The sequence below is a fragment of the Amycolatopsis sp. ATCC 39116 genome (assembly GCF_000231075.2).
GTDB lineage: Bacteria > Actinomycetota > Actinomycetes > Mycobacteriales > Pseudonocardiaceae > Amycolatopsis_E > Amycolatopsis_E tucumanensis.
This window is the reverse complement of the sequence record NZ_AFWY03000051.1, coordinates 1-54,585: the sequence shown is the minus strand read 5'-3', so window position 1 is coordinate 54,585 and position 54,585 is coordinate 1. Positions and strand designations below refer to the sequence as shown.

At 72.7% G+C, this 54,585-nt stretch carries 60 protein-coding genes (1 of these 60 only partly in view); 36 read left to right on the top strand and 24 right to left on the bottom strand.

The genetic code is table 11. From position 1 onward, the window contains the following. On the bottom strand, positions 1-325 hold the 5' portion of the coding sequence (locus tag AMY39116_RS0333935) for a TetR/AcrR family transcriptional regulator (protein ID WP_027936461.1). 293 nt of this gene lie to the left of the window's left edge; 325 of the gene's 618 nt are visible here — the first part of the coding sequence; its start codon is at positions 323-325; the stop codon falls past the left edge of the window. 90 nt (positions 326-415) lie between these two features. Here AMY39116_RS0333935 and AMY39116_RS0333930 point away from each other — a divergent pair, with 90 nt between their 5' ends. After that, a complete protein-coding gene (locus tag AMY39116_RS0333930; RefSeq protein ID WP_157358783.1) occupies positions 416-580 on the top strand; it encodes a hypothetical protein in 165 nt (54 codons plus the stop codon). Positions 581-808: 228 nt separating this feature from the next. Here the strand turns inward: AMY39116_RS0333930 and AMY39116_RS0333925 are convergent, their stop codons facing one another. Then, positions 809-1,780 carry a GlxA family transcriptional regulator gene (locus tag AMY39116_RS0333925; protein WP_020422043.1) on the bottom strand — a complete coding sequence of 324 codons (972 nt, stop codon included), beginning with the start codon at positions 1,778-1,780 and terminating at the stop codon, positions 809-811. Between the two features lie 130 nt (positions 1,781-1,910). Between AMY39116_RS0333925 and AMY39116_RS0333920 the strand changes: the two genes are divergently transcribed. Together AMY39116_RS0333920 and AMY39116_RS0333915 are read left to right on the top strand one after the other, a co-directional pair. Beyond that, positions 1,911-2,369, top strand: a complete 459-nt coding sequence (locus AMY39116_RS0333920; RefSeq protein ID WP_017984222.1) for a DUF2269 family protein — start codon at positions 1,911-1,913, stop codon at positions 2,367-2,369. 120 nt (positions 2,370-2,489) lie between these two features. Continuing rightward, positions 2,490-3,476 (top strand): IS481 family transposase, encoded by a 987-nt coding sequence (locus AMY39116_RS0333915; RefSeq protein ID WP_027936460.1) that lies wholly within the window; start codon positions 2,490-2,492, stop codon positions 3,474-3,476. Here the strand turns inward: AMY39116_RS0333915 and AMY39116_RS44085 are convergent. The 3 genes from AMY39116_RS44085 to AMY39116_RS0333900 form a co-directional block, all read right to left on the bottom strand. Continuing rightward, on the bottom strand, positions 3,473-3,853 hold the full coding sequence (locus tag AMY39116_RS44085; RefSeq protein ID WP_020422041.1) for an STAS domain-containing protein: 381 nt from the start codon (positions 3,851-3,853) through the stop codon (positions 3,473-3,475). The genes AMY39116_RS0333915 and AMY39116_RS44085 overlap by 4 nt on opposite strands. A gap of 87 nt (positions 3,854-3,940) precedes the next feature. Beyond that, a complete protein-coding gene (locus tag AMY39116_RS0333905) occupies positions 3,941-4,357 on the bottom strand; it encodes a hypothetical protein (protein ID WP_020422040.1) in 417 nt (138 codons plus the stop codon). A gap of 104 nt (positions 4,358-4,461) precedes the next feature. Next, positions 4,462-5,424 carry a sigma-70 family RNA polymerase sigma factor gene (locus AMY39116_RS0333900; RefSeq protein ID WP_020422039.1) on the bottom strand — a complete coding sequence of 321 codons (963 nt, stop codon included), beginning with the start codon at positions 5,422-5,424 and terminating at the stop codon, positions 4,462-4,464. 63 nt (positions 5,425-5,487) lie between these two features. Between AMY39116_RS0333900 and AMY39116_RS0333895 the strand changes: the two genes are divergently transcribed. After that, positions 5,488-6,288, top strand: a complete 801-nt coding sequence (locus tag AMY39116_RS0333895) for an alpha/beta fold hydrolase (protein WP_020422038.1) — start codon at positions 5,488-5,490, stop codon at positions 6,286-6,288. A 131-nt stretch (positions 6,289-6,419) separates the two neighbouring features. After that, a complete protein-coding gene (locus tag AMY39116_RS0333890) occupies positions 6,420-7,754 on the top strand; it encodes an MFS transporter (RefSeq protein WP_020422037.1) in 1,335 nt (444 codons plus the stop codon). Here AMY39116_RS0333890 and AMY39116_RS0333885 read toward each other — a convergent pair whose 3' ends face one another. Together AMY39116_RS0333885 and AMY39116_RS0333880 are read right to left on the bottom strand one after the other, a co-directional pair. Next, positions 7,755-8,744 carry a YihY/virulence factor BrkB family protein gene (locus tag AMY39116_RS0333885; RefSeq protein WP_020422036.1) on the bottom strand — a complete coding sequence of 330 codons (990 nt, stop codon included), beginning with the start codon at positions 8,742-8,744 and terminating at the stop codon, positions 7,755-7,757. Between the two features lie 61 nt (positions 8,745-8,805). Further along, a complete protein-coding gene (locus AMY39116_RS0333880) occupies positions 8,806-9,204 on the bottom strand; it encodes a MarR family winged helix-turn-helix transcriptional regulator (protein ID WP_020422035.1) in 399 nt (132 codons plus the stop codon). Positions 9,205-9,289: 85 nt separating this feature from the next. Between AMY39116_RS0333880 and AMY39116_RS0333875 the strand changes: the two genes are divergently transcribed. Then, complete coding sequence (locus AMY39116_RS0333875; RefSeq protein WP_027936459.1) at positions 9,290-10,714, top strand: MFS transporter; 1,425 nt, start codon at positions 9,290-9,292, stop codon at positions 10,712-10,714. 40 nt (positions 10,715-10,754) lie between these two features. Here the strand turns inward: AMY39116_RS0333875 and AMY39116_RS0333870 are convergent, their stop codons facing one another. Further along, positions 10,755-11,255 carry an endonuclease V gene (locus AMY39116_RS0333870; protein ID WP_020422033.1) on the bottom strand — a complete coding sequence of 167 codons (501 nt, stop codon included), beginning with the start codon at positions 11,253-11,255 and terminating at the stop codon, positions 10,755-10,757. Positions 11,256-11,272: 17 nt separating this feature from the next. Between AMY39116_RS0333870 and AMY39116_RS0333865 the strand changes: the two genes are divergently transcribed. From AMY39116_RS0333865 to AMY39116_RS0333850, 4 genes are all read left to right on the top strand, one after another. Further along, complete coding sequence (locus AMY39116_RS0333865; RefSeq protein ID WP_020422032.1) at positions 11,273-11,512, top strand: hypothetical protein; 240 nt, start codon at positions 11,273-11,275, stop codon at positions 11,510-11,512. A 57-nt stretch (positions 11,513-11,569) separates the two neighbouring features. Beyond that, positions 11,570-12,052, top strand: coding sequence for an SLATT domain-containing protein (locus AMY39116_RS0333860; protein ID WP_020422031.1), 483 nt, complete (start codon positions 11,570-11,572; stop codon positions 12,050-12,052). Positions 12,053-12,153: 101 nt separating this feature from the next. Next, a complete protein-coding gene (locus AMY39116_RS0333855; RefSeq protein WP_020422030.1) occupies positions 12,154-13,110 on the top strand; it encodes a daunorubicin resistance protein DrrA family ABC transporter ATP-binding protein in 957 nt (318 codons plus the stop codon). Beyond that, positions 13,110-13,883, top strand: a complete 774-nt coding sequence (locus tag AMY39116_RS0333850; RefSeq protein ID WP_020422029.1) for an ABC transporter permease — start codon at positions 13,110-13,112, stop codon at positions 13,881-13,883. The genes AMY39116_RS0333855 and AMY39116_RS0333850 overlap by 1 nt, the downstream gene beginning before the upstream one ends. Here the strand turns inward: AMY39116_RS0333850 and AMY39116_RS0333845 are convergent. Genes AMY39116_RS0333845 through AMY39116_RS0333830 form a run of 4 tightly spaced genes read right to left on the bottom strand, consistent with a single transcriptional unit; the run spans position 13,861 to position 19,436 of the window. Beyond that, positions 13,861-16,977, bottom strand: a complete 3,117-nt coding sequence (locus AMY39116_RS0333845; protein WP_020422028.1) for a BTAD domain-containing putative transcriptional regulator — start codon at positions 16,975-16,977, stop codon at positions 13,861-13,863. The two genes, AMY39116_RS0333850 and AMY39116_RS0333845, sit on opposite strands and share 23 nt — an antisense overlap. Next, entirely contained in the window at positions 16,974-17,378 is a 405-nt protein-coding gene (locus AMY39116_RS0333840; RefSeq protein WP_020422027.1) for an MmcQ/YjbR family DNA-binding protein, read from the bottom strand. Before AMY39116_RS0333840 ends, AMY39116_RS0333845 begins: the two co-directional genes overlap by 4 nt. A gap of 9 nt (positions 17,379-17,387) precedes the next feature. Then, positions 17,388-17,999, bottom strand: coding sequence for a TetR/AcrR family transcriptional regulator C-terminal domain-containing protein (locus AMY39116_RS0333835; RefSeq protein WP_020422026.1), 612 nt, complete (start codon positions 17,997-17,999; stop codon positions 17,388-17,390). 24 nt (positions 18,000-18,023) lie between these two features. Further along, entirely contained in the window at positions 18,024-19,436 is a 1,413-nt protein-coding gene (locus AMY39116_RS0333830) for an FAD-dependent monooxygenase (protein ID WP_020422025.1), read from the bottom strand. Positions 19,437-19,463: 27 nt separating this feature from the next. Here AMY39116_RS0333830 and AMY39116_RS0333825 point away from each other — a divergent pair, with 27 nt between their 5' ends. Genes AMY39116_RS0333825 through AMY39116_RS0333815 form a run of 3 tightly spaced genes read left to right on the top strand, consistent with a single transcriptional unit; the run spans position 19,464 to position 20,727 of the window. Next, entirely contained in the window at positions 19,464-19,871 is a 408-nt protein-coding gene (locus AMY39116_RS0333825; protein ID WP_027936457.1) for a RidA family protein, read from the top strand. Between the two features lie 30 nt (positions 19,872-19,901). Then, a complete protein-coding gene (locus AMY39116_RS0333820; RefSeq protein WP_039791908.1) occupies positions 19,902-20,312 on the top strand; it encodes a helix-turn-helix transcriptional regulator in 411 nt (136 codons plus the stop codon). Further along, positions 20,248-20,727: an SRPBCC family protein gene (locus AMY39116_RS0333815; protein WP_027936456.1), complete on the top strand. Its 480-nt coding sequence runs from the start codon at positions 20,248-20,250 to the stop codon at positions 20,725-20,727. Before AMY39116_RS0333820 ends, AMY39116_RS0333815 begins: the two co-directional genes overlap by 65 nt. A gap of 650 nt (positions 20,728-21,377) precedes the next feature. Here AMY39116_RS0333815 and AMY39116_RS0333810 read toward each other — a convergent pair. Beyond that, a complete protein-coding gene (locus AMY39116_RS0333810) occupies positions 21,378-21,860 on the bottom strand; it encodes an NUDIX domain-containing protein (protein ID WP_020422021.1) in 483 nt (160 codons plus the stop codon). A gap of 4 nt (positions 21,861-21,864) precedes the next feature. Then, positions 21,865-22,500: a nitroreductase family protein gene (locus AMY39116_RS0333805; RefSeq protein WP_020422020.1), complete on the bottom strand. Its 636-nt coding sequence runs from the start codon at positions 22,498-22,500 to the stop codon at positions 21,865-21,867. 331 nt (positions 22,501-22,831) lie between these two features. Between AMY39116_RS0333805 and AMY39116_RS0333800 the strand changes: the two genes are divergently transcribed. Continuing rightward, positions 22,832-23,047: a dodecin gene (locus AMY39116_RS0333800; protein ID WP_017984202.1), complete on the top strand. Its 216-nt coding sequence runs from the start codon at positions 22,832-22,834 to the stop codon at positions 23,045-23,047. 917 nt (positions 23,048-23,964) lie between these two features. Here the strand turns inward: AMY39116_RS0333800 and AMY39116_RS0333795 are convergent. Beyond that, complete coding sequence (locus AMY39116_RS0333795; protein WP_027936455.1) at positions 23,965-24,381, bottom strand: CBS domain-containing protein; 417 nt, start codon at positions 24,379-24,381, stop codon at positions 23,965-23,967. Positions 24,382-24,454: 73 nt separating this feature from the next. Here AMY39116_RS0333795 and def point away from each other — a divergent pair, with 73 nt between their 5' ends. Next, positions 24,455-25,072 carry a peptide deformylase gene (def, locus tag AMY39116_RS0333790; RefSeq protein WP_020422018.1) on the top strand — a complete coding sequence of 206 codons (618 nt, stop codon included), beginning with the start codon at positions 24,455-24,457 and terminating at the stop codon, positions 25,070-25,072. On the opposite strand, the gene AMY39116_RS0333785 is transcribed toward def, so the two are convergent. Together AMY39116_RS0333785 and AMY39116_RS44080 are read right to left on the bottom strand one after the other, a co-directional pair. Then, positions 25,044-26,408: a CHASE3 domain-containing protein gene (locus AMY39116_RS0333785; RefSeq protein WP_235716265.1), complete on the bottom strand. Its 1,365-nt coding sequence runs from the start codon at positions 26,406-26,408 to the stop codon at positions 25,044-25,046. The genes def and AMY39116_RS0333785 overlap by 29 nt on opposite strands. Next, complete coding sequence (locus tag AMY39116_RS44080) at positions 26,405-27,733, bottom strand: MFS transporter (protein ID WP_020422016.1); 1,329 nt, start codon at positions 27,731-27,733, stop codon at positions 26,405-26,407. The genes AMY39116_RS0333785 and AMY39116_RS44080 overlap by 4 nt, the downstream gene beginning before the upstream one ends. A 111-nt stretch (positions 27,734-27,844) precedes the next feature. On the opposite strand from AMY39116_RS44080, the gene AMY39116_RS0333775 reads away from it, so the two are divergent. The 5 genes from AMY39116_RS0333775 (at position 27,845) to AMY39116_RS0333755 (ending at position 31,437) form a co-directional block, all read left to right on the top strand. Further along, entirely contained in the window at positions 27,845-28,846 is a 1,002-nt protein-coding gene (locus AMY39116_RS0333775; protein ID WP_020422015.1) for an Lrp/AsnC family transcriptional regulator, read from the top strand. 212 nt (positions 28,847-29,058) lie between these two features. Further along, positions 29,059-29,478: a hypothetical protein gene (locus AMY39116_RS0333770; RefSeq protein ID WP_020422014.1), complete on the top strand. Its 420-nt coding sequence runs from the start codon at positions 29,059-29,061 to the stop codon at positions 29,476-29,478. Next, the gene (locus AMY39116_RS0333765; protein WP_039791909.1) at positions 29,475-29,810 is read left to right on the top strand and encodes a transcriptional regulator; all 336 of its coding nucleotides are present in this window, start codon (positions 29,475-29,477) and stop codon (positions 29,808-29,810) included. Before AMY39116_RS0333770 ends, AMY39116_RS0333765 begins: the two co-directional genes overlap by 4 nt. An 86-nt stretch (positions 29,811-29,896) precedes the next feature. Beyond that, the gene (locus AMY39116_RS0333760) at positions 29,897-30,250 is read left to right on the top strand and encodes a YciI family protein (protein ID WP_020422012.1); all 354 of its coding nucleotides are present in this window, start codon (positions 29,897-29,899) and stop codon (positions 30,248-30,250) included. Continuing rightward, positions 30,247-31,437: an RNA polymerase sigma factor gene (locus AMY39116_RS0333755; protein WP_020422011.1), complete on the top strand. Its 1,191-nt coding sequence runs from the start codon at positions 30,247-30,249 to the stop codon at positions 31,435-31,437. The genes AMY39116_RS0333760 and AMY39116_RS0333755 overlap by 4 nt, the downstream gene beginning before the upstream one ends. A 10-nt stretch (positions 31,438-31,447) precedes the next feature. Here AMY39116_RS0333755 and AMY39116_RS0333750 read toward each other — a convergent pair whose 3' ends face one another. Next, a complete protein-coding gene (locus tag AMY39116_RS0333750) occupies positions 31,448-32,983 on the bottom strand; it encodes an alkaline phosphatase (RefSeq protein WP_020422010.1) in 1,536 nt (511 codons plus the stop codon). Positions 32,984-33,158: 175 nt separating this feature from the next. On the opposite strand from AMY39116_RS0333750, the gene AMY39116_RS0333745 reads away from it, so the two are divergent. The 3 genes from AMY39116_RS0333745 to AMY39116_RS0333735 all read left to right on the top strand — a co-directional run bounded on the left by AMY39116_RS0333745 (position 33,159) and on the right by AMY39116_RS0333735 (position 37,485). Further along, on the top strand, positions 33,159-33,536 hold the full coding sequence (locus tag AMY39116_RS0333745; protein ID WP_020422009.1) for a hypothetical protein: 378 nt from the start codon (positions 33,159-33,161) through the stop codon (positions 33,534-33,536). Positions 33,537-33,600: 64 nt separating this feature from the next. Continuing rightward, a complete protein-coding gene (locus tag AMY39116_RS0333740; RefSeq protein ID WP_020422008.1) occupies positions 33,601-34,593 on the top strand; it encodes an NAD(+)/NADH kinase in 993 nt (330 codons plus the stop codon). 24 nt (positions 34,594-34,617) lie between these two features. After that, positions 34,618-37,485: a helix-turn-helix transcriptional regulator gene (locus AMY39116_RS0333735; RefSeq protein WP_020422007.1), complete on the top strand. Its 2,868-nt coding sequence runs from the start codon at positions 34,618-34,620 to the stop codon at positions 37,483-37,485. 242 nt (positions 37,486-37,727) lie between these two features. On the opposite strand, the gene AMY39116_RS44075 is transcribed toward AMY39116_RS0333735, so the two are convergent. Next, entirely contained in the window at positions 37,728-38,735 is a 1,008-nt protein-coding gene (locus AMY39116_RS44075; RefSeq protein ID WP_020422006.1) for a peroxidase family protein, read from the bottom strand. A gap of 97 nt (positions 38,736-38,832) precedes the next feature. Between AMY39116_RS44075 and ligD the strand changes: the two genes are divergently transcribed. Beyond that, positions 38,833-39,789: a non-homologous end-joining DNA ligase gene (gene ligD, locus AMY39116_RS0333725; RefSeq protein WP_020422005.1), complete on the top strand. Its 957-nt coding sequence runs from the start codon at positions 38,833-38,835 to the stop codon at positions 39,787-39,789. On the opposite strand, the gene AMY39116_RS0333720 is transcribed toward ligD, so the two are convergent. Next, a complete protein-coding gene (locus AMY39116_RS0333720; protein WP_051123652.1) occupies positions 39,776-40,696 on the bottom strand; it encodes a DMT family transporter in 921 nt (306 codons plus the stop codon). The two genes, ligD and AMY39116_RS0333720, sit on opposite strands and share 14 nt — an antisense overlap. Here AMY39116_RS0333720 and AMY39116_RS0333715 point away from each other — a divergent pair. The 4 genes from AMY39116_RS0333715 (at position 40,695) to AMY39116_RS0333700 (ending at position 47,221) form a co-directional block, all read left to right on the top strand. Next, a complete protein-coding gene (locus AMY39116_RS0333715) occupies positions 40,695-42,083 on the top strand; it encodes a PLP-dependent aminotransferase family protein (RefSeq protein ID WP_027936453.1) in 1,389 nt (462 codons plus the stop codon). The two genes, AMY39116_RS0333720 and AMY39116_RS0333715, sit on opposite strands and share 2 nt — an antisense overlap. A 43-nt stretch (positions 42,084-42,126) precedes the next feature. Then, positions 42,127-45,111: an AAA family ATPase gene (locus tag AMY39116_RS0333710; RefSeq protein ID WP_020422002.1), complete on the top strand. Its 2,985-nt coding sequence runs from the start codon at positions 42,127-42,129 to the stop codon at positions 45,109-45,111. A gap of 69 nt (positions 45,112-45,180) precedes the next feature. Next, entirely contained in the window at positions 45,181-46,578 is a 1,398-nt protein-coding gene (locus AMY39116_RS0333705; RefSeq protein WP_020422001.1) for an FAD-binding oxidoreductase, read from the top strand. Between the two features lie 7 nt (positions 46,579-46,585). Next, a complete protein-coding gene (locus tag AMY39116_RS0333700; RefSeq protein ID WP_020422000.1) occupies positions 46,586-47,221 on the top strand; it encodes an HD domain-containing protein in 636 nt (211 codons plus the stop codon). On the opposite strand, the gene AMY39116_RS0333695 is transcribed toward AMY39116_RS0333700, so the two are convergent. Then, the gene (locus tag AMY39116_RS0333695; RefSeq protein WP_020421999.1) at positions 47,208-48,131 is read right to left on the bottom strand and encodes an SDR family NAD(P)-dependent oxidoreductase; all 924 of its coding nucleotides are present in this window, start codon (positions 48,129-48,131) and stop codon (positions 47,208-47,210) included. The genes AMY39116_RS0333700 and AMY39116_RS0333695 overlap by 14 nt on opposite strands. Before the next feature lie 52 nt (positions 48,132-48,183). Between AMY39116_RS0333695 and AMY39116_RS0333690 the strand changes: the two genes are divergently transcribed. From AMY39116_RS0333690 to AMY39116_RS0333685, 3 genes are all read left to right on the top strand, one after another. Next, positions 48,184-48,594, top strand: a complete 411-nt coding sequence (locus tag AMY39116_RS0333690) for a MerR family transcriptional regulator (protein ID WP_020421998.1) — start codon at positions 48,184-48,186, stop codon at positions 48,592-48,594. 307 nt (positions 48,595-48,901) lie between these two features. Further along, the gene (locus AMY39116_RS48190; RefSeq protein ID WP_202961476.1) at positions 48,902-49,300 is read left to right on the top strand and encodes an Ada metal-binding domain-containing protein; all 399 of its coding nucleotides are present in this window, start codon (positions 48,902-48,904) and stop codon (positions 49,298-49,300) included. Beyond that, positions 49,186-49,776, top strand: a complete 591-nt coding sequence (locus AMY39116_RS0333685; RefSeq protein ID WP_369794385.1) for a class I SAM-dependent methyltransferase — start codon at positions 49,186-49,188, stop codon at positions 49,774-49,776. Before AMY39116_RS48190 ends, AMY39116_RS0333685 begins: the two co-directional genes overlap by 115 nt. A gap of 110 nt (positions 49,777-49,886) precedes the next feature. On the opposite strand, the gene AMY39116_RS46420 is transcribed toward AMY39116_RS0333685, so the two are convergent. Then, positions 49,887-50,030, bottom strand: a complete 144-nt coding sequence (locus AMY39116_RS46420) for a hypothetical protein (RefSeq protein ID WP_157358782.1) — start codon at positions 50,028-50,030, stop codon at positions 49,887-49,889. Between the two features lie 46 nt (positions 50,031-50,076). On the opposite strand from AMY39116_RS46420, the gene AMY39116_RS0333680 reads away from it, so the two are divergent. Continuing rightward, positions 50,077-51,063, top strand: a complete 987-nt coding sequence (locus AMY39116_RS0333680; RefSeq protein ID WP_020421996.1) for an LLM class F420-dependent oxidoreductase — start codon at positions 50,077-50,079, stop codon at positions 51,061-51,063. Here the strand turns inward: AMY39116_RS0333680 and pip are convergent. Then, the gene (gene pip, locus AMY39116_RS0333675; RefSeq protein ID WP_020421995.1) at positions 51,044-52,018 is read right to left on the bottom strand and encodes a prolyl aminopeptidase; all 975 of its coding nucleotides are present in this window, start codon (positions 52,016-52,018) and stop codon (positions 51,044-51,046) included. The two genes, AMY39116_RS0333680 and pip, sit on opposite strands and share 20 nt — an antisense overlap. Before the next feature lie 38 nt (positions 52,019-52,056). Here pip and AMY39116_RS0333670 point away from each other — a divergent pair, with 38 nt between their 5' ends. The 4 genes from AMY39116_RS0333670 to AMY39116_RS0333655 all read left to right on the top strand — a co-directional run bounded on the left by AMY39116_RS0333670 (position 52,057) and on the right by AMY39116_RS0333655 (position 54,323). Further along, positions 52,057-52,536, top strand: coding sequence for a MarR family winged helix-turn-helix transcriptional regulator (locus tag AMY39116_RS0333670; RefSeq protein ID WP_020421994.1), 480 nt, complete (start codon positions 52,057-52,059; stop codon positions 52,534-52,536). Between the two features lie 117 nt (positions 52,537-52,653). Continuing rightward, entirely contained in the window at positions 52,654-52,995 is a 342-nt protein-coding gene (locus AMY39116_RS0333665; RefSeq protein ID WP_020421993.1) for a hypothetical protein, read from the top strand. A 43-nt stretch (positions 52,996-53,038) separates the two neighbouring features. Then, entirely contained in the window at positions 53,039-53,752 is a 714-nt protein-coding gene (locus AMY39116_RS0333660) for a class I SAM-dependent methyltransferase (protein WP_020421992.1), read from the top strand. 13 nt (positions 53,753-53,765) lie between these two features. Next, positions 53,766-54,323, top strand: a complete 558-nt coding sequence (locus AMY39116_RS0333655) for a DUF4865 family protein (RefSeq protein WP_020421991.1) — start codon at positions 53,766-53,768, stop codon at positions 54,321-54,323. Between the two features lies 1 nt (position 54,324). Here AMY39116_RS0333655 and AMY39116_RS44070 read toward each other — a convergent pair. Then, positions 54,325-54,585 (bottom strand): alpha/beta hydrolase (locus tag AMY39116_RS44070; protein ID WP_020421990.1); only part of this gene is annotated, 261 nt, incomplete at its 5' end.

Sequence of the window (54,585 nt, the reverse complement as noted above, 5' to 3'; positions counted from 1 at the left end):
GGATCCGGCCGAGGCGCTCGTCGCTGAGCCACTGCACGACCATCTCGAAGGCGCGCTCGATGTCGCCGCGCAGGGAGCCGCTGTCGGGGATGTCGACCAGCGGGACGCTCAGCTGGGAGACCGCGTCGGCCACCATGTCCTGCTTCGACGGCCACCGGCGGTACAGGGAGCTCTTCCCGACCTCCGCCCGCCTGGCCACGCCGTCCATCGAGGTGCGGGCGTAGCCCTTCTCGGCGAGTTCGTCGATCACGACCTCGACGATGGCGTCCGTGAGCTCGACACGCAGCACGGCGGCGCCACTGGGCGCGCGACGGGTCCGGGTCATGTCCCGGACAGTACCAGGAGTGGACGGGACGGCCCCGTCTCGATCGTTGGCGTGGTCAGGATCGCCCTTTTCGCCGGGAGGAGCGGTCGGATGGGTGGACGGCTGGACGGGAGCGACCTGGTGCTGAGCCGGGAGATCGGTGCGCCGGTCGAGGAGGTGCGGGCCGACGTCACCGATCCGGAGCGGACGGCTGGTTCGGCCCGTGGGAGGGCGACGGCGCGCCGGGGCCGGAAGGTTTGGTGCCTCGCTGGGTAGGTTCCCTTTGCTGACCGCAGCGCGGTCGGTGTCAGCTGGGGTCGACGCACCGGAATCGGCCGTGGAGCCGCTGCTGCGAGGGTTCGCCGGGCCTCAGCCGGTTCGCCGCGGGAATCGAAACCCGGCCCGGGCGGCTGTCGCGGAGACGACCCCGGCTGGGTCCGTTCCCGCCGCTGGAGCGCGGCGGGGTGGCGCTTGTGCTGACGGCGCGCCAAAGCCCCGGCGCCGCTACGAAGGCGTGCCCGGCTGCGCCGGCTCCCGCCGCTGGAACGCCGCCCGGTAGGCGTTCGGGCTCGTGCCGACCACCCGCCGGAACCGCTCGCGGAACGCGGTCGGCGAACCGAAACCCACCTGCCCCGCGATGCGGTCCACCGGGTGCCGCGTCGTTTCCAGCAGGTACTGCGCCTGCCGGATGCGCTCACGGTGCAGCCACTGCAGCGGCGTCGTCCCGGTCTGCTCGCGGAAGCGCCGGTTCAGCGACCGCGTGCTCATGCCCGCCCGCGCCGCGATGTCGTTCAGCGTCAGGTCCCGGTCGAGGTGGTCGGTCATCCACCGCAGCACCGGCTCCAGCACCGAACCCCGCGGCGCCGGCGGCTGGTCGTGCACGATGAACTGCGCCTGGCCGCCCTCCCGCTCCAGCGGCATCACCGACAGGCGCGCCGCGTCGGCTGCCACCGCCGAGCCGTGGTCGCGCCGGATGAGGTGCAGGCACAGGTCCATCCCGGCCGCGGCGCCCGCCGAGGTGAGGAACTGGCCGTTGTCCACGTACAGCACGTCCGGGTCGACCTCGATCTCCGGGTGCCGCCGGGCGAGCAGGTCCGCGGCCACCCAGTGCGTCGTCGCGCGCAGGCCGTCGAGCAGGCCGGTCGCGGCGAGGACGAACGCGCCGGCGCAGACCGACGCTATCCGGGTGCCGTCGGCGGCCGCCTTGCGCAGGGCGTCCAGCACGTCCTCCGGCACCGGCACCGTCGGATCGGCGCAGCCGGGCAGGATGATCGTGTCGGCGTCGGCGAGCGCCTCCAGGCCCCACTCGGCCCGGACCGTGAACGTGCCCGCGCTGACCTCTGGCGTCGGGGCGCAGACGCGCACCCGGTAGGCCGGGCGCCCGCCGGGCAGGCGGGTCCTGGTGAAGATCTCGATCGGGGTGGCCAGGTCGAACGGGACCACCTGGTCCAGCGCCAGCACGGCGACCGTGTGCATGGCGACACCGTAGGTCCTCGCCACGTCGCCGCGCCAGGACCGCCCTGGTCAGCGGGTTGGCGAGAATCTTGTGGAAGTTGGCCATCGAGCCAGTTCCGGTGATCACCGGCGGCCGTTACCGTCCCGGGGCGTGACGAAGGTACTGCTCTCCCTCCACGTGCTCGCGGCGCTGGTCGCGATCGGCCCGGTCACCGTCGCGGCCAGCATGTTCCCCGCCGCGACCCGCCGCGCGACCGGCGGCACCGACCACGACCTCGCGGTGCTGCGCACGCTGCACCGCATCTGCCGGGTCTACGCCGCGGTCGGCATCGCGATCCCGGTGTTCGGGTTCGCGACCGCTGGCAGCCTCGGCGTGACGGGCGACGCGTGGGTGATCGTGTCCATCGTGCTGACCGCGATCGCGGCGGCCGTGCTCGTGCTGGTGGTGCTGCCGCGCCAGCAGGGCATCCTGGACGGGATCGCGGAGCAGGCGGAACCGGAGCCACGCGCCCCGGCGCGGCTGGCGATGTACACCGGGATCTTCAACGTCCTGTGGGCCGTAGTCACGGTCCTGATGATCGTCCGCCCCGGCTCGACGACCAGCGCCTAGGTGTACTGCTCGGGGAGGTTGTGAACGCGGGGACGCGTAGTTGGATGATCTTGATATGAGGGAGGACCTCCGGGTTCGGTGTGGATCACCACAATCTGCACCGCACCGCAGGAGGTCCTCGTGTCTCACCGTAACGCGCCGTTGACCCCGACCGGCAGACTGCGTCTGGCCCGGTGTGTCGTGGAGGAGGGGTGGCCGCTGCGGCGGGCGGCGGAGCGGTTCCAGGTGTCGGTGGCCACCGCGAAACGGTGGACCGACCGTTACCGTGACGAGGGTGAGGCCGGCATGGTCGACCGCTCCTCACGTCCGCATCGCAGCCCGCACCGCACCCCGACCCGGACCGAGCGGCGGATCATCAAGGTCCGGGTGGCGCGCCGGTGGGGGCCGGCCCGCATCGCCGCCCTGCTGGGGTTGGCCGCCTCTACGGTGCATCGCGTGCTGACCCGCTACGGCCTGGCCCGTCTGCGGCACCTGGACCGGGCCACCGGGCGGGTGGTGCGCCGCTACGAACGCGCCACACCGGGTGAGCTGGTGCACGTCGACATCAAGAAGCTGGGCAACATCCCCGACGGCGGCGGCCACAAGATCTGCGACCGCGCCACCGGCAACCAGCACCGCAAGGCCACCACCACCGCCCGCTACCCCCACGGCAAACCCCAGATCGGCTACAGCTACCTGCACAACGCCGTGGACGATCACTCCCGGCTGGCTTACGCCGAGATCCTGCCCGACGAGACCCAGACCAGTGCGGTCGCGTTCTGGACCCGGGCCCAGGCGTTCTTCGCCTCCCACGGCATCACCGTGCAGCGAGTGCTGACCGACAACGGCTCCTGCTACCGCTCACGCAACTGGCGCAACACCCTCACCGCCGCCGGCATCCAACACAAACGCACCCGCCCCTACCGCCCCCAAACCAACGGCAAAGTCGAGCGGTTCAACCGCACCCTGCTCGACGAATGGGCCTACGCCCAGCCCTACCACTCAGAAACCGCACGGCGCGCCGCCTTGCCCGGCTTCCTCCACTACTACAACCATCACCGACACCACACCAGCATCGGCGGCCCACCCGCCACCCGCATACCCAACCTCACGGGACAGAACACCTAGGACTTGCCGGAGAGGTACTCCCGCGCCACCTCGCGGGCCTCGTCCAGTGACGCGGTGATCGTGAGGATTCCGTCGAGGCCGGTCATCTCCAGCGGCCGCGTCACGACCGGCGTCGGGCAGACCAGCGCGAGCGCCTGCTCCGCGGAGTGGCACTCGGCGGCGGTCTCGACCAGCACCGCCAGGCCGAGGGAGTCCAGGTGCTCGACCTCGGACAGGTCCAGGATCACGGTGGTGAGCGCGACCGGGCCGGCGCTGTCGCGGGCGTCCTTCACGGCTTCGCGCACGCGGGGCGCCGTGGTGAGGTCGACCTCGCCGACGATGGTGACGATGACTTCGCTGCCCTCGCGCGTCCAGCGGGTGGCGAAGGCCTGCGGCACGGATCTCCTCCATCGTCGGTCAGTTCAGCCCGGACACTCTAACCGCCGTCGCCGGTGGCCCGGTTCCCGGACCACCGGCGACCACCGTCACGCCGGTTCCGTGACGTGCACCGCGTCCAGCGCCGGACCGTCCGGCGTGACCGGGGCGGCGACCGGGACATCCGCCCACAGCACCGTTTCGCCGCGGCGTGGCGTCATGCCCCACCTGGCGGCGATCCCGTCGAGGACCCGCGCCGACGTGCCGAGGTCCCCGCGGGCGGGTGGCTCGGCGGCGATCGTGACGTCGACGCGGATGGTGTCCGCGCCCGCCCAGCCCAGCCGCAACGTGAACGGCTGGCGCGTGGACAGCCAGGCGATGCCGGCGATTTCATCGGTCACCAGCAGCGCGTCGACGACGTGTTCCTCGCCGACGCCCGCGAGCATGACCCGCACCCGCCGCCGGAGGGCCGCCAGTTCGGACGGCCCGTCCACGACGCTGGTGAACCGATCCGGCCGATGCACCATGTCATCCACGATGCATCACCTCCTCCGCTGACTCGTCAACCGGAGGATCATCGGTTTACCCATGGTCACCGACGGTAAACCGGTCCACAGAGGACCGTGCCCGTTCAGTCCAGCGCGTCCGGCAGCCCGAACACCGCGAAGTGCTCACGCGCCACGAACGACGTGATCTCCGCGATCCGCCCGTCCCGCGGCCGGAGCACGTTGATCGACCAGCTCTCGAACGGCCCGCCCGGCGACGAGCGCAGGTACGACGCCACTGCGGGCAACCCGTTGGCCGAAACGATCCGGTGCCGCCACGAGCCGCAGGACGCCAGCGGGTACCGGCGAGCGAAGGACATCGCCGCGTCGATCCCGCGGTACCAGTGCGGCATCGGCGGCATCGACCACGTCACGTCCTCGGTCAGCAGCGCCACCAGCGCGTCCGCGTCGCCCCGCTCCAGGGCGCTGGCGTAGTCCGACGCCAGCGTCCGCACCCGCGCGTCCGACGGCACCGGCTCCCGCGTCGGCACCACGCGCCGGGCCCGTTGCAGCGCCGAGTTCACCGACGCCGCCGAGGTGCCCATCATCGACGCGATCTCGGCCGCCGAGAACCCCAGCACCTCGAACAACACCAGCGCCGCCCGCTGGTTCCCCGGCAGGTGCTGCAACGCGGCCACGAACGCCAGCTCGACCGCCTCCCGCTGCTCGGCCCGCGCGTCCGGCCCCGTCGGGTACGGCCCGAGCCACTCGACGTCCGTCCGCGGCGAGTCACCGGCGACCACGTGCTCGCTGGACGGTCCGAGGTCCATCGGCAACGCCCGCCTGCCGCGCCGCTCCACCGCGTCCAGGCAGGTCCGCGTCGCCACCGTGTACAGCCACGACCGCAGCGACGCGCGCCCCTCGAAGCGCGCCAGCCCCCGCCACGCCCGGAGCAGCGCCTCCTGCAACGCGTCGTCGGCGTCGTGCGCCGACCCCAGCATCCGGTAGCAGTGCGCGTGCAGCTCCCGCCGCAGCGGCTCGACCAGCCGCGTGAACGCCGAGTCGTCCCCGGCGCGCGCCCGCTCCAGGTCAACGGCCAGTTCCGTCACGAGCGATGATTCTGCCCCACACCGGCGGTCACACCTGTGAACCCACTTCCCGAGGAGGATCCGATGTCCCAGATCGCCGGCACACTCCGCGTCCCCGGCGCCGAGCTCTACCACGAGATCCGCGGCCACGGCCCGCTCGTCGTGCTCGTCGGCGCACCCATGGACGCGCGGTCGTTCACCCCGCTCGCCGAGCTGCTCGCCACCGACCACACCGTCCTCACCACCGACCCGCGCGGCATCAACCGCAGCCCGGTCGACGACCCGGACCAGGACTCCACGCCGGAGATGCGCGCCGACGACCTCGCCCGGCTCATCGAGCACGCCGACGCCGGCCCGGCCGTGGTGCTGGGTTCCAGCGGCGGCGCGGTCAGCGTCCTCGCTCTCGCCCAGGCGCGCCCGGACCTGGTCACCACCGTCATCGCGCACGAACCGCCGCTGAGCGACCTGCTCCCGGACGCCGAGCGGATCCGCGCGCAGGGCGAGGAGGTCATCGCGACCCACTTCGGCGGCGACCCGGTCGGCGCCATGCGGAAGTTCCTGGTGATGGCCGGCATCGACCTCCCGGAGCCGGTCTTCCAGCAGTTCTTCGCCCAGGAGCCGAGCCCGCGGGACCGGGCCGACGCGGACTTCCAGTACGCGCACATGTACCGCCCGACCACCCGCTGGATCCCGGACTTCGACGTCCTGCGCACCCGCCCCGTGGTGGTCGGCATCGGCACCGAGTCCGCCGGTCAGCTGTGCGAACGCACGTCGGAGGCGCTGGCGAAGGAGCTGGGCGTCGAACCGGTCCGGTTCCCCGGCGACCACACCGGCTTCGCCGGCGACCCGGCCGCTTTCGCCGCGCGGCTGCGTGACTTCCTGTGACCGGGCGGTCGAAGGTCTCAGGACGGTAAAGGTCTGCACCCGCCACTGGTCTTCCGGCACTGTGGGATCTAGGTTGCCAGGGAACTAATCAAACCTTTGATCTTCTTTCCAATGGCGGGAAGGGATGGCCCATGACGCACACGCCCGAGGCCTCGGCCCGGACGAGCTCGGCGCACGACGGCCGGCAGCTGCGCCGCGTCGTCGGCGCGAGCCTCGTCGGCACGACCATCGAGTGGTACGACTTCTTCATCTACGCCTCGGCCGCGAGCCTGGTGTTCGGCAAGCAGTTCTTCCCCTCGCTGGACGGGACCGCGGCGCTGCTGGCCTCGTTCGCGACGCTCGGGGTGAGCTTCGTGGCGCGGCCGATCGGCGGGATCGTCGCCGGGCACCTCGGTGACCGGGTCGGCCGCAAGGCGGTTCTTGTCGCGACCCTGCTGCTGATGGGGATTTCCACGATCGGTGTCGGGCTGCTGCCCGGCTACGACTCGATCGGTGTCGCCGCGCCGGTGCTGCTCGTCGTGCTGCGGCTGCTGCAGGGCCTGTCCGCGGGCGGTGAGTGGGGCGGCGCGGCGCTGATGTCGGTGGAGCACGCGCCGTCCGGCCGCCGCGGCTACTTCGGCTCGTTCCCGCAGATCGGCGTGCCGATCGGGTTGCTGCTGGCGAACCTGGTGTTCTTCAGCGTGTCCGCCGCGACCACCGACGACCAGTTCGCGCGCTGGGGCTGGCGGATTCCGTTCCTGCTCAGCGTCGTGCTGATCGCGGTCGGCTTCTTCGTGCGGGCCAGGGTCTCGGAGAGCCCGGTGTTCAGCGAGCTGCGCGCCCGCCGCGCCCGCCGGTCGGCGCCGCTGGCCGAGCTGCTGCGCACCAACCGGCGTGAGCTCGTCGTCGCGATCGGGCTGTTCATCGCCAACAACATGGTCGGCTACATCCTGATCGCGTTCATCAACTCCTACGGCACCCGCACGCTCAAGCTGTCCAGCACGACGATGTTGTTCGTGGGCATGGTCGGCGCGGTGTCGTGGGGTGTGTTCACGCTGCTGGCCGGGCACTGGTCGGACGGCTGGGGCAGGCGGAAGACCTACCTCGTCGGCACGCTGGCGATGGGCGCCTGGACGTTCCCGTTCTTCCTGCTGTTCGACACCCGCTCGGTGCCGCTCATGCTGGCCGCGGTGATCGTGCTGGGCTTCGGGCTCGGCCTGACCTACGGCCCGCAGGCAGCGGCTTACAGCGAGCTGTTCCCAGCCGGCATCCGGTACAGCGGGGTGTCCTTCGCCTACGCCTTCGGCGCCATCCTCGGCGGCGGGTTCGCGCCGCTGGTGTCGACCTGGCTCGTCGGGGAGACCGGCACGTCGCTGTCGGTGTCGGGCTACATGCTGGTGGCCTGCCTGGTGACGCTGGCCGCGGTCCTCGCCCTGCGCGAACGTCCCGCCGCCGAGCGGGAGGCGTTCGTCACCGGCGCCGAGTAGTCAGCGGCGCTGCTCGGGCGGGAACTCGGTGTCCACCCGTTCCTGCTCGTGGTAGGAGCGTTCCTCCGCGTAGGACTCGTAAGCGCGGTGGTCGGCGTCCGTCTCCGGGGCGCCGACCAGCGCGCGCGGGTGCAGCCGGTCCTTGAGCACGACGTTGAGCTGCGCGCCGAGCAACGTGATGATGCTCTGCAGGTAGAACCACCAGAGCAGCGTGATGACCGTGGCGAACGTGCCGTAGGTGCTCTGCGCGTTCTGCAGGTAGCGGCTGATGATCAGCGACGAAAGCGTTTGCAGGACCCAGAACAGCACGCCGGAGAGCACCGCGCCGGGCAGCACGTCCCGGGTGGAGATGTCGCGGTCGGTGAGGATCCGGAACGCGGCGACGAACAATGCGATGTCCAGGACGATCGCGACGGCGTAGCCCAGGATCCGGCCCAGCCACCCCAGGTTCAGCAGGTCCGTGCCGCTGGAGACGAACCCGCTTATGAGCGTGCTCACCACCAGGCCGAGCCCGATCGTCACCAGCACGAGCACGCTGCGGCCGATCTGCTCGGGCAGGCTAGGGCGCGCGTGGAACGGCAGCTCCCACACCGAGTTGAACGCGGTCTGGGTGGCGCGCACGACCGCGATCCCGCTCCACAGCGCGGTCACCAGCCCGAGGACCAGCGCCCACACCGAGCCGCCGAAGCCCTGCATGGTGGCGGGGTCCAGCAACGGGAACATCGAGCCGACGTGTCCGAGGACGTCGCCCTTCAGGTCGTCCGGCACGAAGAACCCGAGCAGGGTGATCAGGACGAGGAACAGCGGGAAGATCGAGAAGAACGCCCAGAACGCGATCATGCTAGCCAGGTTCGTGGACTGGTCCTCGACGAACTTCTTCACCACGGCGACCGGCACGGAGAGCGCGGTGTGCTGCTGCTGTACCGCGTCCGCGCGGTCGAGGCCGGCCTTCGCCTTGCTGACAACGCTTTCCCTGTTGTGCTCGCTCACGGTTGCACTCCCACCGTCGGCGTCTGCGCGATGGCGGTGAGCTACCCCGTGGAGCGGCGGGTCAACCGGCCTTCGTCAGATGCGCCTCGCCGAGCGTGGCGCGCAGCACCGCGCGGTGGGTCGGCTTCGCCTCCTCGTAGCGGCGCCGCCCGGCGTCGGTGAGCGAGACGAAGATGCCGCGCCGGTCCTGCTCGCACATCGCGCGCTCGACCAGGCCCTCCTTCTCCAGGCGGGCGACCAGGCGCGAGGTGGCGCTCTGGCTCAGGTGCACCGCCTCCAGGAGGTCGGCGGAGCGGCACTTGAAGTCGCAGGTCGCGAGCCGTTCGAGGGCCTCGAACTCACTGACCCCGATGCCGTGCGCGTCCTGCAGGCGGCATTCCAGCTCGCCGAAGACGGTCGCGTGCAGGGCCAGCAGCTCGTGCCACTGCTGCACCAGCCGGCCTTCGGCGACATCACCCATGGCGACACCTTAGCATGCACGGGAATTTGATGCAAAGACATTAAATCCCCTTGCATTAGATGCGCGCGCATGTAATCTGGCTGCCATGACTTCTCCTGCGCACCTGTCCACCACATCGACGCGGTGGGACGCACGGCTGTGGGCCGTGCTGCTCACCGTGTCAACGGTCGTGGGCCTGGACGCCCTCGACGTCTCGATGGTCGGCGTCGCGCTGCCGTCCATCCAGGCTGATCTCGGCCTGTCCACCAGCGCGCTGCAGTGGGTCGTGAGCGGGTACGTGCTCGGTTACGGCGGACTGCTCCTGCTCGGCGGCCGCACGGCGGACCTGCTCGGGCGGCGGCGGGTGTTCCTCGTCGCGGTGGCCGTGTTCGCGGTCGCGTCGCTGCTCGGCGGTCTCGTCGACAACGGCGCGCTGCTCATCGCGAGCCGCTTCATCAAGGGCCTGGCGGCGGCCTTCACCGCGCCGGCCGCGCTGTCGATCATCACCACGACGTTCCAGGAGGGCCCGGCCCGCAACCGCGCGATCAGCATCTTCGCCGTGTTCGGCGCCAGCGGGTATTCGGCGGGCCTGGTGTTCTCCGGGCTGCTGACCGAGGTCGGCTGGCGGTGGACGTTCCTGCTGCCGGTGCCGATCGCGTTGATCGCGCTGGTGTCGGCGATCAAGGTCGTCCCGGCCTACGAGCGGGACCACTCGGCGGGCGGCTACGACCTGCCCGGCGCGATCACCGGTGCCGCCGGGTCGCTGCTGCTGGTGTTCGGTGTCGTCGAGGCGCCGGAGGCCGGGTGGGCCTCGCCGCAGACGTTGATCACCTTCGTCGTCGCGGCGGCGCTGCTGACCGCGTTCGTGCTGATCGAAAAGCGCAGCAGCCACCCGTTGCTGCGGCTGGGCATCCTGCGCTCCGGGCCGCTGGCGCGGGCGAACCTGGGGGCGGCGCTGTTCTTCGGGGCCTACATCGGGTTCCAGTTCGTGGTGATGCTGTACCTGCAGGACGTGCTGGGGTGGTCGGCGCTGGAGACCGCGCTCGGGTTCCTGCCTGCCGCGCTGATCGTCGCGTTCGGTTCGCCGCGGATCGAGCCGCTGATCGACCGGGTCGGCACGTCGCGCACGATCCTCGGTGGCGTGCTGGCGCACGTGCTCGCGTACGTGCTGTTCCTGCGCGTCGACGAGCACTCGGGGTACGCCGGTTCGGTGCTGCCGAGCATGATCCTGCTCGGCATCGGCTTCACCCTGGCCTTCTCGTCCCTGAACATCCAGGCGACGACCGGCATCAGCGACAACGAGCAGGGACTCGCCGGTGGCCTGCTGAACACGTCGCTGCAGGTCGGCGGCGCGATCGGCCTGGCGATCGTGACGGCGGTGCTGACGGGCAGCGGTGAGGGCGACCTGCTGACCGGCCTGACCCCGGCGCTGGCGGTCATCACCGGCATCGCGGCGCTCGGACTGCTGATCGCGCTGTCCGGCGTGGTGCGCCTGCGGCGGGCGCCGGAACCGGAACTCGCCCGGGTCTGATCGCGGGGGTGGTGGGGCCCGTCCTCGGGGGGACGGGCCCCTACTCGCGTGACAGCCGGTCGACGCGGCGCAGCGCGTCCGGCAGGCGGTGCGGACCGGCCATCGTCCGGACGATCCGCGCGGCCTCGTCCGGCGCGAGGCCGATCGCGGTGACGTGAAGGGGCCGGACCGCCTTGCCGCGCAGCACCGGAATGGCGTGCGTGGCGGTGCGGAAGGCCGTCTTGGCGACCCCGATCACCGGGACGCCGAACTCCTCGTGCGCGTGGGCGCCGAGCCCGGGGCGGCCGTCCGGGTCGAGGTGCACGTACCCGTCGACGACGAGCAGGTCCACCGGCCCCGCGCGGCGCAGCACCGCGCGCATCGCCGGCAGCTCCCGCAGGTAGAAGGCGCCCGGCCGGTACGGCTCGACCTCGTCCAGCCGCGCCACGTGCTCCCCGGTGATCTCGGCGAAGGCGGGCCCGGCGGCGAGCACCAACGCCGCGTTGGCGCCGCCCGCGTCCGGGTAGTGCACGTCGACCGCCGCGCATCGGGTGTGCCGCATGCCTCCATACTGGTCCCGTGCTTCCCGTCGAACCGATCCGCCTCCTGCTCAACGAGTGGGATCCGATCGGTGTGGCGGATTCCGTTGACGACGAGTACGACTGCCTGGTCTGGCCGTTGCTCTCCCGGCTGCGCGCGGGCGCCGGCGTGGACGGGATCCGGGAGTACCTGCGCCACGAGATGTCCGACCACTTCGGACTGAGCGCCGACGTGGACGCCATCGCCGAGCGGCTCGTGTCCTGGTGGCGCAGCCGGTAGACCGGGCGCGTCTTCGCAGGCTTCTTCCCGATGATCACGGTCGCCTAAGCTGCCGCGATGGAGGAACCCATCCAGTCGGCGGTGCCGCGGCCCGGGCTGAGCCCGGCCGAGCTGGCACAGGACCTGCTGTCCCGCATCGAGACCGGCAACCGCTACGCGCGGGTCCGCAAGAACCGCTTCCGCCGCCGGTCCGCGCTCGTCCGGGTCGCGACGCTCGTCTTGTCCGGCGCGTCCACGATCATCCTCGGCCTGCAGGACCTGGACTTCTGGGCCGGCCTCGGCTTCGCGCTCGTCGCGCTGGTGACCGTGGTCAACACCCTCGAACCGTTCTTCGCTTGGCGCTCGCTCTGGGTTCTCATGGAGGAGACGCAGTACCGCTTCTACCGGCTGCGCGACGACCTCACCTACTACCTGGCCGAGACCCCGCCCGAGCAGGTGGACCGCGAGGTGATCCGCCGCATGTTCGGCGAGTACCAGGGGATCTGGGACTCGCTCGGCGAGCGCTGGCTGAGCCACCGCCGTCCCGGCGAAGGCCCCTGAAACCCCGCCCCGCCACCCCTGAAACCGGCCTGAAGCCCTCCTGAAGCCGCCTCCTCCGAAGCTCGTCACCAGCAACGGAACAGCACACGGAGGAGGGGGCTTTGACCACCACCACGACCACCCCGGCCATCGAGGTCGCCGGGCTGCGCAAGGCGTTCGGGGACAAGGTCGTGCTCGGCGGGATCGATCTGCGCATCCCGGCCGGCTCGATCTTCGCCCTGCTCGGGCCCAACGGCGCGGGCAAGACGACCATGGTCCAGATCCTGTCGACCTACCTGCGGGCCGACTCCGGCAGCGCCCGCATCGCCGGGCACGACGTCGCCGCGGAGGCCGACCGCGTTCGCGCCGCCATCGGCGTCACCGGCCAGTTCTCCGCCGTCGACAACAAGCTGACCGCCGAGGAGAACCTCTGGCTGATGGCGGACCTGCACCACCTGCCCAAGGCCGAGGGCCGCCGCAGGGCGGCCGAGCTGCTCGAACGCTTTGACCTGGTCGAGGCGCGCAAGAAGCTCGCCGCGGTCTACTCGGGCGGCATGCGGCGCCGCCTTGACCTCGCGATGAGCCTGGTCGGCGAGCCGCGCATCATCTTCCTCGACGAGCCGACCACCGGCCTCGACCCGCGCAGCCGCCACACCATGTGGGAGATCATCCGCGACCTCGTCGCCCGCGGCGTCACCGTCTTCCTCACCACCCAGTACCTGGAGGAGGCCGACGAGCTGGCCGACCGCATCGCCGTGCTCGACCACGGGGTGTTCGTCGCCGAGGGCAGCCCGGCCGAGCTCAAGCGCCGCATCCCCGGCGGGCACGTCGAGCTCCGCTTCGCCGACGACCGCGCACTCGACCTGGCCGCCCGCACGTTCGGCGAGGTCACCCGCGACGACGAGGCCCGGACCCTGCAGATCCCCAGCGACGGCGGCGTCCGCTCGCTGCGCGCGCTGCTCGACCGCATGGACCACGCCGGCATCGAGCCCGAGGGCCTGTCGGTGCACACCCCCGACCTCGACGACGTCTTCTTCGCCCTGACCGGACACCCCACCGAAGAGAAGGTCTCCCGCTGATGTTCACCGACTCCGCCACCATGCTGCGGCGCAACCTGCGCCACGCGATGCGCTACCCGTCCATGACCGCGAGCGTCGTCGCCGTCCCGATCATGATGCTGCTGCTGTTCAACTACGTCTTCGGCGGCGCGATCGGCAACGGCATCGCGGGCGCGCCGGCCGGCGGCGACTACCTCGGCTACCTCGTGCCCGGCATCCTGCTGCTCACCATCGGCTCGGCCTCGATGCCGGTCGCCGTCGCGATCTGCACCGACCTGACCGAAGGCATCGTCGCCCGGTTCCGCACCATGGCGATCGCCCGCGCGTCCGTCCTCACCGGACACGTCATCGGCAACGTCATCCAGACCGTGGTGAACCTCGTGATCGTCCTCGCGGTGGCCGTCGCGATGGGGTTCCGCACCTCGGCCGGCTTCGGCGACTGGCTGCTCGCGGCCGCCGTCCTGCTGCTGCTCACGCTCGGACTGAGCTGGTTCTCCGCCGCGCTCGGCCAGGTCTCCAAGACCCCGGAGGGCGCCAGCAACGTGGTGCTGCCGATGACCTTCCTGCTGCCGTTCCTGTCCAGCGCGTTCGTGCCGCTGGACTCGATGCCCGCCGGCATCCGCTGGTTCGCCGAGTACCAGCCGTTCACCGCCGTCATCGAAACCCTGCGCGGCCTGCTCGCCGGCACGCCGATCGGCTGGTACGGCTGGGGCGCCATCGGCTGGGGCGCGGGGATCACCGTCCTCGGCTACTTCTGGTCCAAGCGCCTGTTCAACCGGGAACCGACCCGCTGAGCAGGTCCAGCGCCGCCAGGCGCAGCTCGTCCGGCCCGAGGCCGGCGTACTCCGACACCGCGTCGGCGTACGCCGGCCCGTCGGCTTTCTCGGCGGCGGCCCGGAACCCGGCCGGTGTCATCGTGGGCTGGAAGTTGCGCAGGAACCCGAGCCGCTCGGCCAGCGCCACCAGCCGCACCCCGGTGCGGTCCCCGCGGTCGAGTGCGAGCACCCCGAGCGCGAGCAGGACGGTGCCGCGCACCGGCATCCCGATCAGGTAGGCGGGCACCTTCGCCGCACTCTCGCTGAACAACGGCGGCGCCAGCGGAGGGAGCTCGGCGACCAGGTCGGCGACCAGTCCGAGCCTGCCGTGCTGCGCGTGCGCGATCACGGTGACGCAGAGCAGCTCCAGCGACCACGCGTCCAGACCGGGCGCCTCCGGCAGGGGGAGCACGCCACTGTCCCGCTGACGGGCCACCGCCTGCCGCCACAGCGCGAGCCCCTGGTCGATTTCGTTGCGCGCCAAGGCGATCTCGGCGCGCACCCCCAGGTCGAACGTGATGACGTCGAACCGGTCCTCGCCGCCGCCCGGGCTCGTCTTCGCCAGCCAGCGTTCGGCCTCGTCGACCGCGCCGCTCTGCAGGGCGGCGAGCATGAGCCCCCACCGGATGCCGATCGTGTCGGGCCACGGCGCGAGCTCAGCCAGCACCCGCATCGCGACCAGCAGGTGCCGGGCGGCTTCGTCCGGTTCGCCGCGCTGCAGGTACAGCTCGCCGAGCCGGGCGCGGGCCATCAACCGGACCCACGGCAGACCGGAATCGCCCGCCGCGTCCAGCAACCGCACCGCCGAGGCGAGTGCCTGCTCGCCGTCGCCCGCGGTCTCCCACCAGTAGCTGTGCACGGCGTGCGCGACGAACGCGAGCAGCGGCTGATCGCTGTCGCCCAGGGCGCCGAGTTCGCGGGGATCGATCTTGGGGAGCGTGGACAGGACGGTGGACAGCGCCCGGACCAGCGTCGTCGGCGGCGCTTCGGGCAGCCGCCGCAGGACGACCAGCGACCGCACCGCGCGCGGACCCTGGAGCATGAAGGTCGTGGTGGCGCACATGGTCGCGGCCGTGCGGGTCACCTCGACGAACTCCGGTTTCGGGTGGAAGTGCGCGAGCACCGCCGGGACGTCCGTGGTGAGCGCGGCCATGCGCGAGTAGTTGGAGTCGGCCGTCCACAGCGCGCCCAGCGCCGCCGCCGTGGCCGCGACGGTCGCGCCGTCCGCCCGCTCGATGCCCAGCCGCATCGCCGTCAGGAGGTTGTCCTGCTCGACGCGGATCCGCTCGCTCGCCGTGTACGGGTCGGGACCGAACACCGGTTCGTGGTGGGCCAGGCCGAAATCCTGTGCCCACGCCAGGAAATCCTCGGTGGCGCGCGCGGTTCCGCCGGCTTCGTCGAGGCGGGCGGCGCTGAACTCGCGCACCGTCTCCAGCATCCGGAACCTCGCGCCGACGGGAGTGTCGACGACCTTCAGCAGGGACTGACCGGACAGCTCCTCCAGCACGTCGAGCGTGTCGCGGCTGCCGAGCAGGTGGCGCGCGGCGTCCTCGGTGAACCCGCCGGGGAACACCGACAACGCCTGCATCGCCGCCTGCGCGTGCTCGTCGAGGAGGTTCCAACTCCAGTCCACGACGGCCTGCAGCGTCCGGTGCCGCTGGGGCGCGTCGCGCGGGCCGCCGCGCAGCAGCGCGAACCGGTCGGTGAGGCGCCGCGCGATCTCCGCGACCGACAGCACGCGCACCCGCGCCGCCGCGAGTTCCACCGCCAGCGGCAGCCCGTCGAGGTGGCGGCACAGCGCGGCCACGGTGTCCGCGGGCAGGTCGACGTCCGGCCGCGCGGCCCGTGCGCGCTGGACGAACAGCTCGATCGTCGTGTCGAGGTCCAGTTCCGGCAGCGGGTACACCGACTCCGACGACAGGCCGAGCGGCGCGCGGCTGGTGACGAGCACACGCAGGTCCCGCGTCATCGACACCAGGGCCCGGACCAGCTCCGCGACCCCGTCGAGGACGTGCTCGCAGTTGTCCAGCACCAGCAGCGCCGGTGCGGCGCCGAGGACTTCGGCGATGCCGGTCAGGTCGTCGGGCGGCGGCGGACTCGGGGTGCGGCGCGCCTCGCCGACGGCGAGCGCGGTCGCGACGTGCCCGGCCACGTCCGCGTCGGCGCGGACACCGGCCAGCCCGACGAAGTGGACCAGCGGCTGTTCGGCGTCCCGGCCGATCGAATGCGCGAGGCGGGTCTTGCCCAGCCCGCCGGGACCGACGATCGAGGTGACCCGGGACCGGCGCAGCAGCTGCGTGACCGCCGCGATGTCGTCCGCGCGGCCCAGCAGCGGGTTGGGCTCGTGCGGGATGCCGTGGCGGACCGCAGGCCGCTCCCCGGCGAGCGTTTCCCGTTGCCACGCCTGGAGTTCCGGGCCGGGATCGGTGCCGAGCTGGTCCCGCAGCTCGCGGCGGTAGGACTCGAACCGGGCCAGCGCCGCGGACGGCCCGGCGGTCGCGGACTCCGAGCGCAGCAGCTCCAGCAGGACTTCCTCGTCACGCGGCCGGTCCGCCGCCGCGGCGGTGAGCGGTTCGACCGCCTTTGCATGGCGGCCGAGCCGGGACAGCGCCAGCCCGCGAGCGCGCACGAGGAAGCGGTGGGCGGAGAGGCGTTCGCGGCGCAAGGTGGACAGCGGGTCCAGCGCGTCGTCGGCGGTGCCATCCCAGAGCGCGAGCCCGGCGTCGGCCTCGGCGAGCGCGGTCGCGGGATCGTCCGCGCGGGCCGCGGACGCGTGCTGGAGCAGCGCGGCGGCGTCGACCTGAGCGGGTTCGAGCGTGAGGCGGTACCCGGTCGGCGTGCTGGCGATGAGGTCGGGGCCGAGCTGCGAGCGGGCGCGCGAAACCAGGATCTGCAGCGCCTTCACCGGGTTCTCCGGCTGCTCGTCCGGCCACAGCCCGTCCACGAGCCGGCCCGTGCCGCAGCCGGTGGTGAGGTCGGCGGCGAGCAGCGCGAGGAGGTCCCGCAGCCGGGGCGCGGTGATCTCCCGGCCGCGGCAGGTCACCCGCGGCAGCAGGGTCAGTTCGACGGTCACCGGGCCGGCTTGCCGGATCCGCGGGGCGTCTTCTCCTGGCTGAGCGCGACCCACCGCAGCTTCTCCTGCTCCCGGCGCGGCAGCCCGGAGACGACCAGGTCGTAGGAGTCCTCGACCATCTCCCGAACCAGGTCCTCGGGGACGCCGCCGTCCAGCACGACGGTGTTCCAGTGCCGCTTGTTCAGGTGGTACCCGGCGGTGATCTCCGGGTGGTCGCGGCGCAGCTGCACCGCGAGGTCCGGATCGCACTTGAGGCTGACCCGCAGCGGCTTCGACTCGAGCGGGCTGAGGGCGAACATCTTGCCCGCGACCTTGAACACGCTGTTGGCCTCGCCGAACGGGAACTCCTCGCGGGCCCCCGGCAGCGACAGGCACAGTCGTTTGAGTTCGCCTGGCGTCATGGGTTCAGGCTAGCCACGTGCGGCCGTGTCCAGGATGCGGTCGAGCCCGAACTCGAAGCGGCGGGTGAACTCGTTGTCCACGAGGTGCGGCAGGACGCGAGCCAGCGCGGGGTGGCTGTCCGGGGTGACCGCGGATTCCAGCAGGCCTGCCACCGCGCCCGCCGCGCCCTGCTCCTCCTGTGTGAGGCCGAGCGTGAAGTAGAGGATCGTCCAGCAGGTCCAGCCCGCGTCGCGGGGTTCGAGGCCGCCGTCGAGCAGGGCCGCGACCAGCGCTTCCGCGGCGCGCAGGGTGGCCGGCTCGGCGACGAACGTCCCGGCCACGACGAACGCGCCGTCCCGGTGGGCCAGCAGCGCGCGGCGGAAGCGGCGGGCCAGCTCGGCGGTGCGGTCCCGCCAGTCGTCCGGGAGCCCGTCGAAGGAGATGCCGGCGAAGATCGCCTCGGCCATCAGCTCACGCAGCCGCGCCTTGGTCTTGACGTGCCAGGAGACGGTGTTGAGCCGGACACCGAGCCGCCGCGCGACGGCGCGCAGGCTGACGGCCTCCAGGCCCTCTTCGTCCAGCAGGTCGAGCGCGGCCCGGACGATCTCGTCGCGCCGGCTGTCGCCGTTCCGGGTGATCACCGGGCGATGCTAGCCAGGTGGCCGTCAGCGGTGCTGGTCAGGCTCGCCGCTGGGGGTCACCTCCGCGACGTGGCCGTCGGGGCGGATGAGGGCGGTGTCGAGCGCGGCCCAGTCCGGCCGGTCGTCCAGCGGGCGTCCGTGGTGGACGATCGCGCCGGGGGCAGCGGGGCCGGGCTCCTCGCGGAAGTCCAGCAGCACCGGGCGTCCCGCGTGCAGGAGCCGGAAGAGCGTGGTGTCACCGAACTTCAGGTTCGGCGCACGGGTGCCGGTGAGCGGGTGCGCGCCGGGGTAGCGGACGGACAAACCGGACAGCCGCTCGGCGAGGGCCTTGGCGAACGCGGGCTGTTCGGCGATGAGGGTGCTGAGCAGCGACCGCAGACGGCGGCCGTCCGGGGAGAACGCGGTCATCAGCGCGGTCTGCGCCTGGGTGTGCTCCAGGAGTTCGGCGCCGACCGGGTGGCGTTCGTCGTGGTAGGTGTCGAGCAGGTCGTCGGGCGCTTCGCCGCGCACGACCGCGCCCAGCTTCCAGCCGAGGTTCATCGCATCCTGCAGGCCGACGTTGAGCCCGACGCCACCGGCCGGCATGTGCATGTGGGCGGCGTCGCCGGCGAGCAGGACGCGTCCCCGGCGGTAGCGGGTGGCCTGGCGGCTGGCGTTGGAGAACCGGGACAGCCACGCGGGGGAGTGCATGCCGAAGTCGCGGCCGGCGATGGCGGTGACCTTGGCGCGCAGCTCGTCGAGGGTGAGTTCGCCGGGCCGGTCGGCGCGGATGTCGTCGGGGCTGTGGCCGACCAGCCGGTGCAGGCCGCCGGGCAGCGGGACGGCCAGGAGGAGCCCGTCCGCGGTCGCGCGGCTGTAGGAGCCCGCGGACGGCGGGTCGGTCAGCACGACGTCCCCGAGCCAGCCGTACACGGACGCCGACGTGCCGGGGAAGTCGATCCCGGCGGCGGCGCGGACGGTGCTGCGGGTGCCGTCGCAGCCCACGACGTACGCGGCGGCGATCGTGTATCCGCCATCTGGGCCGTCGACTGTCACGCGCACTTCGCCGGGGTGTTCGGTGAGGCCGGTGACGCGGTGGCCGCGCCGGATGTCCGCGCCCCTGTCGCGTGCGTGGTCTTCCAGCAGTTCCTCGGTGCGCGCCTGCAGGAGCGCCAGGGTGATCGGGAAATCGGTGTCGAGCAGGGCGAAGTCCAGGCGGTCGTCGAGCACGGCGAAGTGCCCCTGCGGGATGGGGATTCCTTCGGCCAGGAAGGGCTGCTCGACGCCGCGTGAGGCGAGCACCTCGATGGTGCGCGGGTGGATGGTGAGGGCCTTCGAGTGCGGGTCCCGTTCGGTGCGCTGTTCGAGGACGGTCACTTCGGCGCCGGCGAGGCGGAGTTCCGCGGCCAGCCACAGCCCGGTCGGGCCTGCTCCGGCAATGACGATGTTCTTGGTCACTGACCAAACCTAGCCTAGGCTGGGTCGATGACCAAGGATGAGATGCCGCAGTACGCCAACCCGGCCGGGCTCTTCGCGCTGCCCGAGATGTTCAGCCTGTCCGTCGCCGTGCCCGCGTCGCGGCTGGTGTTCCTGTCCGGGCAGGTCGCGTGGAACGCGGAGGGTGAACTCGTCGGCGAGGGTGACCACGGCGCGCAGGCGGAGCAGATCGTGCGCAACATCGACATCGCGCTCGCCGCGGCCGGCACGAGTCGTGAGCACCTGGTCAAGCACACGATCTACGTCGCCGGATATCGCCCGGAGCTGGCGGAGGCGATCCTCGCGCCGATGCGTGCCGGGGTGACCACGCGTTCGGCGAGCACCCTCGTCGGCGTCCAGACCCTGTTCGACCCCCGCTACCTGGTCGAAATCGATGCAGTTGCCTGGATCCCTTGACGCATTCCCATATGGGTATATATTTGGTGCATGGCAAGGGCAGCGACTACGGCGGACGCGTTCAACGCGGTGGCCGAACCTCGGCGGCGGCAGATCCTCGATCTGCTGGCCGGCGGGGAGAAGCCGGTGAACGAGCTGGTGTCGGTGCTCGGGCTCGCCCAGCCGCTGGTGTCCAAGCACCTGCGGGTCCTGCGGGAGGTGGGTCTGGTGGAGGTTCGCGACTCCGGACGGCAGCGGGTCTACCGCATCAACGCCCGCCCGCTGAAGGACATCCACGAGTGGGTCAGTGGTTACCAGCGGTTGTGGGACGAGCGATTCGACCGCTTGGACGCGGTGTTGGAAGAACTCAGGGAACTGGAGGACGGAGATGAGCACGATGACGACCAGCGGTACGGCGAAGGTGACGCTCCCGGCGGACAACCAGATCCAGATCGTGCGTGAGTTCAACGCGCCGGCGCGGCTGGTGTGGCAGGCGTGGACCACGCCGGAGCTGGTGAAGCGCTGGTGGGCGGGCGAGCGTGGCGAGGTCACGTCCGTCGAGGTCGACCTGCGGGTCGGCGGGAGATGGCGCAACGTGATGATCGCCAACGGCGGTTTCGAGGTCGCCTTCCACGGCGAGTACCGGGAAATCGTGCCGCACGAGCGGATCGTGTCGACCGAGGTGTTCGAAGGCATGCCCGGCGCGGAGTCGCTGAACACGCTGACGCTGACCGAGCACGAGGGACGCACCACGCTGACCGTGCTGGCCGAGTACCCGAACAAGGAAACCCGCGACGGGCACCTGGAGTCCGGCATGGAGGGCGGCATGCAGGAGTCGCTGGACAAGCTGGAGCAGGTCGCGGTGTCGCTCGCCTGACGGCCGGTGGTTGCCTGAGGGCAGGTGGTCTGGCCCGTCGGCTGGTGGTGCTGGCCTGTCGGCTGGTGGTCTGGCCCGTCGGCTGGTGTCGCTGGCCTGACGACTGGTTCTGGGGCTGCTTCTTCAAGGGTGGGTTCGATGGGCCTCGCTGCGCGAGGCTGATCGGCGTGCGCGCTCTCGGTGAAGGTTCCGCCTGCCGCGGCAGGTTCCGCGCCGTGCCGCGGCAGCATCCGCTTTGGCCGGGGGTGGCACGTCCGGTGGATCTGCTTGGCCGGGGGCGGCACGTCCGGTGGGCCCGCTTGGCCGGGGGTGGCGCGTCCGGTGGGTCCGCTTGGCCGGGGGCGGCACGTCCGGTAGAACCGCTTGGGCCGGGGTGGCACGTCCGGTGGATCCGCTTGGCCCGGGGCGTAGCGTGGCAGATCTTCGCGTCACCGGCGCGGCGGCTTGCCCCGGGCAAGCTGGCCTGCCCCCGCAAGCCAGCCTGCCGGGGCAAGCCAGTGTGCCGGGGCTAGCCAGCCTGCCGGGGCTAGCCGATGTGCCCGGGCTAGCCGGCCTGCCGGGGCAAGCCGGCCGGTCGGGGCAAGCCGGCCTGCTCGGTGGTTCCGCCCGGAGGTGAGGTGTCCGGGCGGAACCGTGCTGGGTCACTGGGGTCAGGCGCGCAGGACTCCTTGCGCCACCAGCGTTTCCCGCAGGCGGGTGATGATCGGCACCTGGCCCTTGACGAGCAGTTCCGCGGCGCGCTCGGGCCTGGCCCACTCGATGCGGTCGACCTCCGGGAACTCCTGCACGCGGCCGGAGCCCTTCGGCCACTCCATCTCGAACGTGTTGCTGGCGAAGCCGGCCGGGTCGAAGTCGCCCTCCGCGGCGAACGTCGTGATGACCTTGCCGCTCGGCTGGCGGAACTCGCCCAGCTCCAGGATCTCGCCGGTGAGCACGGGCTCGCCGACCTCCTCGGCGAACTCGCGCCGTGCGGCGGGCAGCGGGTCCTCGTCGGTGTACTCGCCCTTCGGGATGGACCAGGCTCGTTCGTTCTTGCGCGCCCAGAACGGCCCGCCCATGTGCGCGATGAGCACCTCGACGCCACCGCCGCCGGTCAGGCGGTACAGCAGGAACGCCGCGCTTTTCGTGGGCACCGGGTCACCACTGGTCGTAGTGCAGGACCTCGGACAGCGGCTGGCGCTTCGCCGGCTTGAACGTCTCGCCGGTGTAGAACGCCGTCGGGATCAGCGCAGCCTGCCGGACGTGGTCCGGGATGCCCAGCAGTTCAGCAGCCTCCTTCTCGTAGACCAGGTGCAGCGACGTCCAGGCGGTGCCGAGCCCGAGGGTGCGCGCGGCGAGCATGTAGCTCCACACCGCGGGCAGGATCGAGCCCCACAACCCGGCCTGGTTGCCCTCGGGCAGCTTGCCGCCCGGGACGTGGATCGCCGGGACGAGCAGCACCGGCACCTCGGCCATGTGCTCGGCCAGGTAGTCGGCGCTGTTCATCACCCGGTGCTGGGTGGCGGCGCGGTCCGTGTCGCCGGGGTAGCGCTCCTCCGGCGCCGGGCCGAGGTCGCGGTAGGCCTTGTAGGACTTCGCGTACAGCTCGGCCAGCTTGGCGCGCTTGTCGGCGTCGGTGACCACGACCCAGTGCCAGTCCTGCCGGTTCGACCCGGTGGGCGCCTGCAGCGCGAGGGTGATCGCGCGCTCGATGAGCTCGCGCGGGACGGGACGTGACAGGTCCAGCCGCTTGCGCACGCTGCGGGTGGTGGTCAACAGCTCCTCTGGTGTCATGCCCCCGATCCTGGCATGCGCCCCTGGGACCGGCGCCGGTCCCCGACGCGCGGATCTTGAGGTGGCCACTCGTGGGCCGGGCGGAGAGCGGGCAGGAGGGGAGTGGGGTGGGTGCGCGTTGATGGTTGGCCGTGGGGAAGGCGCATAGGTCGTGTGTGGGTGCGCGGAGTCGTGCGGGGGATGTGGCGGTGGCGATGTTGAGGCTGGGGTTCGCCCAGGGGCTTGGGTGGGTTGTCGCGACGGGCGCGCGAGATCGGCAGCGGGATGCGGTGGCGGGCGTGGCGGGTGACAATGCCGGGGCCGGGATTCGCCTAGGGCAAGGAGGCCTGAGATGGCCGGGCACACCTATCGCGTCACTGAGATCGTCGGCTCGTCCAGTGAGAGCCTGGACGCCGCCATTCGCGGGGGGATCGAGCGTGCGGCGCAGACGTTGCGGGGGTTGGACTGGTTCGAGGTGACCGAAATACGCGGGCACATCGAGAACGGCGCGATCGGTCATTTCCAGGTCGGGTTGAAGGTCGGGTTCCGGCTGGAGGACGCGGACTGACCTGGCCAGGGCGCGCACCGCACCCACCAGCGCGGTGCGGATGCGGACCGTCCATTTGGGACCAGGGTGGGTTGTCGGGTTCATGGCAGCCACGTTAAGGACGGGGACCGACAAAAACCGGTGCTGGGCGGAAAATCGCCACCCCATCGGGTCGAATTGGTTGGATCACCTGACTGGAGCAACAGGGGACAGACGCGCGGGGTAGATCGGCTGGAGCCCCGGACAGCGAGACACCGGAGCGGGCCGCAATGAGGAGCGGACACCTGCGTGGGGCCTTTACGAGGAGAGCGGTGGCGGGCGGATCGCTGTGTGGGGCGGAGACGTGCGCGCGGCTTTTGCGGGGTGGCGCGTGGTGGCGGGCGGGCGCTTTGTGGGGGCGTAAGCGTGCGCGCGGCTTTTACGAGGCAGCGCACGGTCGCGGGCGGGTCGCTTTGTAGAGGCGTAAGCGTGCGTGGGGCTTTACGAGGCGGCGCACGGTGGCGGACGGGTCGCGATGTGGGGGTGGACACCTGCGCGGGGCTTTTACGAGGCGGCGCACGATCGCGGGCGGGTCGCTTTGTGGGGGCGGAGACGTGCGCGGGGCTTTTACGGGGTGGCGCACGGTCGCGGGCGGGTCGCTGTGTGGGGCGGAGACGTGCGCGCGGCTTTTACGAGGCGGCGCACGGTCGCGGGCGGGTCGCTATGTGGAGGCGGACACCTCGATGGGGCTTCTACGACGCAGCGCACGGCCAGCGAGCGGGTCGCAACGAGGAGCGGAAACCTGCGAGCGGCCTCTACGACGCAGGGCACGGCCAACGAGCGGGCCGCAACGAGGCGCAAACCCGCGAGCGGATCTCCACGACACAGCGCAAAGCCCGGAGCGGGCGCTCAACGACCAAGCGTTGACGCCCCTCCGGGCGAGGATGAACCCACCGCCATCAATCGGCCGACAGTGCCTGCAGCAAATCGCCGATTTCGGGCTCGTCCAGCGATCGCGCCACGTCCGCCTGCGCGACGATCCCCACCAGGTCGTGGCCGTCGATCACGGGGAGCCGCCGGACCTGGTGCTGCGCCATCGTGCGCAGGATCTCCTTGGCATCGTCGTCGGCGCCGATCGTGACCGCCTCGCCCTGCGCGAGCTCCCCGGCGTTCACCGCGCGCGGGTCCTTGCCCTCCGCCAGCACCTTCACCACGATGTCCCGATCGGTCAGCATCCCCTTGAGCCGGTTGTCCTCACCGCAGATGGGCATCGCCCCCACCTGGAGCTCCGCCATCCGCTTCGCGGCGTCGAGCACGGTGTCGCTGGTCCGCACGCACTCGGGGTCCGGCGTCATGATTTCGCGAGCCTTCGTCATCTCTGCCTGCCTTTTGGTGCACTCGAACTGGGCACTCGCGGTCATACCCGCACCCGGTTGATTTACTCGTCCCATGTCCGAGATCGAGGTCCACCACGACGTCACCACCGGCGGCGACCTGGCCCACCACTACGCCCGGGGTGAGTCCCGGCCCATCACCGTCGTCGGCAACCCCGTGCTGCACCAGCCGTGCGCCGACGTCACCGAGTTCGGCGACGACCTGGCCCAGCTGGTGTCCGACATGTTCGTCAGCATGCGCACCGCCAGCGGCGTCGGCCTCGCGGCCAACCAGATCGGCGTCCCGCTGCGCGTGTTCGTCTACCTCTGCCCGGAGAGCTACGCACGCAGCGAGGGCGAGCTGTGGCACGCCGGCCACGTGGTGAACCCGGTCATCGAGGTCGCCGGTGACGAGACCGGCGCCCACCCCGAAGGCTGCCTGTCCGTGCCCGGCGCCAGGGCCGTCGTCGAACGCCCCGCCCAGGTCACCGTCCGCGGCTTCGACCTCGGGGGCAACCCCATCGCCGTGCCGGGCCGCGACCTGCTCGCCCGCTGCTTCCAGCACGAGACCGACCACCTCAACGGCCGCCTCTACATCGACCACCTCACGCCGGAGGGCCGCGAGACCGCGCTGGCGGAGATGAGCGAACCGGCCTACCCGGTAGTCACAACGGACGCCGCCACTCGACCGTGACGCGGCCCGGCTCGCGGCGCACCACCGCGTCCGCGGACGCCTCCGCCAGTGCCCGCTCCACGCCGGCCACCCGCTCGTCCGGCACCGCGCAGGCCACGCGCAGCCGGATCTCCTCGCCGGACAGGGCCAGCTCGACCTCCTCCGCGCCGCCCTCCGGCACCGCGGTGGCGCGGAGGAAGTCGCGCAGCACCTGGGTGACCTCGGCGGCGACCTCCGCGGGTGGCTCGGCGTCGAGGTCGCCGGTGAGCAGCAGCCCCGGCGCGTGCCCGTGGGTGCTCTCCAGCTCCCCGACCACCTCGCTGACCTGGGTGTGCAGCGGAGGCTGGGTGCGCGTCGCCGTGCCGTAGACGGAGCTCCGCAACGCCGAGATCGTGCGGTCGATGCCGCTGATCGCGGTCGCCATCACCGGGCCGGACCGGGGGAACCGGGCGGCCGCGGACTGCAGGTCCAGCGTGATGCCGTAGAGCCGGCGGATCGCCGTGTCGCCGAGCGTGCGGGCGATCCGGTCGGTCTCCTCCAGCCGGGCGATCCGGTTGGAGGCAGCCGCCACCTGGTCGGCCTCCGACAGGATCCGCACCCGCATCGCCTCGACCGCTTCGCCGAGCCTGGTCACCTCCTCCGGCCCGGCCGCCTCGACCTCGCGGTGCAGGTCGCCCGCGGACACCTCGCGCACCTGCGCGACCAGCCGGTTCAGCGGCGTGACGAGCGAGCGGCGCAGGATGAGCACGCTCGCCAGGCCCAGCACCAGCGCGAGACCCACGCACACCCCGGTGGTCACGTTCGCGGTGGCGTTCGCCCGGCGCGACGACGCCAGCCTGGCCGCGATGAGCTGGTCGACGTGGTCGCCCAGCGCGGTCAGCCGGGCGCGCAAGGTGTCGAACAACGCCCTGCCCTGCTGGTTGTCCGCGACGGTGCCGTTCGCGCGGACCCGCGCGATCGCCGGCTCGGCGGCCTGGGTCCGCCAGGCGATCCCGGCCGCGCTCACCGCGGAAAGGAGGTCCATCGTTTCCGCGTCGTCCGCCATCAACCGGGCGATGCTGTCCTCCGCCGCGGTGACCGCCGCGCTCCCCGTTTCGTAGGGCTGCAGGAATTGCGGATCACGGGTCAGCAGAAAACCGAGTTCGCCCGTTTCCATGTCCACGTAACCCCGGCCGAGCGCGGCGACCGCGGCCTGCGCCGGGCGCAGCGTGTCCCGCACCCGCGAACCGACGTCGGTCACGTGGACGCGAGCCGCGGTGGTGACGATCGCGGTGGTGGTGAGCAGCAGGAGCAACCCGCTGACGAGCAGGATCACCTGCCACCGCAAAGTCCGCGGCCGGAATCGCGGAATGGTCACGAAACACGATAACCCGCTTCACCGGAAAACCGAGAGCGTCGTTTTCCCGCCATCACCGCGGCGCCTGCCGCGGCGCCGATCGCCAATGCGATCCCGATCCGGTACGCCGCAAGCGCTCCGCTGCCGAAGAACACACCGCCGAGCAGCGCGACACCGAGCGTCGCACCGAGTTGCTGCACCGCGTTGAGCAATCCCGCGGCGGAGCCGATTTCCACCGGGCGCACCGCGCGCAACGCCGCGGTGAAGAACGCCGGGCTGAACAACCCCGCGCCGATTCCGATCACCCCCAGTGCTCCGAGGAACGCGGCGTGATCGGCCACCAGGCACGCGGTGACGAGGCCCGCGACGAACACGGCGAGCCCGGCGGGCATCACGCGGTCGCCGAAGCGGGGCACCAGGACCGAGCCCGCGACCCAGGACGCCACGCCCAGCCCGGCCGACCACGGCACCAGCGTCAGCCCGGCGGCACGCACACCCGCGCCCGCGTCCAGTTGCTCGTGCAGGACCACGACCAGGGTCAGGCCCGAGGTGGCGGTGAAGAACAGCGCCGAGGTGACCAGCGCGGCCGGGAACCGTCGTCCGGCGAACAGGGACCGTTCGACGAGCGGAGCGCGGCTGCGGCGCTGGTGCAGCACGAAGACGACGAGTACGACGGCGCCGGCGGCGAGGAGCCGGTAGTCCGGAGTGGACGGTTGCGTCAGCGGGTGGACGAGCAGCCCGAGGCCGAGGACCGCGAGCACCGTGCCCGGCAGGTCCAGGCGCGGGCGGCCGGGCGCGCGGTCCTCCGGCAGGCCACGGGCGAGCAGCAGCACGATCACCGACAGCGGCACGTTCACCAGGAACGCCGAGCGCCAGGTCCAGGCCTCGGTGAGCACGCCGCCGAGCACCGGCCCGCACACCGCCGCGAGCCCCATGACCGGGCCGATCGCGCCCAGCGCGCGGGAGAGCGCGGGGCCGGTGAACATCGCGCGGATCAGCCCGATCGTCTGCGGGATGATCACCGCCGCGGACGCGCCCTGCGCGGCGCGGAACACGATCAACGCGTTCGCGGCCGGCGCGAGCGCGCACGCCAGCGAGGTGAGCAGGAACGCCGTCACGCCGAGCCGGAACACCCGGCGGCGCCCGGCGAGGTCGCCGAGCCGCCCACCGGTGATCAGCAGCGCGGCGAACGGCAGGGTGTAGGCGGCGCTGAACCACTGGACGTCCGCCACCGGCCCGGGCAGGCTCGCGTGCACGGCGGGCGCGGCGACCTGGACGATCGTCGAGTCCAGCAGGTTCATCGCTTCGGCGGTCAGCAGTGCGGTCAGCGCCGCTCGGTGGTTCATCCGGCTTCCCTTCTACGCGGTCGGCGACAGCGTGCGGGGAGGGTCAGACTGGTTCCACTCACGAGCCGAAAACTGGCGGATTCCTCCATCAGAAGCGCTATAGTGCGGGAAATGACCGTGCTGGACGAGCTCGACCGCGGACTGCTTCACGCCCTCCACCTGGACGCGCGGGCGCCGTTCACGAAGATCGCCGCCGTGCTGGGCACGTCGACTCAGACCGTGACGCGGCGCTACCAGCGGCTCACCCGCGAGGCCGGGCTGCGGGTGACCGGGCTTCCGGACCCGGCCGGCACGCGTGGGCAGCAGTGGATCGTCCGGCTCACCGCGGCGCCGAGCACCGCGCACGACATCGCGCACGCGCTCGCCCGGCGCGACGACACGGCCTGGGTCCGGCTGACCTCGGGCGGCACGGAGATCGTCGCGATCGTCCGCGCCGAGCCGGGCGCGGGGAACTCGCTGCTGCTGCGGGACGTCCCGCGCACCGCGAGCGTCACCTCCGTGTCGGCGCACTACCTGCTGCACACCTACCTGGGCGGGCCGACGGCATGGCGTGGCCACCTCGACGCGCTTTCGCCCGCGCAGCAACGGGAACTGAGCCGCCCGGCGCCGACGGGCGAACCGGTCGAGCTCGGCGAGACGGACCGCGTGCTGCTGGCCGCGCTCGCGCAGGACGGCCGCGCCGGCTACACGGCTCTGGCTGCGGCGACCGGGTGGTCGGCATCGACGGTCGCCCGGCGGGTCGACGAACTCCGCGGGCGCGGCGCGTTGTTCTTCGACGTCGAGATCGACGACGCGCTGCTCGGCATCACGGCTTCGGCGCTGCTGTGGATGTCCGTGCCCCCGGTGCACCTGGACGCGGTCGCGACGGAACTGGCTCGCCACGCGGAACTCGCCGTCGTCGCCGCCACCACCGGGCGCACCAACCTGCTGTCGATCGCGTTGTGCGCGGACACCGGCGCGTTGCACCGATATCTGACGACCCGGCTCGCGCTGCCCGCGATCACGCACCTGGAGACCGCGCCGATCCTGCGGACGCTGAAGGCGGTGGCGCCGTTGGTCACCCCGACCGGCGCGGCTTCGGTCCGCGCCGGCCGGGGGCGGCCCGTGCGATAGCGGGCCCGCGCACGCGCGCCCCGGCGACCGGACCGGAGCGCGCGGTGTGGAGCCGGGCGCAGCGGATCGGGCGGGCGTCGCGTGGAGTTTCGGTACGCCCAGAGTCCCTCGGTGCAGGCGCCACGGTCAACGCATTTTCCGGGCTGGGGGCACGGAAAAAACCCGACCGGAAAGTACTTGAGTGTCATTCAAGTACATGTCACCATGGACACATGGCCTCGCCCCATGAGCTGGATCCGCGAGAAGCGCTGGACACGATCGACCGCGTGGGCCGCCGGGTCCGCCGGGAACGCTGGTGGTACGTGGCCGCCACGGCGGTCATGGCCGTGTTCACCGCGGCCTGCTACATCGGGCTGATCGCCGCCCCGGCCGCCGTCGGGGACCTGGTCCTGCCGGGGGTGCTGGTCGTGGTCGTGCTCACCGGCCTCATCGGCCTGCGGCTGCGGATGATCGACCGGGCCGCCGCGCGGCTGGAGAACGCGGCCGTCTGGGCCAGCGTCGGGCTCGCCGTGCCCACCATGCTGCTCGACAAGTTCCTCGTCCCCGAGGGCTTCACCCCGTGGGCGGTGCCGGCCGGAGTGCTGCCCGCGCTGCCGTTCATCGTCCTGGCGTGGCGGGTCGCGCGCCGGTGAGCGGCAGGAAGACGGGTGCCCACCCCCGGCACCAGCTCGACGAGATCATCCACGCGCCGGTCCGGCTGTCGGCCATGGCGGCGCTGGCCGCGGCCGACCGCGTCGCGTTCGGGTTGCTCCGCGACACAGTCGAGGTCAGCGACTCGTTGCTGTCGCGGCACATCCTCACCCTGGAGCGGGCCGGGTACGTCGAGGTGGTCAAGGGGTACGAGGGCAAGCGGCCGCGGACCTGGCTCTCCCTCACCGACGAGGGCCGGGCGGCCTTCGAGCGGTACCAGCGGACGCTTCGTGCGCTGATCGACACCACCTCACCCGTCCAGCACCCCGACTGAGTGATGCCCCGGCCAATTTCGCTGAGGTGTCGATCCGCGGGGTCGTCGTTCGTGTAGGTGGTGAAGACCGAACCCGAGGAGGGACCATGACCCACTACCTGCTCACGATCTACCAGCCCGACGGCGAGCCGCCCCCGCCGGAATTCCTCGAGCCGATCATGGAGAAGGTGGCGGCGTTCCAGGAGGAGTTGCGGGCCGCGGGCGCCTGGGTGTTCAACGCGGGCCTGCACCCGCCGAGCACCGCCACCGTCGTGCACGCGCGGGGCGACGACGTGCTCGTCACCGACGGGCCCTACCTGGAGGGCAAGGAGCACGTCGGCGGGTTCACCATCATCCAGGCCGCGGACCTGGACGAGGCGCTGGAGTGGGGCCGCAAGCTGACGGCGGCGACCACACTGCCCATCGAGGTCCGGCCGGTGGTCGACGGGTCCTGCGGTTGACCGACGAGATCGCCCGCGTCTTCCGGGAGGAGTACGGGCGCGCGGTGGCCGTCCTGGTCCGCGTCTTCGGCGACATCGACATCGCCGAGGAGGCGGTCCAGGACGCGTTCGCGACGGCGGTGCGGCGGTGGCCCGAGGACGGGGTTCCGCCCAGCCCGGCGGGCTGGATCATCACGACGGCCCGCAACCGCGCCGTGGACCGGTTGCGGCGCGAGGCGACCCGCGACGACCGGCAGGCCCACGCGGCCCTGCTGCACGCACGTGACGATCCGGTGGAGGAGGGCGCCGTGCCCGACGAACGGCTGCGGCTGATCTTCACGTGCTGCCACCCGGCGCTCGCCCCGGCCGCGCGGGTCGCGCTCACCCTGCGGCTGCTCGGCGGGCTGACGACCGCCGAGATCGCGCGGGCGTTCCTGGTGCCGGAGAAGACGATGGCGCAGCGGATCGTGCGCGCGAAGGGCAAGATCCGCGCCGCCCGCATCCCGTACCGGGTGCCGGACGAGGCGGACCTGCCGGACCGGCTGCGGGCCGTGCTCGCGGTGCTGTACCTGGTGTTCAACGAGGGCTACACGGCCAGGCGCGCGGCCCTGTGCGCCGAGGCGATCCGGCTGACGCGGGTGCTGGCCGGGCTGATGCCGGACGAGCCGGAAGTGCTGGGGCTGCTCGCGCTGATGCTGCTGACCGAGTCGCGCCGCGCCGCCCGCACCGGTCCGGGCGGGGAGCTGGTGCTGCTGGCCGACCAGGACCGGAGCCGGTGGGACCGGGAGCTGATCGCCGAGGGACAGGCCCTGGTGCGCCGGTGCCTGCGCCGGGGGCGCCCGGGGCCGTACCAGATCCAGGCCGCGATCAACGCCGTGCACAGCGACGCGCCGACCGCCGCGGACACCGACTGGCGGCAGGTGGTGGCGCTGTACGACCAGCTGATGGCGGTCGCGCCGTCCCCGGTGGCGGCCCTGCACCGGGCCGTGGCGGTGGCGGAGGTCGACGGTCCCGCGGCCGGGCTGGCACTCGTGGAGCGCCTGCGGCTGGCCGAGTACTACCTGTTCCACGCGGTCCGGGCGGACCTGCTGCGCCGCCTGGACCGGCGGGAGGAGGCGGCGCGCGCCTACGAGGAAGCCTTGCGGCGGACGGAGAACGCGCCCGAGCGGGAGTTCCTCACCCGCCGGCTGCGGGAGACCGGCGGGTGAGGAACCCCGGTCAGACCTGCTGCGCTCCCGCGCGGCCGGCTTCGATGACGAAGCTCGCCCGTGTCTGGACGGGCGCGCCGGGTCGCGTCACGTAGTCCACGATGCGGTAGTCGGCGGTCCACGAGTCCCGGGTGATCGTGTTGCGCACGTAGCCGCGCTTGCGGTTGATGAACTTGATGTGCGGGTTCTCCGCGAGCTGCACGCGGTCACCGGAGTTCTGGTCGGTCCCGTCGCCGCCGGAGGAGATCGACGTGCCCACCAGCTCGGTCGCGACCGTCGCCGACGCCGGGTCCTCGAAGTCGGCCTTCACGTCGGCCACGTAATTGGCGTGCACGTCGCCCGTGATGACCACCGGGTTGCTCGCCTGCGCCAGCTTCGAGCGCACCAGGTTGCGCTCCACGTAGTAGTTGTCCCAGGCGTCGTCGCTGAACGAGTCGGCCGTGCCGGATGTGAAGTCGCGCTGGGAGAAGAACACCTGCTGCGCCAGGACGTTCCACCGCGCGGTCGGGCCGGACAGGTTGCGCAGCAGCCACTCCTTCTGCTGCGCGCCCAGGATCGTGCGCGACGGGTCCAGCCGCGCGTCGCCCGCGACCTGGTCGTCCCGGTACTGGCGGGTGTCCAGCAGGTGCACGTCCACCAGGTCGCCGAAGGTGAGCCTGCGGAAGATGCGGATGTCCGGCCCGGACGGGCGCTGGGCGCGGCGCAGCGGCATGTGCTCCCAGTACGCCTGGAACGCCTGGGCCCGCCGCTGCCGGAACACGGCCGGGTCCTGGTCGGGCTCGGTGTCGGGCTGCGAGATGTCGCCCGCCCAGTTGTTCTCCACCTCGTGGTCGTCGAACACGAGCGCCCACGGGAACGCGGCGTGCGCGGCCTGCAGGTCCGCGTCGCCCTTGTACTGGGCCAGCCGGACGCGGTAGTCGGCCAGGGTGAACGTCTCCGCGGCCGGGGTGTGCCCGCGGCCGATGCTGCCCTGCCCGTTGCCCTCGTAGATGTAGTCGCCGAGGAACGCCACCAGGTCCAGGTCCTCCTGCGCGAGGTGGGCGTGCGCGGTGTAGAAGCCGTCCGGGTAGTTCTGGCAGCTGGCGAACGCGAACGAGAACTTGTCCAGCCGCGCGCCCGGCCGCGGCGCCGTCTTCGTGCGGCCCACCGGGCTGATCTCGTTGCCGACGCGGAAGCGGTAGAAGTACTCGGCGCCGGGCCGCAGGCCGGACACCTCGGCGTGCACGGTGTGCGCCGACTCCGGCCGCGCGATCTCGGCGCCCGCGCGCACCACGTGCCGGAACCGCTCGTCGGCGGCGACCTGCCACTCGACCGGCACGACCTTCGACGGCATGCCGCCGAGGCCGTCGGCGGCCAGCGGTTCGGGCGCGAGCCGCGTCCACAGCACGACGCCGTCGGGCAGCGGGTCGCCGGACGCGACGCCGAGCGTGAACGGGTCGCGCACCGGGCTGGCGGAGGCGGTGCCCCAGCCGGCGAAGGCGGCGGCGCCGAGCGCGGCGCCACCGGCGATCAGGACCTGACGGCGGGTGGGGGAGAGGTCGGTCATGCGTCACCTTTTCGGGGGTTCGGGAGGAAAGGCGCGCACACGCTAAGCACCCCGGGTGGCCGCTGCCCGAATCCCTGGTGGACGGGACATTGATGATCGTGCTTGTCACATCACGGTTCGATCACCCCGGGTAGCGCACTGCCCCGAACGGACGATCACGCTGGTTGTGCGACTGATGATCGAGGTGGCCGTGCTGGTCCTGGCCGTGGCGACGGCGTTCTGGTTCGGCCGCCGGTCGGCCCGGCCCCGCCGCGGCGGTGGGCCGGCGCCCGCGTTCCGCCTCGAGGCCCAGCCGCAGCAGTGGTACCGCTTGACCAACACCGGCCCGGTCCTCGCCACCGGGGTCCGGGTCGACTTCGGCGACCGCTACGACCGCTCCCTCACCCGCCGCCTGCCCGACGCGCTCGACCTCGGGCCCGGCGAGTCCGTCACCTTCCTGATGCTGGGCACCTGGGCCACCCCGCGGCCGGCCGAACTGCGCGTGAGCTGCGCGGAACTGCCCAAGCCCGCCCTCGTTCCGGTGCCCGAAGGCGCCGAGCCGCTCGCGTCCTGACCCGCCGGTACTAGCTTGGTACCGAGGAGGCCGACGTGGAGTGCCTCCGGTCGCGAGGAGGGACATGGCTTCCGTTTCCCGGATCGGCCTGGTGGTGCACGGCGGCAAGGAGACCGCGCGGCGCACCGCGGGCGAGGTCCGCGCCTGGGCGGCCGCCCGCGGCATCCCGTGCACCGACATCGACGTGTGGGACGACTTCGACGGCCACCGCCTGCACGCCAAGGAGGAGGCCGAGCGCGCGGGCAACCCGGACCTGATCGTCACCGTCGGCGGCGACGGCACCTTCCTGCGCGGGGTGCGGGTCGCGGCGCCGGTCGGGTCGCTGGTGCTCGGCGTGAACGTGGGCCGCGTCGGGTTCCTCACCGAGGTCGCCACCGAGGACGTGGTCGCCGCGCTGGACGCGGTCAACGACGGCGCCTTCCAGGAGGACTCGCGGATGACGCTCACCATGTGCGCGTCGCGGCCGCTGAGCATCCCGAAGGGCATCGAGCCGATGCTGCGCTACGGCCGCGGTCCTGCGCTGCCGCCGCCCACCACCCGGCGGGCCCCGTCCGACGGCGACGGCATCCAGCTCGACGTGCTGGGGCTCAACGACATCGTGGTGGAGAAGCTGGCCCGCGACCGGCAGGCCAGCCTCGCGGTCTACGTCGACGGGCGGCAGTTCGCCGTCTACTCGACCGACGCGTTCGTCGTGGCGTCCTCGACCGGTTCGACCGCCTACAGCTTCTCCGCGGGCGGCCCGATCGTCTCGCCCGGCCTGGACGCGCTGGTGTTCACGCCGGTCGCGCCGCACATGGTCTTCAACCGCAGTGTGGTGCTGGCGCCGCAGCAGCGGGTCGGCATCCGGGTGCTGGAGCAGTCCGGGGAGGCCGCGGTGAGCGTCGACGGTCAGCTGCGGGGCGTGCTGGAGCCGGGCGACTGGATCACCGTGCAGGCGGCGAGCCGGCGCGCGCGGCTGGTCCGCCTCGACGAGCCGGACTTCCTGTGCCGGGTGCGCGACCGCTTCGGGCTGGCCGATTCGGTCGCCGCCCTCGCCGACGAACGGCCCCCGCGCTGATCGTCGTCCGTGGGAGCATGAGGTGTGCCTCGCCTCGACACCGCGATCCCGCTGATCGGCCGCGAACCCGAGCTGGACACCCTGCGTGCCGCGCTGGACCGGGCCCGGGCGGGCCAGGCGGGGGCGGTGCTCCTGGCCGGTGACGCCGGGGTCGGCAAGTCGCGGCTGCTCGGTGAGCTGGTCGCGGAAGCAGATGGGGTGACCGTGCTGTCCGGGCGTTGCCTCGACGTCGGCGAAGCGGGGTTGCCGTACCTGCCCTTCGCCGAGGCGCTGGGCGGGCAGCGGGAGGCGGCGCAACAGTGGCCGGTGCTCGGGCGTCTGCTGCCCGGTCTCGCCCAGCCGGAGCCCGCCGACCAGACGGTGGAACGGCTGCGGCTGTTCGACGCGGTGCACGCGCTGCTGGTGGACCTCGCCGCCCGTGGCCCGGTGCTGCTCGCGCTGGAGGACCTGCACTGGGCCGACGCCTCGACCAGGGACCTCGTGTTGTTCCTGCTGTCCCGGCTGGACACCCAGCGGCTGCTGGTGGTCGCCACCTACCGCACCGACGACCTGCACCGCCGCCACCCGCTGCGCCCGCTGCTGGCGGAGGTGTCCCGGCTGCCTTCGGTGGCGCGGATCGAGCTGGCCCCGCTCGACGCGGCCGACGCCGTCGCATTCGTTTCGGCGCTCGCCGAAGGCGCGTTGCCGGACACCACCGTGCGCACCGTCGCCGAACGCTCCGAGGGCAACCCGTTCTTCTGCGAGGAGCTGACGGCCGCGGTGCGTCGCGGCGCGAACCTGCCCGAGGGACTGGCCGAACTGCTGCTCGCCCGCGTGGAACGGCTCAGCCCCGAGGCGCAGCGCGTGGCCCGCGCGGTCTCCGGCGCGGCGCAGCTCGTCGCGCACGCCAGCCTGCGCACGGTCTGCGGGCTGGACGAGGACACCCTGGAGACCGCGTTGCGCGAGGCCGTCCTGCACAACGTCCTCGTCGCCGCGGAGGACGGCTACGCGTTCCGGCACGCGCTGCTGCGCGAAGCGGTCTACGACGACCTGCTGCCCGGGGAGCGGGTCCGCCTGCACGCCGCGTTCGCGCGCCTGGCCGCCGAGAACGGCACCGCGGCCGCTCTCGCGCACCACAGCTTCCGCAGCCACGACCTGCCGACCGCGCTCGCCGCGTCGGTGCGGGCCGCGGACCAGGCGGCCGGGATGCAGGCCCCGGGCGACGCGCTGCACCACCTCGAGCAGGCGCTGCAGCTGTGGGAGGCGGTGGACGAGCCGGAGCGGATCAGCGGACGGGACCAGCTGGCGCTGCTGCGCTCGGCGGCCGCGATGGCGTACGCGGCGGGCGAGGCCGACCGCGCCGTCACCTACGCCCGCTCCGCCGTGACCGAGGCGGACCTGCGCGACGACCCCGAGCTGGCCGCCGACACGCGGCACCAGCTCGCGATCGCGTTGATCCCGTTCGACCTGCACCGCGGCGAGGTGTCGAAGGCCGTCGCCGAGGCGTGGGAGCTGGTGCGCGACCGCCCGGCGAGCGTCGTGCGCGCCCGGGTCCTCGCGCTGCGGGCCCGCGCCTGGGTGTGGGGCGTGCCGGACGTCGACGTCGACGAGCTGCGCGGCCACGTGCAGCAGGCCATCGCCGACGCGGGCGCGGCCGGAGCGCCCGAGGTCGAGGTCGACGGGATGGTCACGCTCGCCGCGTTCGAGGACTGGCAGGGCAACGTCGAGCTGTCCACGCGCCTCGGTCTGGCCGCGGCGGACCGCGCGGCCGAGATCGGCGCGGTCCGGGTCGAGCTGCGGGCGCTGCACAACGTCACCTGCAACCTGCTGGTGAGCGGTGACCTGCCTGGCGCGGCGCGAATGGCCGCGCGGGTGTGGCAGCGCGCGGAACGGGCCGGGCTCGGCTGGAGCGACGTCGGCGTCGATGCGCGCACGAGCGAGCTGTTCGACCTGTACGTGCTCGGCGACTGGGACACCGCGCTGGACCGCGCGGCGGTGCCCGGAGCGCCGCGGTTCGCGCGGGCCCGCGTCGGGGCGTACTCCGCGCCGATCCTGGCCGCGCAGGGGCGGTTCGCCGAGGTCGAGGACCTCGCGGCGCGGCTGGCCGACCAGCGCGACGACGCGCGCACCGGCGTGCTTCTGGGGATCGCGCTGGCCGAGGCCGCGCAGTGGCAGGGCGACGCCGGGCGGGCCGTCGCGGAGGTCCGGGCCGTGATCGAGCAGCTGCGGGCGCTGACCCGGTCGAGCCTGGCCGACATGCGGTGGGCGGTCGTCACCGGGGTGTCCGCGCTGGCCGACCACGCCGAGGAAGTCCGGCGCCGCGGCGGGGACGCCGCCGAGCTGGTCGGCCAGGGCGAGGAGCTGGCCGCCTGCGGCGAGCTGGTGTCGCCGATGCAGGTCCGGCTGGAGGAACGCAGCCCGGACACGCGCGCGCCGACCGCGCGGCTCGCCGCGGAGCTGAACCGCTTGCGTGGCGCGGACGACCCGGCCGCGTGGGCGGTCGCGGTCGACGAGGCCGCGCCCCTGCCGTACTGGCAGCTGCTCGCCCGGTGGCGGTGGGCCGCGGCGCTGCTGGCCCACGGCGAGCGGGAAGCGGCGGCCGAGCAGGCCCGGTTGGTGCACGACGCCGCAGGCCAGCTGGGCGCGCAACCGCTGCGGTCCGCGGTGGCGGACCTGGCCCGGCGCGGCAGGCTGACGGCCGCGTCCGCGCCCGCCGACGACGTGCTGACCCCGCGCGAACGGGCCGTGCTGGAACTGGTCGCGGGCGGGCTGACCAACCGCCAGGTCGGCGAGCGCCTGTTCATCAGCGAGAAGACCGCGAGCGTGCACCTGTCGCGCGTGATGGCCAAGCTGGGCGCCGGGAGCCGCGCCGAGGCGGTTTCCCTGGCGCACCAGCGCGGCCTGCTCGGTTAGGGCTTGTCGCCGAGGGGGTTGAGGTTCTCCGGCTTCCCGCCTGCCGCGAAGAGCAGCAGGTCGGCCATCGTGAAGCTGCCCTGCCGCGCGCCGAGCGCGGGCTGCCGGCCCGGTTCGTTCAGGATCGAGTGGCGGCTCGCGCCCGCCGACCCCGTTCAGGCGCCCCTCGTGCACCTCGGCCTCCCGCAGGACGTAGAACCACAGCGGCGTGTCGGCGACCAGCTCGTCACGCAGTTCCGGGCTCAGCGTGGACAGGTCCGCACCACCCCGGCGCCGGTGAGGATCTGCTCGGCGGTCAGCGGGGTCGTCTCCAGGAACTCGGCCATCTGCTGCCCGGTGGCCGGCTCGACCATGTTCGCGCGGATCAGGTTGCGGTAGGCCAGGTTCCGCTGGATGTCGTCGCCGGCGAGCCCGCCCTCCCGGCCGCCGAGCGTGCCTGCCGGCAGGGTGTCCAGCGGGTTCGCCAGCAGCGTGTCGATGCGCCGCGCCGGGTTGAGCGGCACGCTCGTCGGGTTCGGCACGCCGTTCGGGCCGAAGTCGAACAACTGCCGCCAGTCCACGATCCAGTTGGTCGGCAGGCGCAGGAACGTGCCCGCGTCCGGGTCGTCGAGGTCGGCCGGGTCGTTGGTGGGGCTGAGGGTCCCGGCGGTGCCGCTGAAGGTGAACAGCTGGAACAGCGTCGCGATGCCCAGCGGGGAGCCGGCTTCGAAGATCCGGTTCCAGGAATAGGTTTCCCGCACCATGCTGTGCCCGAGGCGGAACGCCGCGACCGAGAACTCGATCGGCATGGTCGCCGGGCCGCCCGCGGTCTGCGGGTCGAAGTACTTGCGCCCGTCGGTGAACACGTCGTCGACGATCATCGGGTTCACGATCCGCGGCGGGTAGTCCTCGCGCAGCATCCACTGGTAGTGCCGCACCACTTCACCGCGGGCCTTTTCGAAAAGCAGCGCGCTCGGCACGGAATCCGCGGCGAAGTGGTCGATCACGCGGTTGTGGAAGTTGATGAACCTGGCGTGGATCTGCGCGACGGCGAGGTTTTCGTCGTTGCGGGTGTCCGGGATCAGCGCCTCCCGCTCCGCCGCTTTGGTCGGGCCGGTGCCGGCGCGGGGCACGTCGAACCCGGTGCGGTTGACGTTGGTGCCCGCGTCGATCGCCCGCGCGAGCAGCTGGAGCAACGCGTTGTCGATTTGCGGGCCCTTCTTGCCCAGCCGGGAAAGCGGAAACGGTCCACCGCGGCCGCGACGGGGCATACCTCCGAAGGGGCGAACGGGGAAAGTGGTGACCTAAGTCCCCACGAAGAGGTGTGGCCGACTGGCGGAAGCCCACGATCCGGCGCAGCATCGGGGCATGCCGCTGCCCGAGCCCGTCGCCCCCATGCTGGCCGTTCCCGGACCCGTGCGGGACAGCGAGGGCTGGGCGTTCGAGTGGAAGTACGACGGGGTGCGGTGCCAGGCCGCGGTGTCCGGCGGCGAGGTCCGGCTCTACTCGCGGCGGCTGCGTGACGTCACCGGCACCTATCCGGAGCTGGCCGTGCTCGGCCACGACCCGCGCACGCTGCTGATCGACGGCGAGGTCGTCGCGCTCGACGAGGACGGCAGGCCGGATTTCGGGCGCCTGCAACAGCGGATGAACCTGACCGTGCCCACCCCGGCGCGGCTGTCCTCGGTGCCCGTCGTGTTCTTCGCGTTCGACCTGCTGCGCGAGGGATCGCAGGACTGCACCGGCCTGCCCTACGAGGAACGCCGGGAACGGTTGCTGGGACTGGGCATCGACCGGCCGGAGGTGCGGGTGCGGCGGCACTTCCTGGCGTCCGACGTGGAGGGTGCGGAGTTGCTGAGCGCGGCGCGCGAGGTCGGCCTGGAGGGGCTGGTGTCGAAGCGGCTCGGCTCGGTCTACCAGCCCGGCGTGCGGTCGCCGGACTGGGTGAAGACGCCGCTGACCCGCACGCAGGAGGTGGTGATCGCGGGCTGGACCACCGGCGAGGGACGGCGCTCCGGCACGTTCGGCGCTCTGCTGCTCGGCCTGCACGACGAGACCGGACTGCGCTTCGCCGGGCACGTCGGCACCGGCTTCACCGACCGCATGCTCGACGACCTGCAGGCCCGCCTGCGCCCGCTGGCCCGCCGCACGAGCCCGTTCGACAGCCCGGTGCCCCGCGAGTATGCCCGCAACGCGCACTGGGTGGAGCCGGAACTGGTGGGCGAGGTGGAGTTCCGGCAGTGGACGTCGGACGGTCGGTTGCGGGCGCCGTCGTGGCGCGGGCTGCGGCCGGACCGGCGGCCGGAGGAGGTCACGCTCGCCTGATCAGCCTGGTGCGCACGGCGAGCCCGGCGCACGCGATCACCGCGAGGCCGCCGAGCACGGTCGGCCAGGTGATCGCCTCGCCGAGGAACAGCACCGCCCAGCAGATGGTCAGCACCGGCTGGACCAGCTGGATCTGGCTCACCCGCGCCATCGGGCCGATCGCGAGCCCCCGGTACCACGCGAAGAACCCGAGGAACATGCTCACCACGCCGAGGTAGGCGAACGCGGCCCAGTCCACGGCGGTGCCCGTCGGCGGGTGCTGCCACGCGGCGACGGCCGCGAGCGCGGTCATCAGCGGCGCGGACAACACGAGCGCCCACGAGATCGTCTGCCACGGGCCGAGTTCGCGGGCCAGCAGGCCACCCTCCGCGTAGCCGATCCCGGCGGCCAGCACCGCCCCGACGAGGAGCAGGTCCGACCACCGCGGGCCGGTGAAACCGCCCTGCAGGGACGCGAACGCCACCGCGGCGACCGCGCCGAGGGCGGCTGCCACCCAGAAGCGGGCCGCCGGCCGTTCGCGCCCGCGCAGCACGGCGATGACCGCGGTGGCGGCGGGCAGCAGCGCGATCACGACGGCGCTGTGACTGGCCGAGGCGGTGGTCAGCGCGAACGACGTCAGCACGGGGAACCCGACGACCACGCCCGCGGCGACGATCGCGAGGCGGAACCACTGCACGCCCCGCGGCAGGCGTTGCCGGGTGCAGGCGAGCGCGACCGCGGCGAGCAGCGCGGCGACGACCGCCCGCCCGCAACCGATGAACAGCGGCGACATGGCGCCGACGGCGACGCGGGTGAACGGGACGGTGAACGAGAACGCCGTGACTCCCAGCAGACCCCAGCCGAGACCGGCCCGCGCGGGCGGTAGCACCGGGCGCTCGGCGAGAGTAGCGCTACTATCCTGCCTCATGTCCGACGATAGCAGCTCTCGCATCGTGGCTGGGCTGCGCGAGTGGATCGCGACCGCCGAACCGGGCGCGAAGCTGCCGTCCACCCGCGCGCTCGTCGCCGAGTACGCGGCGAGCCCGGTGACCGTGCAGAAGGCGCTGCGGACCCTCGCGGCCCAGGGCGTCGTGGAGAGCAGGCCCGGTGTCGGCACCTTCGTGCGCGCGGTCCGAGTGGCGCGCGCGAACGACTACGGGTGGCAGACGGCGGCGCTCGGGTCGCCGCCGCACCGCGTGCCGCGGGTGTCGACCGCGCTGCGCACGGTGCCGAACGACGTGATCGCGTTGCACTCCGGCTACCCGGACCGGGAGCTGCTGCCCGAACGGCTGGTGCGGGCGGCGTTCGCCCGCGCCGCGCGGGGCGCTTCCGCGGTCAGCCGCCCGCCGGCCGCGGGGTTGCCGGAGCTGCAGGCGTGGTTCGCCGCGGAGCTGGGTCCGGCGGCGCCGGGCGACGTCGTCGTGTTCCCGGGCAGCCAGAGCGGGCTCAGCGCGGCGTTCCGGGGGCTCGTCGGGGCCGGCGCGCCGCTGGTGCTGGAGTCGCCGACGTACTGGGGCGCGATCCTCGCCGCCGCGCAGGCCGGGGTGCGGGTGGTGCCCGTGCCGAGCGGGCCGCACGGTCCGGACCCGGACGAGCTGGACCGCGCGTTCCGGCACACCGGGGCCAGGGCGTTCTACGCGCAGCCGAACTTCGCCAACCCGACCGGCGCCCGCTGGCCCGCCGAGCTGGGCGAGGAGGTCCTCGGCGTCGTCCGCGAGCACGGCGCGTTCCTGATCGAGGACGACTGGGCGCACGATTTCGGGATCGCGGCCGACGTGGTGCCGCTCGCCGCGCGGGACGACCGCGGGCACGTGGTGTACCTGCGGTCGCTGACGAAGAGCGTGTCCCCGGCGGTGCGGGTCGCCGGGATCATCGCGCGCGGCGCGGCCCGCGAGCGCATCCTCGCCAGCGCACAGGGCGAATCGATGTACGTCAGCGGGTTGCTGCAGGCGGTCGCGCTCGACGTCGTCACCCAGCCCGGGTGGCGCACGCACCTGCGCGGGGTGCGCCGCCAGCTGGCCGCGCGGCGCGACCTGCTCGCCGGCGCGCTGCGGGAGCACGTGCCGGCGGCACGCCTGGAAGGGTTGCCGCAGGGCGGGCTGAACCTGTGGGTGCGGTTGCCGGACGCCACCGATCCGGCGCGCCTGGTCCGCGACTGCGAGGCGGCCGGGGTGGTGGTGAACCCGGGCGGCGAATGGTTCCCGGCGGAGCCGCCCGGGGTGTACCTGCGGCTCAACTACTCGGGCCCGAATCCGGGCGCTTTTCCCGACGGCGCCCGGATCATCGGCGAGGCACTGGCCCGGCAAGGGCTTTAGGCATTCCGTCGATCGGACCCGCCTCGCGGTCTACTCTGGCGGGATGCTGCGGGTCTCCCTGCTGGGAGAGCAGGCAATTCTCGACGAAGCGAACGGTTCGGTGGTGACCCGTTCGCCGCGCACCGTCGCGCTCGTCGCCTACCTCGTCGTGCACGCGGGCGTGCCCCAGCCGCGGCAGCGCATCGCCGAACTGTTCTGGCCCGACTCGTCCGAACCGCAGGCGCTGACCAACCTCCGCCGCGAACTGCACCACCTGCGCCACACCCTCGGTCAGGACTGCCTGGTCGTCACCGCGAAGGATCTGTGCTGGCGCGACACCGCGGGCGTCCGCGTCGACGTGCGCGACTTCGAACTGGCCCGCGCGGCGGCCCAGACCGGCGACGGGGTGCTCGAACACGCACCGGCCGCGATCGCGCTCTACCACGGTGAATTCCTGCCCGGCATCAACGACGAATGGGTGATCGAGCCGCGTGCCGCGCTGGAATCGTCCTGCGTCCGGCTGTGCGATCTGCTGTGCCAGGCCAGGAAGAGCCGCGGCGACCTGCCCGGCGCCGCGGAGGCCGCCCGCAGGCGGATCCAGTTGCGCCCGCTGGAGGAACAGGGCTACCGCACGCTGATGGACCTGCAGGCCGCGATGGGGGACCGGGCCAGCGCGGTCAGCACCTACCACCACTGCGCGTCCACCCTGGAACGCGAACTCGGCGTCGTCCCGGACGAGACGACGCGCCGGGCCCTGCGCCGCCTGCTGGCCGGCGACGCGACGGGCCCGCGCCCCGGCACCACCGGGCTCGTCGGGCGCGGCCGGGAGATCGCACTCCTCTCGCGCGTGTGGCAGACCGCGGCGGCAGGACGCCCCGGGCTCGTGCTGGTCTGCGGCGGCGCGGGCGTCGGCAAGAGCAGGCTGGTCGCCGAAGTCGCCTCCGCCGCGCGGGCGCACGGCGCGATCGTGGCCACCTCCCAGTGCTTCGGCACGCCAGGACGGCTGCCGCTGGCGCCGGTCGCCGACTGGCTGCGTGCCCCCGCGGTGCGGGCCGCGACCGCGAACCTGGAACCGGTGTGGCGCGCCGAAGTGGACCGCCTCGTGCCCGCCGGCCGGTCGCGGAGCGACCCGGACACCGGCCCCCGCGCGATGGTGGACGCCTGGCAGCGGCACCGCTTCTTCGAGGGCCTGGCCAGAGCGCTCACCGGCACCGGCCGCCCGATGCTGCTGGTGCTGGACAACCTGCAGTGGTGCGACCAGGAAACCCTGGCGTTCCTCACGTTCTGCCTCGGCCTCGCCCCGGACGCGCCGGTCCTCGTCGCCGCGACCCTGCGCACCGACGGCGAGTGGCCGGAGCTCGCCGAGTGGACCACCCGCATGCGGGCCACCGGCCTGCTCACCGAGCTGACGCTGAACCCGTTGGAGATCACCGAATCCGCCCGGCTGGCCGAGCTGATCTCCGGGCAGCCGCTCGCCCCCGCGGACCGCGCGCTGCTGCAGGCCACCACCGGCGGGTTCCCGCTCTACGTCGTCGAAGCCGTGCGGGGCAAGGCACTGCCCGGCAGCGACCTCACCGACGTGCTGCGCAACCGGGTCGACCAAGCGAGCCCGGCCGCGCGCAAGATCGCCGGGCTCGCTGCCGCGGTCGGTAGGGACTTCACGCTCGCCCTGCTCACCGAGGCCAGCGACCTCGAACCGGACACGGTCGTGCAGGCCGTCGACGAGCTGTGGCGGCGTCGCATCATCCAGGAGATCGGCGGCGGCTACGACTTCAGCCACGACCTGCTCCGGGACACCGCCTACCGCCTGGTCAGCCCGCCCAACCGCTGGCTGCTGCACCGGCGCATCGCGCAGGCGCTGGAGCTGCTGCACGCCGGAGACACCGACCCGGTGTCCGGGCGTCTCGCGGAGCAGTACGCGCGGGGCGGCCGCCCGGACCGCGCGGTCGGCTACTACCGGCGCGCCGCGGCCTTCGCGTCCAGCACCTTCGCCCACGCCGAGGCGATCCGGCTGCACCAGGAGGCGCTGGACATCGTGCGGGCCCAGCCGGACAGCGCCGAGTCCGCCCGTCAGGAACTGGCGATACTGGAGACGATGGCGGCGCCGCTCAACGCCCGCCACGGGTACGCCTCGCCGCAGCTGCAGCAGGCCCTGGAGCGCACCATCGCCCTCGCCAAACGCCTGGGGCAGCAGGATTCGATGCTCACCGCGATGGTCGGGCTGTGGGCGTCCCGCTTCGTGCAGGGCCGCACCGCCGATGCCTACGAGGTCGCCACGAACGTGCTGGACCTCGTCGACCCGGACTCGGAACTGCGTGGCGCGGCGCACTTCGTGTACGGCGGGAGCGCGTGCAGCCTCGGGCGGCCCGCCGAGGCGCTGCAGCACTTCGACCTCGCCGTGAAACTGTCCCGCGGCGCCCCGTCGCTGACCGTCGGCACCCGCCCGGACGTGCACGCGACGGGGTGGGCCGCGCACCCGCACTGGCTGCTGGGCCACACCGGGGAGGCGCTGGCCGCCTGCCAGGACGCGATCGAGCTCGCCCGGTCGGCGGAGCACCCGTACAGCCTCGCCGTCGGGCTCGCCTACGCCGGGATCACCTACCAGATGTGCGGCGAGGTGGACCGGCTCGGCGACACCGTGCGCGAGCTGGGCGAGCTGTGCGACCGCTACGGCTTCGCCTACTACCGGGAGTGGGGCCTGGTGCTGGGCGGCTGGCGGACCGGCCGGCCCGAGGTCGCCCGGCGCGGCATCGACAACCTGCGCGCGGAGGGCTCGTTCGCGCGGATGCCGTACTGGCTCGCGCTGCTCGCCGACCTGTCCGGCCCGGACGCGGCCCGCGCGACCCTGGACGCGGCGATCGTCGCCGGGCAGGCCCGCGACGACGTGTGGTGGATGCCCGAGGTGATGCGCAAGCGCGCCGCCCTCGACGACCCGGGCACGGCGGTGTCCCGGCTGCGCTCCGCGGTGCGGCTGGCCAGGGCACAGGGCAGCCTCGCACTGGTGCGGCGGTGCGAGCACGACCTCGCCGTTCGGGCAGGCTCCGGCTGAGCCCGCGCGGGCGAACGCTGCGCGAACGCCCGGTCCCTAGCGTCGTGGCGACCCACCTGAGGAGGAACCATGACCACCATCGCCACCGCACCGTACGAGGAGCTGGCCGCCACCCTGCGCGGCGACCTCGTGCTCCCGTCCGACCCCGGGTACGACGCGGCCCGCGCCGTGTACAACGGGTCCATCGACCGGCGGCCGTCCGCCATCGTCCGGGTGCGCGACACCGCGGACGTGGTCGCCTGCGTGAAGTTCGCGCGGGCGCACGACATCACGATCGCCGTGCGCGGCGGCGGCCACAACGCCGGCGGGCTCGGCGTCGCCGACGACGCCCTGGTGATCGACTTCGCGTTGCTGCACAGCACCACCGTCGACCCCGAGCACCACACCGTCCGCGTCGACGCGGGGTGCACGTGGGCCGACGTCGACCACGCCACCGTCCCGTTCGGAATGGCTGTGCCGTGCGGGTTCCTCGGCTCCACCGGTGTGGCGGGGCTGACGCTCGGCGGCGGGGTCGGCTACTTGGCCCGGAAGTTCGGGCTCACCGTCGACAACCTGCTCTCGGCCGACGTCGTGCTCGCCGACGGCACCCTGGTGATCGCCAGCGAGACGTCCCACCCGGACCTGTTCTGGGCGCTGCGCGGCGGCGGCGGGAACTTCGGCGTGGTCACCTCGTTCACGTTCCGCGCCCACGACATCGGCGAGCACGGCGTCATCATCGGCGGGCCGGTGCTGTACGACCTGGCGGACACCCCGGACGTGATGCGCTGGTACCGCGAGCTGCTGCCGTCGCTGCCGGAGGAGCTGTCCGGCTGGTTCGGGCTGCTGACCATCCCGCCGGCACCGCCGTTCCCCGAACAGCTGTGGGGACGCAAGGCGTGCGGGATCGTCTGGTGCTACACCGGGCCGCACGACCGCGCGGACGAGGTGCTGGAGCCGGTGAAGACCTACGGTTCGCCGCTGGTGATGGGCCTGCACGAGATGCCGCACAACGTCCTGCAGACCGCGTTCGACGCCCTGTACCCGGCCGGTCTGCAGTGGTACTGGAAGGCGGATTTCTTCACCGAGATCACCGACGAGGCGATCGACGTCCACGTCCGGTACGGGCAGACGATGCCGACGCCGTTCTCGACGATGCACCTGTACCCGATCGACGGCGCCGCGGCGCGCGTCCCCGCCGACGCGACCGCCTTCGGTCACCGCGACGGCGGCTGGGCCGGCGTGATCGTCGGGGTGTCGCCGGAGCCGGCCGACGTGGACGTGATGACCCGCTGGGCCAAGGACTACTGGTCGGACCTGCACCCGACGTCCGCGGGCGGGGCGTACATCAACTTCATGATGGACGACGAGGGACAGGAACGCGTGCGCGCGTCCTACCGGGACAACTACGACCGGCTGGCGCGGGTGAAGGCCAAGTACGACCCGGAGAACGTGTTCCACGTCAACCAGAACATCCGGCCCGCGCGATGATGGGTGCGTGCGGAACGACTGGGTGAGCGCGGTACGGGCGCTCGGTGGCGACGGCGGTGTGGCGGCGGACGCGGCGGCGGACTTGGCCGCCCGGTACGCGGAGCCGCACCGCCGTTACCACGACACGGCGCACGTGCTCGCGGTGCTGCGGGATTCGGCGGCCCTGGCGGCGGACCTGGGGTTGCCGCCGGAAGAACGCGCGGTGCTCGCGCTGGCCGCCGCCGCACACGACGTCGTGTACGACGGACGGCCCGGTGACGACGAGCGGCGCAGCGCCGAGTGGGCGGTGTCGTGGCTGCGCCGGGCGGGGGCGCGGCCGGAGCACGTGACCCGGGTCGAGGAGCTGGTGCTGGCCACGCTCACGCACGCCGCGCCGGACGGGGACGCGACCGCGCAGGCGCTGCTCGACGCAGACCTCGCGATCCTCGGCGCGGACGAGGTCGCCTACGACCGCTACCGCAGTGCGGTGCGCGCCGAATACGCCCCGATCTCGGACGAGCTGTGGCGCGCCGGCCGGTCGGCCGTGCTGTCGGACCTGCTGGCGCGGGACCCGCTGTACGCCACGGCGGCCGCGCGGTCGCGGTGGGAGGCCGCGGCGAAGGCGAACCTGGCGCGGGAGCTGGCCGCGCTCAGAACGCGTTGATGCCGGTCAGCTCCGCCGACAGCGCCCAGAGCCGCTCTGCCTCCGCGGGGTCCACCGCGTAGTCGCGGACCCCGGCGATCATCTCCGTGCTGTCCGTCGGCTCGGCGATGTCGCAGTCCTCGCAGTAGAGGCCGCCGAGGCCGTCGAGCTGTGGTGAGGTGGCGGCCCAGACCTGGGTGGCCGCGCCCTGCTCGGGCGTTTTGAAGCTGGGGTCGGCGGGGTTGCCGTGCTCGTCGATCCAGCCCGCCGCCACCATGTCCGCGGTGTCGAGGTGCCGTTGCAGTGGCGTCAGGATCGCGCCGGGGTGCAGGGAGAACGCGCGGGCGCGCTCCCGGCCGAGGACGTCCAGCTGCAACGCGAAGAGCGCGTTGGCGGTTTTGGACTGGGCGTAGGCGAGCCAGCGGTCGTAGCCGGTGTCGAAGTGGATGTCGTGCCAGCGGATGGGGGACAGCTGGTGCCCGGCCGAGGAGACCACCACGACGCGCGCGCCCGGTGCCAGGGCCGGCCAGAGGAGGTTGACCAGCGCGAAGTGCCCGAGGTGGTTGACGGCGAAGTGCGACTCCCAGCCGGGCCCGACGCGGGTTTCCGGGGCGGCCATGATGCCCGCGCCCGCGATGAGGATGTCGATGCGGCGGCCGGAGGCGAGGAACCGCTCGGCGAACCGGCGCACGCTGCCCAGGTCGGCGAGATCGAGTTCGTCCACTTCGGCCGCTTCGCGCGCGGCTTCCGGTCGGCGCGCGGGAACCACGACGTGCGCGCCGGCCTGGGTGAGCGCGCGGGTGGCGGCCAGGCCGATGCCCGAGTAGCCGCCGGTGACGATCGCGAGCCTGCCGGTCAGGTCGACGCCGGCGAGGACGTCGGCCGCGGTGGTGCGGGCGCCGAAGCCGGTGCCCAGTGGTTTCTGGATCATGGCCGCGACGCTAGGAGTTAGAGCGGCGTCTAGGTCAAGTTAGGCTGGTCCGGTGGACTTGAGCATCGGCGAGGTCGCGCGGCGCACCGGGCTGAGCGTGCACACGTTGCGGCTCTACGAGCGGGAGGGCCTGCTGGCGAGCCCGGTGGCCCGGAACGCGAGCGGCAGGCGCGTCTACCGCGAGGCGGACGTCGAGTGGCTGCGGTACTGCACGAGGTTCCGCGCGTCGGGGATGCCGCTGGAGGAGATCCGCCGGTTCGCCGCACTGGTGCGGCAGGGGAGGGGCAACGAACTCGAGAGGCTGGCGCTGCTGCGCGAGCACGAGGAGCGGGTGCGGGAGCGGATCGCGGAGCTGCAGGAGAGCCTCGCGGTGATCCGGCACAAGGTGGCGGTGTACGAGGAGCACGTGGCGAACGGCCGGGCCGCGGGATTGTGGGAACCGGCGGGGTCCACTGTGGAGTGAAGTGGGGAGGGGCCGGGATCGGCGCCGCTGAGGCCGGTTCCGCGGAGCGCACGCTCATCGGCCGCTGGCTGCTGCGGCCGATGGCCGCTACTCGCCTCGACAGTGCGCCCGGCCGCTGGCCGCGACGGCGCTGACCGGCGCCCCGACCTCTGACCGCCACCGCACCTGACCCGCCGCTGCCCCGCCGCCGCGCTTGCCCCGCCGCCCACCCGCCACATGACCGCCGCGGCTGCTGCGCGCCACCTCCGCCGAGCGCCACGACCGGAACACGCCAGCGCACCCCTCCCACCCCCGGCACCCTCGAACCGTGCCCTACACCCTCCTCGGCGCCGACGGGCGCCCCTACCGCAGCACCGACCCCGGCACCCTGGGCGGCCACCGGTGGTTGCGGATCTACGGCCTGCTCACCTGCCCGTCCGCCCGGCGCGCCCTGGCGCGCGGCCACTACGCCCGGCACCGCGTCTTCTTCGCCGACGAGCCGACGGCGATCGCCGCCGGGTACCGGCCCTGCGCGGTCTGCCTGCCGGACCGGTACCGGCACTGGCGAACCTCCCCTAGCGTCGAGGCATGGCGAACCGCTTCTTCGCGTGGTTGTTCAAGCGCATCGGCGCCCGCAACGAGGCCCGGGGCGGCGCCGCGCTCCGGCGGGAGCTCCTCGCGGGCGCACGGGGGCGCGTGCTCGAAGTCGGGGCGGGCACCGGGCTGAACTTCCCCCATTACCCGCCCGGTGTGGACCTCACGGCCGTCGAGCCGGAGCCCGCCCTGCGGGCCGAGGCGGCGAAGTCGGGCGTCCCCGTCCTGGACGCGCGCGCCGACCGCCTGCCGCTGCCGGACGGGTCCGTCGACGAGGTCGTGGTCAGCGGCGTGTTGTGCTCGGTCCCCGACCAGGCCGCCGCGCTCGCCGAGTTCCGGCGCGTGCTCCGGCCCGGCGGGCGGCTGCGGTTCTACGAGCACGTCCGCGCCCGGTCGCCGCTGCGTGCGCGGTGGCAGGACCTCGCCGCACTGGTCTGGCCACGGCTCATGGGCGGGTGCCTGCCCAACCGCGACACCCGTACCGCGATCGAGGCCGCCGGGTTCGTTGTGTCACACTGCAGGGAATTGATCTTCCCGCCCGGCGCCAAGGTGTCCGTCGTCGCACCTCGCATAGTGGGAATCGCGCAAAAGGGACCGAACCAGCCGTAACACCAGCCACTCCAGCAACTCCGGTCCCAGAACGAGGGTGCGCCGCGTGAGTCACACCCGGGGTGTGGTTAGTCTTCGCCAGCGAATGTCGTCGAGACCGTCCCGGGGGGTCAGGTGCGCAGGACCAGTTCCCGGCCGTGGCAGCGCCGGCCACCGAGCCCGCAGCCGCCGCCGAGCAAGCCGCAGCCGATGCCAGGCCGCATCAGCCGCTGAGGCGCGGCCGTCCACAGTGGAGTGACGTCCGAAATGGACATCAAGGCTTCTTCCGCCGGTCACCCGCACCCCGGCTAGGCTGGGCGCATGCGCTTCGGATTGTTCATCCCCCAGGGCTGGCGGCTCGACCTGACCGGTATCGAGCCCGCCGGGCAGTGGCAGACCATGCTGGACATCGCCCGGTACGCCGAGAACGGGCCGTACGAGTCGGTGTGGGTGTACGACCACTTCCACACCGTCCCGGCTCCGCTGGCGGAGGCCACGCACGAGGCGTGGTCGCTCATGGCCGCCCTCGGCGCGACCACGAGCCGCGTCCGCCTCGGCCAGATGTGCACGTGCATGAGCTACCGCAACCCGGCCTACCTGGCGAAGGTCGCGGCGACCACGGACGTCATCTCGGGCGGCCGCGTCGAGATGGGCATCGGCGCGGGCTGGTACGAGCACGAGTGGCGGGCCTACGGCTACGGCTTCCCGTCCGCGGGCGAGCGGCTCGGCATGCTCGACGAGGGCGTGCAGATCATGCGCCAGCTGTGGAGCGAGGGCAAGGCGACGCTGGACGGCAAGCACTACCAGGTCGACGGCGCGCTGTCGTACCCGCTGCCGCTGCAGGAGGGCGGCATTCCGCTGTGGATCGCCGGCGGCGGTGAGAAGAAGACGCTGCGCATCGCCGCCCGGTACGCCCGGTACACGAACTTCGCCGGTGGCGCCGAGGACTTCAAGCACAAGTCCGAGGTCCTCGCCGCGCACTGCCAGGACGTGGGCACCGACTTCGACGCGATCGTCCGCTCGGCCAACTACAACGTCGTCATCGGCGAGACCGATAAGGACGTGGCCGACCGCCTGGCGTGGATCCGCTCGCACTACGAGCCGCACCTGTCCGCCGACCTGCTCGAGAGCACCGTGAACTCGTTCGCGAACGGGCCGCTGGTCGGCACTCCCGAGCAGATCGCCGAGCGGCTCACCGAGCTGCGCGGCCTCGGCATGACCTACGCGATCACCTACTTCGCCGACATCGCCTACGACCGCGCGTCGGTGGAGCTGTTCACGAACAAGGTCATCCCCGAGCTGGCCTGACCGCGAACTCGTCGAGGGCGGCGCGCCACGCCGCCCGCATCGCGTCGCTGCCGGTGTGGCCGGAGTCGTCGATCACGATCAGTTCGGCGTCCGGCCACACCCGGGTCAGCTCCCACGCGGTCTCCACCGGGCTGCTGATGTCGAGCCGGCCGTGGATGAGCTTCCCGGGGATCCCCTTCAGCCGGTGGGCTTCCCGGATCAGCACGCCCTCCTCCAGCCAGGCGGCGTTGGAGAAGTAGTGCGCGCAGATCCGGGTCATCGCGAGCAGGTCGCGGGACGGCCGGTCGCTGTAGGAGTTCGGCACCCCCTTGGGTTCGAGCGAGACCGCCGCGTCCTCCCAGGCGCTCCAGTCCCGGGCGGCCTTTTCCCGGACGGCGGGGTCCGGATCCGCCATCAGGCGCGCGTAGGCGGCGAGGACGTCGAACGTGTCGCCCTCGACGTCGCCGGCGCCGGCCCGGAACCGCTCCAGCTCCGCCGGGAAGAACCGGCCGACCCCGTTGTACAGCCAGTCGATCTCGCGGCGCCGGGTGGTCGTCACGCCGGCGATCACGATCTCGCTGACCCGCTCCGGGTGCCGCTCCGCGTAGGCGAGTTGCAGCGTGGAGCCCCAGGACCCCCCGAAGAGCAGCCACTGCTCGATCCCGAGGTGCTCGCGCAGCCGTTCCATGTCCGCGATGAGGTGCTCGGTCGTGTTGTGGCTCAGGTCGGTCGCCGGGTCGCTCGCGTGCGGCGTGCTGCGGCCGCAGTTGCGCTGGCTGAACATGATGAGCCGGTAGCGCTCCGGGTCGAAGTAGCCGCGTGAATTGGTCCAGGCGCCGGAGCCGGGCCCGCCGTGGACGAACACCGCGGGCTTGCCGCCGGGGTTTCCGCACTCGGTCCAGTGGATCCGGTTGTCGTCGCCGACGTCCAACATCCCTTCGGCGTAGGGCTCGGCGACGGGGTGGAGCTGGGTCATGGTCCCTCCAGATGCAACAGTGCTGTTATATTAGCGCTGTGACAATCCTTGGCGCCGAACTGCTCGCCACCCGGCTGCGGCACCTGCTGGAACTGCTGGACGGCGACGTCGCCGCCATCTACGCCGACCTCGGCCTGTCCTGGTTCCGGCCGCGCTTCACGCCGGTGGTGCGGGCGCTCGCCGCCGGCGGCCCGCAGCCCATCCGGGATCTCGCCGCCGCCATCGGAGTCACCCACTCGGCGGCGAGCCAGACCGTCGCGCAGATGGTCAAGGCGGAGCTGGTGACGCTCAGCCCGGGCGCCGACGCTCGTCACCGCATCGTCCACCTGACACCCAGGGCGGAGGAGTTGCTGCCGGTCCTGGACGCGGAGTGGGCGGCGACCACCGCCGCGGCGAAACGTTTCGAAGACGAGCTGGCCTACCCGCTGAGCAAGCTCGTCGACGAGGCCATCGAGGCCTTGCGGGAACGGCCGATGCGGCAGCGGATCGCCGACGCCGCACCGGATCTGAGCCGTTGACGGCGAGCAGGTTTCGCGTTCCCTTGTCCGGGGTACAACGACGCTCCACGCCCGTTGAAGGAACAGCGGAGGACCGTCTTGCCGGACTCAGCCCAGATCTGTGACAGAACCAGCGGCGTGCCCCTGTTGGGCGCGCCCCACCTCGCCGGGCTCCGGCGCCATCTGCGCGCGCTCCTCGACGAGGAGAGCGAAGAGGCGAACGACCGCGCTCTCCTGGTGGTCGACACCCTCGCCAGCCTCGCCTGCCGGCACGCCCACGCGCCGTTCACCGTCCGCCTCCGGCACACCGAGGGCAGCAGCCTGCGCGCCGAGATCCGCGAGCTGCGCTGCCGCACCCTGCCCGGCCACGCGGCGCTGCGGCTTCCGCTGCACATCCTCGACCGGCTCGCCCGCACCTGGTGCGTCGACCTGCAGGAGCACCACGGCGTGCTGACCGCCGAGGTCGACCTGGCCGGCTGAAAACCGGTTGCGCCACGGTGCGGCGGGCCGGAGGCTGCCGCACGTGACCGAAGCGTTCTTCGCGTTGTTCCACGGCCTGCCGCGGCAGGGTCCGGGATCCGACGCCACCACACTCCGCCTCCTCGAACTCGCCCGCCCGCTGCCCGAGCGGCCGCGGGTGCTGGACCTCGGGTGCGGCCCGGGCCGGTCGGCGCTGCTGCTGGCCAAGGCCGGCGCGCGGGTGACCGGCCTGGACACCCACCAGCCCTTCCTCGACGACCTCGCCGAGGCGGCCGAGGGGCTCGACGTCGACACCGTCAACGCGTCGATGGCCGACCCCCCGTTCCCGGACGGTGAATTCGACCTGCTGTGGGCCGAAAGCTCGGTCTTCGTGCTCGGTTTCGACACCGCGCTGCGCACGTGGAAGAGGCTGCTCAAGCCCGGTGGCGCGCTCGTGCTCACCGAATGCGAATGGTCCACCGGCACGCCGTCCGCGGCCGCGCAGGAGTTCTGGGACGCGCAGTATCCACTGAGGACGACCGAGGAGAACTCCGCCGCCGCGGTGGCCGCGGGTTACCGGGTGGAGGCGGTGCTGCCGCAGCCGGACAGCGACTGGTTCGACGAGTTCTACGACCACCTGGCCGCCCGGGCCGACGCCGCCGCCGGTGATCCCGCGATGGCCGAGGCCGTCGCCGCGGCGCGCCGGGAGATCGCGATGCGCCGCGAGCACGGCTCGGAGTACCAGTACACCGGCTACGTTCTCCGTACATACCAGTAGGTACAGTGCGGGGATGTATGCGAAGCAGTACGAGATCGCCCTGCCCGCCGGCTACGACATGGGCATCATCCGCAGGCGGGTCGCCGAGCGGGGGCACGCGCTGGACGACCGCGCCGGCCTCGGCCTGAAGGCGTACCTCATGCGGGAGAGCCCGAACCAGTACGCGCCGTTCTACCTGTGGCGGGACCCCGGGCGGATGGCCGAGTTCCTGGTGGGCGGCGGCGGTTTCGAGAACATCGTGCGGGACTTCGGCCGCCCGGTGGTGCGGCACTGGACCGGGCTGGCCTTCCAGCCCGGTCCAGCGCGCGACCGCACACCTCGGCACGCGTCCCGCCTTGTCACCCCGGTGGGCGAGAACCCCGCCGAGGCGGTCGAGGAGGCACTCGCCGGGCTGACCGCGACCGCCCGGGAGCCCGGGGTGCACAGCGCGGCCCTCGCGCTGGACCCGCACCACTGGCAGCTGGTGCGGTTCGTGCTCGGCGAGCACGACGGCGAGGCGACCGAGCGGTACGAGGTGCTGCACCTCTCCGCGCCGGAACTGGCCGCGCTGCGCGTTGGGCGGCAGTGGTAGGTCAGGCGGCGACTTCGGTGAGGAGGCCGAGGCCGGATGGCCAGTCGCCGAGGCCGCTGCCGGAGTTGAGGTGGCCGTGCCCGGCCAGCAGGCGCCACGGGACTCGCCAGGCGTCGGCGAGCGCGGCTGAGGCCGCCGGTTCGCAGTAGGGGTCGTCGTCGCTCGCGACCACCAGGCCGGGGCACGAAAGCGGCCGGGCCCGCAGGTTCGCGAACGTCGGCGCGGCCTGGCGCGGGAACGCCGGCCCCCGCGGGTCGGGCGG

Coding starts and splice junctions, on each gene's coding strand:
- AMY39116_RS0333930 (WP_157358783.1), top strand. CDS start 416: ATGGGTGGACGGCTGGACGGGAGCGACCTGGTGCTGAGCCGGGAGATC.
- AMY39116_RS0333925 (WP_020422043.1), bottom strand. CDS start 1,780: ATGCACACGGTCGCCGTGCTGGCGCTGGACCAGGTGGTCCCGTTCGAC.
- AMY39116_RS0333905 (WP_020422040.1), bottom strand. CDS start 4,357: ATGGTGCATCGGCCGGATCGGTTCACCAGCGTCGTGGACGGGCCGTCC.
- AMY39116_RS0333895 (WP_020422038.1), top strand. CDS start 5,488: ATGTCCCAGATCGCCGGCACACTCCGCGTCCCCGGCGCCGAGCTCTAC.
- AMY39116_RS0333890 (WP_020422037.1), top strand. CDS start 6,420: ATGACGCACACGCCCGAGGCCTCGGCCCGGACGAGCTCGGCGCACGAC.
- AMY39116_RS0333880 (WP_020422035.1), bottom strand. CDS start 9,204: ATGGGTGATGTCGCCGAAGGCCGGCTGGTGCAGCAGTGGCACGAGCTG.
- AMY39116_RS0333875 (WP_027936459.1), top strand. CDS start 9,290: ATGACTTCTCCTGCGCACCTGTCCACCACATCGACGCGGTGGGACGCA.
- AMY39116_RS0333870 (WP_020422033.1), bottom strand. CDS start 11,255: ATGCGGCACACCCGATGCGCGGCGGTCGACGTGCACTACCCGGACGCG.
- AMY39116_RS0333860 (WP_020422031.1), top strand. CDS start 11,570: ATGGAGGAACCCATCCAGTCGGCGGTGCCGCGGCCCGGGCTGAGCCCG.
- AMY39116_RS0333850 (WP_020422029.1), top strand. CDS start 13,110: ATGTTCACCGACTCCGCCACCATGCTGCGGCGCAACCTGCGCCACGCG.
- AMY39116_RS0333840 (WP_020422027.1), bottom strand. CDS start 17,378: ATGACGCCAGGCGAACTCAAACGACTGTGCCTGTCGCTGCCGGGGGCC.
- AMY39116_RS0333825 (WP_027936457.1), top strand. CDS start 19,464: ATGACCAAGGATGAGATGCCGCAGTACGCCAACCCGGCCGGGCTCTTC.
- AMY39116_RS0333820 (WP_039791908.1), top strand. CDS start 19,902: ATGGCAAGGGCAGCGACTACGGCGGACGCGTTCAACGCGGTGGCCGAA.
- AMY39116_RS0333815 (WP_027936456.1), top strand. CDS start 20,248: ATGACGACCAGCGGTACGGCGAAGGTGACGCTCCCGGCGGACAACCAG.
- AMY39116_RS0333805 (WP_020422020.1), bottom strand. CDS start 22,500: ATGACACCAGAGGAGCTGTTGACCACCACCCGCAGCGTGCGCAAGCGG.
- AMY39116_RS0333800 (WP_017984202.1), top strand. CDS start 22,832: ATGGCCGGGCACACCTATCGCGTCACTGAGATCGTCGGCTCGTCCAGT.
- AMY39116_RS0333795 (WP_027936455.1), bottom strand. CDS start 24,381: ATGACGAAGGCTCGCGAAATCATGACGCCGGACCCCGAGTGCGTGCGG.
- def (WP_020422018.1), top strand. CDS start 24,455: ATGTCCGAGATCGAGGTCCACCACGACGTCACCACCGGCGGCGACCTG.
- AMY39116_RS44080 (WP_020422016.1), bottom strand. CDS start 27,733: ATGAACCACCGAGCGGCGCTGACCGCACTGCTGACCGCCGAAGCGATG.
- AMY39116_RS0333775 (WP_020422015.1), top strand. CDS start 27,845: ATGACCGTGCTGGACGAGCTCGACCGCGGACTGCTTCACGCCCTCCAC.
- AMY39116_RS0333770 (WP_020422014.1), top strand. CDS start 29,059: ATGGCCTCGCCCCATGAGCTGGATCCGCGAGAAGCGCTGGACACGATC.
- AMY39116_RS0333760 (WP_020422012.1), top strand. CDS start 29,897: ATGACCCACTACCTGCTCACGATCTACCAGCCCGACGGCGAGCCGCCC.
- AMY39116_RS0333750 (WP_020422010.1), bottom strand. CDS start 32,983: ATGACCGACCTCTCCCCCACCCGCCGTCAGGTCCTGATCGCCGGTGGC.
- AMY39116_RS0333745 (WP_020422009.1), top strand. CDS start 33,159: ATGATCGAGGTGGCCGTGCTGGTCCTGGCCGTGGCGACGGCGTTCTGG.
- AMY39116_RS0333740 (WP_020422008.1), top strand. CDS start 33,601: ATGGCTTCCGTTTCCCGGATCGGCCTGGTGGTGCACGGCGGCAAGGAG.
- AMY39116_RS44075 (WP_020422006.1), bottom strand. CDS start 38,735: ATGCCCCGTCGCGGCCGCGGTGGACCGTTTCCGCTTTCCCGGCTGGGC.
- ligD (WP_020422005.1), top strand. CDS start 38,833: ATGCCGCTGCCCGAGCCCGTCGCCCCCATGCTGGCCGTTCCCGGACCC.
- AMY39116_RS0333715 (WP_027936453.1), top strand. CDS start 40,695: ATGTCCGACGATAGCAGCTCTCGCATCGTGGCTGGGCTGCGCGAGTGG.
- AMY39116_RS0333720 (WP_051123652.1), bottom strand. CDS start 40,696: ATGAGGCAGGATAGTAGCGCTACTCTCGCCGAGCGCCCGGTGCTACCG.
- AMY39116_RS0333710 (WP_020422002.1), top strand. CDS start 42,127: ATGCTGCGGGTCTCCCTGCTGGGAGAGCAGGCAATTCTCGACGAAGCG.
- AMY39116_RS0333705 (WP_020422001.1), top strand. CDS start 45,181: ATGACCACCATCGCCACCGCACCGTACGAGGAGCTGGCCGCCACCCTG.
- AMY39116_RS0333695 (WP_020421999.1), bottom strand. CDS start 48,131: ATGATCCAGAAACCACTGGGCACCGGCTTCGGCGCCCGCACCACCGCG.
- AMY39116_RS46420 (WP_157358782.1), bottom strand. CDS start 50,030: ATGTCCATTTCGGACGTCACTCCACTGTGGACGGCCGCGCCTCAGCGG.
- AMY39116_RS0333680 (WP_020421996.1), top strand. CDS start 50,077: ATGCGCTTCGGATTGTTCATCCCCCAGGGCTGGCGGCTCGACCTGACC.
- pip (WP_020421995.1), bottom strand. CDS start 52,018: ATGACCCAGCTCCACCCCGTCGCCGAGCCCTACGCCGAAGGGATGTTG.
- AMY39116_RS0333655 (WP_020421991.1), top strand. CDS start 53,766: ATGTATGCGAAGCAGTACGAGATCGCCCTGCCCGCCGGCTACGACATG.